31 protein-coding genes (1 of these 31 running past the window's edge) are annotated in these 57,671 nt (G+C 72.2%); 19 read left to right on the forward strand and 12 right to left on the reverse strand.

What is annotated here, in order from left to right:
- The coding region (locus tag D7W82_RS05140; protein WP_120617259.1) for a type I polyketide synthase at positions 1-3,291 on the forward strand (3,291 nt) is incomplete at its 5' end.
- A 9-nt stretch (positions 3,292-3,300) separates the two neighbouring features.
- Here D7W82_RS05140 and D7W82_RS05145 read toward each other — a convergent pair.
- Genes D7W82_RS05145 through D7W82_RS05155 form a run of 3 tightly spaced genes read right to left on the reverse strand, consistent with a single transcriptional unit; the run spans position 3,301 to position 18,048 of the window.
- Entirely contained in the window at positions 3,301-16,125 is a 12,825-nt protein-coding gene (locus D7W82_RS05145; protein ID WP_120617260.1) for a non-ribosomal peptide synthase/polyketide synthase, read from the reverse strand.
- Positions 16,126-16,178: 53 nt separating this feature from the next.
- Positions 16,179-16,442 carry a phosphopantetheine-binding protein gene (locus D7W82_RS05150; protein ID WP_120617261.1) on the reverse strand — a complete coding sequence of 88 codons (264 nt, stop codon included), beginning with the start codon at positions 16,440-16,442 and terminating at the stop codon, positions 16,179-16,181.
- Positions 16,443-16,461: 19 nt separating this feature from the next.
- Positions 16,462-18,048 carry an AMP-binding protein gene (locus D7W82_RS05155; protein ID WP_233587308.1) on the reverse strand — a complete coding sequence of 529 codons (1,587 nt, stop codon included), beginning with the start codon at positions 18,046-18,048 and terminating at the stop codon, positions 16,462-16,464.
- 279 nt (positions 18,049-18,327) lie between these two features.
- Here D7W82_RS05155 and D7W82_RS05160 point away from each other — a divergent pair, with 279 nt between their 5' ends.
- The 10 genes from D7W82_RS05160 to D7W82_RS05205 all read left to right on the forward strand — a co-directional run bounded on the left by D7W82_RS05160 (position 18,328) and on the right by D7W82_RS05205 (position 28,490).
- Positions 18,328-19,275, forward strand: a complete 948-nt coding sequence (locus tag D7W82_RS05160) for a 1-deoxy-D-xylulose-5-phosphate synthase N-terminal domain-containing protein (protein WP_120617263.1) — start codon at positions 18,328-18,330, stop codon at positions 19,273-19,275.
- On the forward strand, positions 19,272-20,309 hold the full coding sequence (locus D7W82_RS05165; RefSeq protein ID WP_120617264.1) for a transketolase family protein: 1,038 nt from the start codon (positions 19,272-19,274) through the stop codon (positions 20,307-20,309). The genes D7W82_RS05160 and D7W82_RS05165 overlap by 4 nt, the downstream gene beginning before the upstream one ends.
- A gap of 1 nt (position 20,310) precedes the next feature.
- Positions 20,311-20,514, forward strand: a complete 204-nt coding sequence (gene lysW / locus D7W82_RS05170) for a lysine biosynthesis protein LysW (protein WP_120591198.1) — start codon at positions 20,311-20,313, stop codon at positions 20,512-20,514.
- Between the two features lie 9 nt (positions 20,515-20,523).
- The gene (locus D7W82_RS05175) at positions 20,524-21,378 is read left to right on the forward strand and encodes a RimK family alpha-L-glutamate ligase (protein WP_120617265.1); all 855 of its coding nucleotides are present in this window, start codon (positions 20,524-20,526) and stop codon (positions 21,376-21,378) included.
- Positions 21,375-22,418: an N-acetyl-gamma-glutamyl-phosphate reductase gene (gene argC, locus D7W82_RS05180; protein WP_120617266.1), complete on the forward strand. Its 1,044-nt coding sequence runs from the start codon at positions 21,375-21,377 to the stop codon at positions 22,416-22,418. Before D7W82_RS05175 ends, argC begins: the two co-directional genes overlap by 4 nt.
- Before the next feature lie 29 nt (positions 22,419-22,447).
- On the forward strand, positions 22,448-23,293 hold the full coding sequence (locus D7W82_RS05185) for a family 3 encapsulin nanocompartment shell protein (protein ID WP_120617267.1): 846 nt from the start codon (positions 22,448-22,450) through the stop codon (positions 23,291-23,293).
- On the forward strand, positions 23,293-24,288 hold the full coding sequence (locus D7W82_RS05190) for a sulfotransferase (RefSeq protein WP_120617268.1): 996 nt from the start codon (positions 23,293-23,295) through the stop codon (positions 24,286-24,288). Before D7W82_RS05185 ends, D7W82_RS05190 begins: the two co-directional genes overlap by 1 nt.
- A gap of 1,496 nt (positions 24,289-25,784) precedes the next feature.
- Positions 25,785-26,561 carry an SDR family NAD(P)-dependent oxidoreductase gene (locus tag D7W82_RS05195; protein WP_120617269.1) on the forward strand — a complete coding sequence of 259 codons (777 nt, stop codon included), beginning with the start codon at positions 25,785-25,787 and terminating at the stop codon, positions 26,559-26,561.
- Complete coding sequence (locus tag D7W82_RS05200; protein WP_120617270.1) at positions 26,558-27,427, forward strand: [LysW]-aminoadipate kinase; 870 nt, start codon at positions 26,558-26,560, stop codon at positions 27,425-27,427. Before D7W82_RS05195 ends, D7W82_RS05200 begins: the two co-directional genes overlap by 4 nt.
- Complete coding sequence (locus D7W82_RS05205; RefSeq protein WP_120617271.1) at positions 27,414-28,490, forward strand: M20/M25/M40 family metallo-hydrolase; 1,077 nt, start codon at positions 27,414-27,416, stop codon at positions 28,488-28,490. The genes D7W82_RS05200 and D7W82_RS05205 overlap by 14 nt, the downstream gene beginning before the upstream one ends.
- Before the next feature lie 4 nt (positions 28,491-28,494).
- Here the strand turns inward: D7W82_RS05205 and D7W82_RS05210 are convergent, their stop codons facing one another.
- Positions 28,495-29,730, reverse strand: a complete 1,236-nt coding sequence (locus D7W82_RS05210; RefSeq protein ID WP_120617272.1) for an MFS transporter — start codon at positions 29,728-29,730, stop codon at positions 28,495-28,497.
- 99 nt (positions 29,731-29,829) lie between these two features.
- Here D7W82_RS05210 and D7W82_RS05215 point away from each other — a divergent pair, with 99 nt between their 5' ends.
- Complete coding sequence (locus tag D7W82_RS05215; RefSeq protein ID WP_120617273.1) at positions 29,830-30,756, forward strand: RluA family pseudouridine synthase; 927 nt, start codon at positions 29,830-29,832, stop codon at positions 30,754-30,756.
- A gap of 186 nt (positions 30,757-30,942) precedes the next feature.
- Here D7W82_RS05215 and D7W82_RS05220 read toward each other — a convergent pair whose 3' ends face one another.
- A complete protein-coding gene (locus D7W82_RS05220; RefSeq protein WP_120617274.1) occupies positions 30,943-31,224 on the reverse strand; it encodes a hypothetical protein in 282 nt (93 codons plus the stop codon).
- Between the two features lie 130 nt (positions 31,225-31,354).
- Between D7W82_RS05220 and D7W82_RS05225 the strand changes: the two genes are divergently transcribed.
- Both D7W82_RS05225 and D7W82_RS05230 read left to right on the forward strand, forming a co-directional pair.
- A complete protein-coding gene (locus D7W82_RS05225) occupies positions 31,355-32,395 on the forward strand; it encodes a hypothetical protein (RefSeq protein WP_120617275.1) in 1,041 nt (346 codons plus the stop codon).
- Between the two features lie 10 nt (positions 32,396-32,405).
- Positions 32,406-32,927: a GNAT family N-acetyltransferase gene (locus tag D7W82_RS05230; RefSeq protein ID WP_120617276.1), complete on the forward strand. Its 522-nt coding sequence runs from the start codon at positions 32,406-32,408 to the stop codon at positions 32,925-32,927.
- An 8-nt stretch (positions 32,928-32,935) separates the two neighbouring features.
- On the opposite strand, the gene D7W82_RS05235 is transcribed toward D7W82_RS05230, so the two are convergent.
- Complete coding sequence (locus D7W82_RS05235) at positions 32,936-36,865, reverse strand: bifunctional serine/threonine-protein kinase/formylglycine-generating enzyme family protein (protein WP_120617277.1); 3,930 nt, start codon at positions 36,863-36,865, stop codon at positions 32,936-32,938.
- Between the two features lie 128 nt (positions 36,866-36,993).
- Between D7W82_RS05235 and D7W82_RS05240 the strand changes: the two genes are divergently transcribed.
- Positions 36,994-37,926: a sigma-70 family RNA polymerase sigma factor gene (locus tag D7W82_RS05240; RefSeq protein ID WP_120617278.1), complete on the forward strand. Its 933-nt coding sequence runs from the start codon at positions 36,994-36,996 to the stop codon at positions 37,924-37,926.
- Position 37,927: 1 nt separating this feature from the next.
- Here D7W82_RS05240 and D7W82_RS05245 read toward each other — a convergent pair whose 3' ends face one another.
- The 3 genes from D7W82_RS05245 to D7W82_RS05255 all read right to left on the reverse strand — a co-directional run bounded on the left by D7W82_RS05245 (position 37,928) and on the right by D7W82_RS05255 (position 45,260).
- Positions 37,928-39,025, reverse strand: a complete 1,098-nt coding sequence (locus D7W82_RS05245) for an ADYC domain-containing protein (RefSeq protein WP_120617279.1) — start codon at positions 39,023-39,025, stop codon at positions 37,928-37,930.
- Between the two features lie 66 nt (positions 39,026-39,091).
- On the reverse strand, positions 39,092-44,068 hold the full coding sequence (locus D7W82_RS05250; protein WP_233587309.1) for a hypothetical protein: 4,977 nt from the start codon (positions 44,066-44,068) through the stop codon (positions 39,092-39,094).
- A gap of 211 nt (positions 44,069-44,279) precedes the next feature.
- Positions 44,280-45,260 (reverse strand): ChaN family lipoprotein, encoded by a 981-nt coding sequence (locus tag D7W82_RS05255; protein ID WP_120617281.1) that lies wholly within the window; start codon positions 45,258-45,260, stop codon positions 44,280-44,282.
- Positions 45,261-45,575: 315 nt separating this feature from the next.
- Between D7W82_RS05255 and D7W82_RS42300 the strand changes: the two genes are divergently transcribed.
- On the forward strand, positions 45,576-48,590 hold the full coding sequence (locus D7W82_RS42300) for an ATP-binding protein (protein WP_304988718.1): 3,015 nt from the start codon (positions 45,576-45,578) through the stop codon (positions 48,588-48,590).
- Between the two features lie 78 nt (positions 48,591-48,668).
- Here the strand turns inward: D7W82_RS42300 and D7W82_RS05265 are convergent, their stop codons facing one another.
- Complete coding sequence (locus tag D7W82_RS05265; RefSeq protein WP_120617283.1) at positions 48,669-49,169, reverse strand: hypothetical protein; 501 nt, start codon at positions 49,167-49,169, stop codon at positions 48,669-48,671.
- Positions 49,170-49,256: 87 nt separating this feature from the next.
- On the reverse strand, positions 49,257-51,284 hold the full coding sequence (locus D7W82_RS05270) for a YgiQ family radical SAM protein (RefSeq protein WP_120617284.1): 2,028 nt from the start codon (positions 51,282-51,284) through the stop codon (positions 49,257-49,259).
- A gap of 349 nt (positions 51,285-51,633) precedes the next feature.
- Here D7W82_RS05270 and D7W82_RS05275 point away from each other — a divergent pair, with 349 nt between their 5' ends.
- Positions 51,634-52,782, forward strand: a complete 1,149-nt coding sequence (locus D7W82_RS05275) for a hypothetical protein (protein ID WP_120617285.1) — start codon at positions 51,634-51,636, stop codon at positions 52,780-52,782.
- A gap of 478 nt (positions 52,783-53,260) precedes the next feature.
- Positions 53,261-56,698, forward strand: coding sequence for an AAA family ATPase (locus D7W82_RS05280; protein ID WP_120617306.1), 3,438 nt, complete (start codon positions 53,261-53,263; stop codon positions 56,696-56,698).
- A 20-nt stretch (positions 56,699-56,718) separates the two neighbouring features.
- Here D7W82_RS05280 and D7W82_RS05285 read toward each other — a convergent pair whose 3' ends face one another.
- Positions 56,719-57,078 carry a hypothetical protein gene (locus D7W82_RS05285; protein ID WP_128795707.1) on the reverse strand — a complete coding sequence of 120 codons (360 nt, stop codon included), beginning with the start codon at positions 57,076-57,078 and terminating at the stop codon, positions 56,719-56,721.
- A 251-nt stretch (positions 57,079-57,329) separates the two neighbouring features.
- Here D7W82_RS05285 and D7W82_RS05290 point away from each other — a divergent pair, with 251 nt between their 5' ends.
- Positions 57,330-57,671 carry the beginning of an alpha/beta fold hydrolase gene (locus D7W82_RS05290; protein ID WP_120617287.1) on the forward strand. The gene runs 453 nt beyond the window's last position, so the window shows 342 of its 795 coding nt (coding positions 1-342); it begins with the start codon at positions 57,330-57,332; its stop codon lies beyond the right edge, outside the window.

Genomic DNA, 57,671 nt, shown 5'->3' on the forward strand with positions numbered 1-57,671 from the left:
GTGTACGCGGGGGCGGGCTTCACGACGTACGGAGGGCGGGACGTGGCCGCGGGGCTGGCGGGGGCGCTGGGGCTCTCCGGGGACTTCCTCGCCACGCGGGTGTCGTACGAGCTGGACCTGACGGGCCCGGCGATGACGGTGCAGACGGCGTGCTCCACGTCGTTGGTGGCGTTGCACCTGGCCTGTCAGTCGCTGCTCGCGGGCGAGTGCGACCTGGCGCTCGCGGGGGGCGTGTCCATCCGCACGCCGCAGCTGGGGGCGCACCGCAACCAGGAGGGCGGCATCCTGGCGCCGGATGGGCGCTGCCGGCCGTTCGACGTGAACGCGGCGGGCACGGCGGTGGGCAATGGCGTGGGGGTGCTGGTGCTCAAGCGGCTGGCGGACGCGGTGGCGGACCGGGACACGATCCGCGCCATCGTGTTGGGCACGGCGCTGAACAACGACGGGGGCGCGAAGACGGGGTTCGCGGCGCCTTCGGTGCAGGGGCAGACGGCGGTCATCCGCGAGGCGCTGTCGGTGGCGGGCGTGGCGCCGTCGGACGTGTCCTATGTGGAGGCGCACGGGACGGCGACGGCGTTGGGGGACCCGATCGAGGTCGCGGCGCTCAAGCAGGTGTTCCAGGGCGTGTCGCCGGGCGCATGTGGCCTGGGCGGGGTGAAGAGCAACTTCGGGCACCTGGACGCGGCGGCGGGCGTGGCGGGGGTCATCAAGACGGTGCTGTCGATGGAGCACCGCACGCTGCCGCCGACGCTGAACTTCACGAAGCCGCACCCGATGCTGGAGCTGGAGGGCAGCCCCTTCCAGGTGGTGGGGAGCGCGCGTGCGTGGGACGGCCCGCTGCCGCTGCGCGCGGGGGTGACGGCGCTGGGGATTGGCGGCACGAACGCGCACGTGGTGTTGCAGGAGGCGCCGGCTCTTCCGGAGACGGACGCGCCCCGGCGCGGGGAAGAGGTGCTGCTGTTGTCCGCGAAGACGGAGGGGGCGCTGGAGCGGATGACCTCGGCGCTCTCGGAGCGCGTGCAGGGGGCTTCTGGAGCCTGGCTCGCGGATGTCGCGCATACGTTGCAGGTGGGGCGTGCTCGCTTCCCGTGGCGCCGCTTCGTCGTGGTCCGCCAGGGCGAGGACGCGGCGGCGCTGCTGGAGGGACGGTCCTCCGCCGGTGAGGATGCGACTCCTCGGATCCGCACGGTGTTCGACGAGGGCGAGTCTCGCGGCGTGGCCTTCCTGTTCCCGGGCGGCGGTGCGCAGCGGGTGAACATGGGCGAGGCGTTCCTTCGCGAGCCCGCGTTCCGCGCGACCGTGGATGGGTGCTCGGAGTGGCTTCGCGGTCCCATGGGCGCGGACCTCCGCGACATCCTCTTCGCCGGGCCTGAGCGCTTCGACGCGGCGGCCCGCGAGTTGGACCGGCCGCTGTGGTCCCAGCCCGCGCTGTTCGTCTGCGACTGGGCGCTCGCGCAGCTGTGGCTGTCGTGGGGCGTGAAGCCGGAAGCGCTGCTGGGGCACTCGCTCGGCGAATACGTGGCCGCGTGCCTCGCGGGGGTTTTCACGCTGGAGGAGGCGCTGGGGCTCGTCGTCGCTCGCGGACGCTTGATGGAGGCGATGCCCCCGGGCGGGATGGTGTCCGTGCTCGCGCCCGTGGAGCAGATCCCGGAGCTCATGGGGCCGGCCGTGTCGGTGGCGGCCATAAATGGCCCGGAGACCTGTGTCCTCTCTGGCCCGTTGCCGGAGCTGGAGGCCGCGGAGCAGGCGCTGACGGCGCGGGGCATCGAGCACAAGCGGGTGCGCTACGCGCGCGCCGCGCACTCCTCCATGATGGAGCCGTACCTGGAAGGCTTCGCGCGGGAGGTGGCCCGCGTGAAGCTCCGCGCGCCCTCGCTGCCCGTCGTGTCCAGCCTCACCGGCCGGTGGCTCCAGGAGCGCGAGGCGACGTCTCCCGACTATTGGGTCCGGCACCTGCGGCACACGGTGCGCTTCTCCGAGGCGCTGGGCTGCCTGCTGGAGTCCGGCGACCGTGCGCTGATTGAAGTGGGCCCGGGCACGACGCTCACCGCGCTCGCGCGGCAGCACCCGGCGCGCAAGACGCAGCCCGTGATGGCCACCCTGCCAACGAAGGGCGATGCGCCCGGGAGCGCCCTGGCGGCCCTGGGCGAAGCATGGGCCGCGGGCGTGGACGTGGACTGGGAACACCTCCGGGACGGCGAGCGGCGCCGGCGAGTGGACCTGCCGACCTACAGCTTCGACCGCGAGCACTACAGCCTGGATGACGCCGCGCCGAGCCCCGTCACACGCGACGCCATGGCGGCCAAGGCGAAGGCGACCGGATCCTCGAAGCCGAAGGAGCGGGCTCGCCGCCGCGGTGAGCGCGTGGCACCCCGTGACGCCACGGAGCAGTCCCTGGTCGAGTGCTTCCAGACGCTGTTCCGCCTGGACGACGTGGGCATCCACGACGACTTCTTCGCGTTGGGCGGAGACTCGCTGGTCGCGCTCAGGCTGCTCGCGATGATCTCCGAGCGCTTCGGCAAGCGGCTCGCGCTGAAGGAGATGCTGACCGCGCCCACGGTGGAGCTGTTGGCGCGGAAGCTGGGAGGCCAGGAGGAGGGCCGGTCCCTGCCGCCCGGGGTCGCGCTGCTCCAGCAGGGCACTCGTGGTCCACCGCTCTTCTTCGTGCACGCGGCGGGAGGCCAGGCGGTGTTCTACCGCGACCTGGCGCGCGCCATCGACGCGGGCCGGACCGCCTACGCCTTCGAGTCCCGGGGCCTGGAGCCGGACGGGCCGCTGCACACGTCCGTCGACGAGATGGCGACGGCCTACCTGGAAGGCCTGCGCGCGTTGCAGCCCGCGGGGCCATACCTGCTGGTGGGCGCGTCGTTCGGCGGCGCGGTGGTCTACGAGATGGCCCGCCGGCTGACGGCGGAAGGCCACGCGGTGCCGCTGTGCGCGATGCTCGACACGCCGGGCCCCGGGGACATCGCTCGGGCGCGGGCGGGCGAAGTGGGCTTCGCGCAGGAGCAGGTCCTCGCGGATCCAGAGCAGCAGCGGCGCTACGTGCGCGTCTGGGAGGCGAACATGACGGCCCTGCGCGACTACTCCATGCCCCGCTTCGAGGGCGGCACCCTCCAGTTCTTCCGCGCGGCGACAGTCATCGAGTACATGCCGAAACACGTGGAACTCGAATGGCTGGACTCGGGCGCGGTGCTCCGGGTGGAGACCGTGCCCGGCGACCACCAGTCGATGCTCACGGGCGGGAACGCCGAAGGGCTGGGCGCGAAGCTCGCGGCGTTCCTTCCGTGAACGAGGCGCTCAGCTGGAGCCCGGACGGCCGCGCCGCTGGGCCATGCGCCGCAGGTTGTCCCGCCGTTGCGCTCCCGGGTCCTGCGCGGGCGCGGGCGCCGCTGTCGGTGGAATGTCCTTCGGCGGCGACAGGTGCCCGGCGAGCGCGCGCACCGTGGGGTACTGGAAGAGTGTGATCAGCGGGACCTTGCGGCCCACCCGCGCCTCCAGCTTCGCGTGCACGGACTGGAGCAGCAGCGAGTTGCCGCCCAGGTCGAAGAAGTTGTCGCTCGCGCCCACGCGCTCCAGTCCCAGCACTTCGGCCCAGAGCGCGGCCAGCGTCTGCTCCAGGCCTGCCTCGGGGACGCGGTAGTCCTCGCTCAGCTCGGGCCGGTGCACGTCCGGCGCGGGCAGGGCCTTGCGGTCCAGCTTGCCGTTCGCGGTGAGGGGCAGCCGCTCCAGCACCACGAACGCCGACGGCACCGCGTGCTCCGCGAGCGACCGCCGCAGCGAGGCCCGCAGCGCGTCCACCGCGAACGTGGCCCCTTCGCGAAGCACCAGGTACGCGACCAGCCGGCGTTGTCCCGGCACGTCCTCGCGCACCTGCGCCACCGCTTCCTTCACCGTGGGCTGCGAGAGCAGCGCGGCCTCCACCTCGCCCAGTTCGATGCGGAAGCCCCGCAGCTTCACCTGCGAGTCCGCGCGGCCCCGGAACTCCAGCGCGCCGTCCGCGAGCCACCGCACCACGTCGCCCGTGCGGTACAGGCGCGCGCCGGGCTCGCGGGAGAAAGGATCCGGTCCGAAGCGCTCCGCCGTGAGCGCGGGCTGGCCCAGGTAGCCGCGCGCCACCTGGGCGCCACCGAGGAACAGCTCGCCCCACAGGCCCACCGGCACGGGCTGTCCCGCGCGGTCCAGCACGTAGACGCGCACGTTGGGCTCCGGGCTTCCGATGGGGGGCAGCAGTCCTTCAGGTGCTTCGGGCTTCACGACGCCGGAGGTCGCGATGACGGTGTTCTCCGTGGGGCCGTAGCAGTTGAGCCACTGGCCCGGAACGGAGGGCCCCGGACGGCGGTGCAGCACGTCCCCGGCCACGTGCACCCGGCGCAGCGGCATGCCGGATGGCCAGGGCTGCTCCAGCGCGGCCTCCGCCATGGGCGTGGGCAGCGTGGTGAGCGTGACTCCCTCCGTTGCGAGCCACCGCACCAGCCGGGCGGGCTCCGCGCGCACCTCGTCCGTGGGCAGGTGGAGGCTGGCGCCATGTGTGAGCGACGGCCAGGTCTCGAAGACGGTCGCGTCGAACGCGAGCCCCGTCAGCAGCGTGGCCCGGTCTCCCGGAACAATGCTCGCCGCCGTGCCGAGCCCCGCGACGAGGTTCGCCAGCGTCCCGTGCGTCACCGCGACGCCCTTGGGTTTGCCGGTGCTGCCCGACGTGTAGATGACGTAGGCCATCGCCTCCGCGTGCAGCGTCACGCCGGGCGCGGTGACCGCCTGCGTCTCTAGCGCGGGCTCCGAATCCAGGCAGAGCACGCGCACGCCGCATCCCTCGAAGCGGGAGGCGAAGGCCTGGCGCGTGACGACGATGCGCGCGCCACTGTCCGTGAGCACGTGCCGCCACCAGGCCTCCGGCCACGTCAGGTCCATGGGCAGATAGGCCCCTCCCGACTTGAGGATGCCCAGCGCGCCCCACACGTAGCCGGGCGTGCGGTCCACGCACAGGGCGACCACGGTCTCCGGCTGCACACCCTGCTCGCACAACAGGTTCGCCAGCTGGTTCGACCGGGCCTCCAGCTCCCCGAACGTCAGCTGTTGTCCATCGCCCGCGAGCGCGAGCGCCTCCGGCCTCCGCCGCGCCTGCTCCGCGATGCGCGAGGGCACGCGCAGGTCCGCGGGAACATCCAGCGCGGTGTCGTTCCACTCCACGAGGAACTGCTGGCGCTCCGCCTCTGTCAGCAGCGACAGCGACGCGAGCGGGCGCTCCGGGTTTCGCGTCACCTGCTCCAGCAGGCGCAGGTAGTGCCCGGCCATGCGCTCCACCGTCGCCGCGTCGAAGAGCGCGGTGTTGTATTCCCAGTGCGTCAGCAACCCGGTGGCGGATTCGCGCATGAACAGGGTGAGGTCGTGCTTCGCGAGCCCTGGATCAAAGGGCACCGGCGCCGTCTCCAGTCCACGCAGGGGGAAGCCGGGGAAGTCCTTGAAGAGGGCGAACACGGCCTGGAACACGGGCGTGCGGCTCAGGTCTCGCGGCGTCTGGAGCGCGTCCACCAGTTGTTCGAAGGGCACCTCCTGGTGCGCGTACGCGCCCAGGCACGTCTCACGAACCCGGGCGAGCAGGACCTGGAAGGACTCGGCGCCGGAGACCTTCACTCGCAGGGGCAGGGCGTTGACGAAGAAGCCGATGAGCCCCTCTACCTCGCGGTGATTGCGGCCGGAGATGGGCGAGCCGACCACCACGTCGTCCTGGCCGCTGTAGCGCGACAGCAGGGCGTGGAAGCCCGCGAGCAGCGCCATGAAGGACGTGACGCCTTGCTGGTGACACAGCTCTCGCACGGCGGCGTCCACCGCGGCGGGGATCCGCACCATGTGGGCCGCGCCCGCCTGGGCCTGCACGGGCGGACGCGGCCGGTCGGTGGGCAGCTCCAGCGCGTGGGGTGCCCCGTCCAGCTGCCGCTTCCACCACGCGAGCTGCGCGTCGAGCCCTTCGCCCTGCAACGTCGCGCGCTGCCAGCGGGCGTAGTCCGTGTACCGGATGGGCAGCGGCGGCAGGCGCGGCGTCTGGTTCCGGGTGAAGGCGTCATAGAGGATGCCCAGCTCGCGCCCCATCACGTCCGTGGACCAGCCGTCCGTGATGATGTGATGCATGAGCAGGAAGAGCGCGTGGTCCTCCGCGTCCAGCCGCAGCAGCGTCGCCGTCAGCAGTGGACCCGAGCGCAGGTCGAAGACGTGGCGCATCCGCTCCTCGGCCCGCTGGCGCAGGACGGTGTCGCGCTGCGGGGGCGGCACGTCCTCCAGCCGCTCGAAGGCGAGCGCGAAGGGGACCGAGGGCAGGACGCGCTGGACGGGCTGGCCATTCTCCTCCGCGAACACCGTGCGCAGGGACTCGTGACGGTCGATGAGCGCCGCGAGCGACCGCTCCAGCGCGCCCACGTCGAGCGGTCCCTTGCACCGGATGAACAGCGGGACGTTGAAGGCGAACCCGCCCGGTGCGAGCGCGTCGATGAACCACAGCCGCTGCTGCGGGAAGGACTGGGGCGCGGAGTCCCCGGCCTCCGTGCGCACCAGGGACGGTGCCTGGACGGGATGGGCTTCCTGACGCAGGGCTTCGATTCGCGCGGCCAATTCCGCGAGCGTCGGGGCCTCGAAGAGCATGCGCACGGGCAGCTCCATCTGAAGCGACTCACGCAGGCGCGAGGCCACCTGGGTCGCGAGCAGCGAGTGGCCGCCCAGCTCGAAGAAGTGGTCCTGGGTGCCCACGCGCGGCACGCCCAGCAGCGGTGCCCAGATGTCCGCGATGAGCTTCTCCACCGCGGAGACCGGGGCCACGTAGACCGTGCCGGGGATGGCCTCCTCCGTCGGAACGGGCAGGCCGTTGCGGTTCACCTTGCCGCTGGGCGTCAGGGGCAGCGCGTCCATGCGCACCAGGGCGGAAGGCACCATGTACTCCGGCAGCCGTCGTGCCAGTGCCTGCCTCAGCGACTCGGCGGAGAAGGCCGTCTCCGGTTGCACCACGTAGGCCACCAGCCGCTTGAAGCCCGGGGTGTCCTCGCGCAGCACGACGACCACATCGCGCACGTCGGGCAGGACGCGCAGGGCGGACTCCACTTCGCCCAGCTCGACGCGGAAGCCGCGCAGCTTCACCTGACCGTCCAGGCGGCCGAGGAACTCCAACTGCCCGTCCGAGAGCCAGCGGGCCTTGTCACCCGTGCGGTAGAGGCGAGCGCCCGGCGTGGAGCTGAAGGGGGAGGGCACGAAGCGCTCCGCGGTGAGGTCTGGCCGGTTGTGGTAGCCGTGCGCGAGCCCTTCGCCTCCGATGAACACCTCTCCCGGGACGCCGACGGGGCTCGGGTTCCCGCGTGCATCCAGGACGTAGGTCTGGACGTTGGTCAGCGGTGTACCCACCGAAGGAAGCGCGGGCCAGGTACTCGGAGGTCCTGAAGCCCGCCAGGCGCTGGCGGCGTGTGTCTCCGAAGGGCCGTACTGGTTTTCGAGGATGCACCCGGGCAGCCGTTCGAAGAGGGAGACGAGCGCCGGGGTCACCTGGAGTTGTTCGCCCGCGGTGATGACCTCGTTGAGCGGGGGGAGCTCCGTCGCGGTGCGCGCTGCTTCGCTCAGCGATTGGAGCGCGACGAAGGGGAGGAAGAGTCGCTCCACTCGGTGCTGGGTGAGGTAGCGCAGCAGCGCCGGTGGATCGCGGCGCAGCTCCGCCGAGCTGAGCAGCAGGCGGCCACCGATGCACCAGGTTCCGAAGATCTCCTGGAAGGAGACATCGAAGTTGAGCGAGGCGAACTGGAGCGTGGTGGCCTCCGCGCGGACTGCGCGACGGGTCTGCCACGCGAGCATGTTGCCAATGCCCCGGTGGGACATGGCGATGCCCTTGGGCCGGCCGGTGCTGCCCGAGGTGAAGACGACGTAGCAGACCGCTTCGGGCGACAGCCTCACGTTCGGAGACGTGGTGGGGCGCGACGCCAGCGAGACGGTCTCCATCGTCACGATGCGCGCGGAGGTGTCTGGTGGCAGTGCACGCACGAAGCCCTCATGCGCGAGGACGACTGGCGCTCGCGTGTCCTCCACCATCAGGGCCAGTCGCTCGGCCGGATAGTTCGGATCCAGCGGGACGTAGGCGGCGCCGGCCTTGAGGGTGGCGAGGACGGCGACGGGCATGTCCAGGTGGGAGCGCTCCAGGCACAGCCCGACGGAGCTTCCCGGCGTGACGCCCAGGGCGATGAGGTGGTGCGCGAGCTGGTTGGCGCGTGCATCCAGTTGCGCGTAGGTCAGCGACTCCGCGCCGTTCGTCACCGCGATTGATTCCGGTGTCCGTGCGACCTGTGCCTCCACCCAGCGGTGCATGAGCCCGGGCTCGAATGAGACATCCTTCGCGGCGTTCCACGTCACGACGACTTGTTGCCGCTCCTCCTCGGAGAGGAGTGGCAGGGCCGACAGGGGCTGCTCGGGATGGCGGACCGCTCCTTGGAGCAGCCGCACGTAGTGCCCTGCCATCCGGGTGAGGGTCGCTTCCTCGAAGAGGGCGGTGTTGTATTCCCAGAAGGCCGTCAGCCCCTGCTCCGACTCGCGCACGAAGAGCATGAGGTCGAAGCGGGAGACGCCCGTCTGGAACGGGACGTCCTGCGCTTGGAGCCCGGGCAACGAGAACGGAACGGCCGCCTGTTGCAAGACGAAGAGGGCCTGGACCAGCGGCGCGCGGCTCAGGTCGCGTGGCGGCTTGAGTGTCTCCACGAGTTGTTCGAACGGCAGGTCCTGATGCGCGAAGGCGCCCAGGCAGCTCTCGCGCACGCCGCGCAACAGGTGGCGGAAGGAGCGCGAGCCGGTGACATCCGCGCGCAGGGCGAGCGTGTTGACGAAGAGGCCAAGCAGTCCTTCCACCTCACGGCGGTTGCGGCCGGAGATGGGCGAGCCGACCACCACGTCGTCCTGGCCGCTGTAGCGCGCGAGCAGGGCCTGGAAGCCCGCCAGCAGGGTCATGAACAGCGTGGTGCCCTCGCGCTGGCCCAGGGAGACGAGGGCGCTGGTCAGCGCGGGTGGCAAGGGGACTTCGATGTACGCGCCCCGGAAGGTCTGCACGGGCGGACGCGGCTTGTCGGTGGGCAGGTCCAGCACGGGCGGTGCCCCCGCCATCTGCTCGCGCCACCACGCCACCTGTTCTTCCAGCACGTCGCCCTGCAACCACGCGCGCTGCCACAGCGCATAATCCGAGTACTGGATGGAGATGGGCGGGAGCTCGGCCTCCGTGCCCTGGCGCCGGGCGAGGTAGATCGCATCCAGTTCCCGCTGGAGCAGGGCGATGGACCACCCGTCGAAGACGCTGTGATGGAAGTTGAGGATGAGGACCTGATCCTCGTCCGCGATCCGGAGCAGTGTGGCCCGGAGCAGGGGGCCTCGCCGCAGGTCGAAGGGCACGTGCGCTTCGGCCTCCACCTGGCGCTGGAGCGGAACGCGCGGATCCGCATCCACCTGCTTCAGGGTGAGCTTCCACGCGGGCCCGATGCGTTGCACCGGCTGGCCGTCCACTTCGTCGAACGTGGTGCGCAGGACCTCGTGACGCCGGATGAGGGCGTTGAGCGCGTCTTCCAGCGCGTGCGTGTCCAGCCGTCCCCGCAGCCGGGTGACCAGGGGCAGGTTGTAGGCGTGCGCGCTGGTGTCCAGCTGCGAGACGAACCACAGCCGCTGCTGGGAGAACGACTGCGGAACGAGCTCGCCGCGAAGCTGGGGTACCAGCGGCGGGACGGCCCTCCGGTTCGCTCCGTGCAGCTGCTCCTCCAACCGCGCGGCGAGCTGCGCGACGGTGGGCGCCTCGAAGAGGACGCGCAGGGACAGGTCCACCTGGAAGGCCTCTCGCAGCCGGGAGACCACCTGCGTGGCGAGCAGCGAGTGCCCACCCAGCTCGAAGAAGTGGTCCTCCAGGCCCACGCGCGGCACCACGAGCAGGGCCGCCCAGATGTCGGCGATCACCTTCTCCACCGCCGTCATCGGGGCCAGGAAGCCGGTGTCGTCCGCGGCCTCCTCCTTGGGGGCGGGCAGACCGTTGCGGTTCACCTTGCCGCTCGGGCCCAGCGGTAGCGCGTCCATGCGCACCAGGGCGGAGGGCACCATGTGCTCCGGCAGCCGTCGCGCCAGTGCCTGCCTCAGCGCCTCCGGTGAGAAGGACGCTTCCGGCTGGACCACGTAGGCCACCAGCTGCTTGTGGCCCGGCGTGTCCTCGCGCACCACGACGACCACATCGCGCACGTCGGGCAGGACGCGCAGGGCCGCCTCCACTTCGCCTGGCTCGACGCGGAAGCCGCGCAGCTTCACCTGACCGTCCAGGCGGCCGAGGAACTCCAGCTGTCCGTCCGCGAGCCAGCGGGCCTTGTCGCCCGTGCGGTAGAGGCGGGCACCCGGCGTGGAGCTGAACGGTGAGGGGACGAAGCGCTCCGCGGTGAGGTCTGGCCGGCCGTGGTAGCCGTGCGCGAGCCCTTCACCGCCCACGTACAGCTCGCCAGGAACGCCGACAGGGCAGGGCTCGCGGCGCGGATCCAACACGTAGGCCTGGACCGAAGGCAGCGGCGTGCCCACCGGAGGCAGGGCGGGCCAGGTGCTCGGGGCACCCGAGGCACGCCACGCGGAGACCGCATGGGTCTCCGAGGGACCGTACTGGTTTTCGAGGACGCAGCCGCGCAGCCGTTCGAAGAAGGCGACGATGGCCGGGGTGACCTGGAGTTGCTCGCCCGCGGTGATGACCTCGTTGAGCGGGGGAAGCTCCGTCGCGGTGCGCGCTGCTTCGCTCAGCGACTGGAGCGCGACGAAGGGGAGGAAGAGGCGCTCCACGCGGTGCTGGGTGAGGTAGCGCAGCAGCGCCGGTGGGTCGCGGCGCAGCTCCGCCGAGCTGAGCAGCAGCCGTCCACCGATGCACCAGGTGCCGAAGAGTTCCTGGAAGGAGACGTCGAAGTTGAGCGAAGCGAACTGGAGCGTGGTGGCCTCCACGCGCACCGCGCGACGGGTCTGCCACGCGAGCATGTTGCCGATGCCCCGGTGGGACATGGCGATGCCCTTGGGCCGGCCGGTGCTGCCCGAGGTGAAGACGACGTAGCAGACCGCTTCGGGCGACAGCTTCACGTTCGGAGACGTGGTGGGGCGAGACGCCAGCGAGACGGTCTCCATCGTCACGATGCGCGCGGAGGTATCCGGCGGCAGTGCACGCACGAAGCCCTCATGCGCGAGGACGACTGGCGCTCGCGTGTCCTCCACCATCAGGGCCAGTCGCTCGGCCGGATAGTTCGGGTCCAGCGGGACGTAGGCGGCGCCGGCCTTGAGGGTGGCGAGGACGGCGACGGGCATGTCCAGGTGGGAGCGCTCCAGGCACAGCCCGACGGAGCTTCCCGGCGTGACGCCCAGGGCGATGAGGTGGTGCGCGAACTGGTTGGCGCGTGCATCCAGTTGCGCGTAGGTCAGCGACTCCGCGCCGTTCGACACCGCGACCGCTACCGGTGTCCGAGCGACCTGCGCCTCCACCCAGACGTGGATCAGCCCAGGAGCGGGGAGCCGTTCCTCACGGCTGTTCCACGCGACCAGGAGTTGCTCGCGTTCCTCCCGCGACAGGAGCGACAGGTCCGACAGGGACTGCTCAGGGTTCGCGGTGACGTCTTCGAGCAGCCGCACGTAGTGCCCGGCCATCCGGGCGACGGTCGCCTCCTCGAAGAGGGCGGTGTTGTACTCCCAGTAGGCGACGAGCCCCTGTGGTGTCTGCCGCATGAACAGCATGAGGTCGAAGCGGGAGACGCCCGACTGGAACGGGAGGTCCTCCACCGCGAGGCCGGGCAGGGACAGCGGCGTCGCGGCCCGCTGCAGGACGAACATCGTCTGCACCAGGGGCGTCCGGCTCAGGTCTCGCGGCGGCTTGAGCGCGTCCACGAGCTGTTCGAACGGCAGGTCCTGGTGCGCGAACGCACCCAGGCAGCTCTCGCGCACCCCGCGCAGCAGCTGCCGGAAGGACCGCGAGCCAGAGACCTCCGCGCGCAGGGCGAGCGTGTTGACGAAGAAGCCGATGAGTCCTTCCACCTCGCGGCGGTTGCGGCCGGAGATGGGCGAACCGACGACGACGTCCTCCTGGCCGCTGTAGCGCGCGAGCAGGGCCTGGAACCCCGCCAGCAAGGTCATGAACAGCGTGGCGCCTTCGCGCTGTCCCAGCAGTTGGAGCGAGCCATGGAGGGACTGGGGCAGCAGCACCTCGAAGTTCGCGCCCTGGAAGGTCTGCACGGGCGGACGCGGCTTGTCGGTGGGCAGGTCCAGCACGGGCGGTGCTCCCGCCAGTGCCTCCCGCCACCAGGCGAGCTGGTCCTCCAGCTCCTCCCCCTGGAATGACTCACGCTGCCACCGCGCGTAGTCCACGTATTGGAGGGACAGGGGCGGCAAGGTGCCCTGGCCGCGCGCGGGATAGAGCGCGTTCAGCTCGCGCTGGAGCACGTCGATGGACCACCCGTCGAAGACGATGTGGTGGATGACGAGCATCAACACGTGGTCGTCGTCCGCGACGCGCAGGAGCAGCCCCCGCATCAGCGGACCGCGCCGCAGGTCGAACGCTCGCCGGGCCTCCGTGGCCAGCTGCGCCGGGAGCTTCGCGGCCTCCACGTCCGTCCTCGCCAGCGTGAAGTCCCAGGCCGGTCCGATGCGCTGCACCGGCTGGCCGTCCACCTCGTCGAACGTGGTGCGCAGGACCGCGTGCCGCCGGATGATCTCCGCGAGGCTCCGCTCCAGCGCGTCCGCGTCCAGCGCGCCCCGCAGCCGGGTGACCATGGGCACGTTGTAGGAGTACCCCAGCGTGTCGAGCTGCGAGATGAACCACAGCCGCTGCTGCGCGAACGACTGCGGCAACCAGCCGTCCCGGGGACCGGGAACCAGCGGGAGGGACTGGATCCGGCTGCTCTCCCTCCGCAGCGCATCGATGCGCGCCGCGAGGCTGGTGACCGTGGGCGCCTCGAACAGCACCCGCACGGACAGGTCCACCTGGAACGTCTCCCTCAGCCGGGAGGTCACCTGGGTCGCGAGCAGCGAGTGTCCACCCAGCTCGAAGAAGGAGTCCTGCGTGCCCACGCGCGTGCGGCCCAGGAGCGCGGCCCAGACCTCGGCCACTGCTGTCTCCGTCGGGGTGACGGGCGCCACGTAGGCGTCCTCCGCGAGCGCGTCGCCCACGGGCGTGGCGAGCGCCCTTCGGTCCACCTTGCCCACGGGCGTCAGCGGCAGCCGGTCCAGCTTCACGAAGGCGGCCGGGACCAGCGGCGCCGGCAGCTGTGCGGACAGGCGCGAGCGCAGCATGTTCACGTCCACGTCCGCGCCGGTCACATAGGCCACCAGCCGCTTGTCGCCGGGGGCGTACTCGCGCACCTCCGCCACGGCGTCCTCCACGCCGGGGAGGTGGCGCAGGGCGGTTTCAATCTCTCCCAGCTCGATGCGGAAGCCGCGCAGCTTCACCTGCGTGTCCGCGCGCCCCATGAACGCCAGCTCGCCGGACGGCAGCCACCGCGCGCGGTCGCCCGTGCGGTACAGCCGGGCACCGGGGACGCCGCTGAAGGGATGGGGCACGAAGCGGTCCGCGGTGAGCTCCGGCCGGCCCAGGTAGCCCCACGCGAGGCCGTCGCCTCCGACGTACAGGTCGCCCACGACGCCGGGCGGCACCGGCTCCAGGCGCGCGTCCAGCACCAGCGCCTGCGAGTTCTCCAACGGCCGGCCAATGGGCACGGGCATCCGCGCATCCAGGTCCCGCTTCACCTGATACGTGGCGGAGAACGTGGTGTTCTCCGTGGGGCCGTAGCCGTTGGTGACCGCTCGGCCCGCGTCCAGCAGCTTGCGCGCGGCCAGCGGGGACAGCACGTCGCCGCCCGTGAGGACCTGCCCCACGCGAGCGAGCGCCGCGGGCCGGTTCAGCGCCATCTGCTCGAAGAACGCCGTGGTGAGGAACATCACGCTGATGCGTTCGCGCTCCAGCGTCGCCTCCAGCTCCTCCAGCGACGGCGTCACCGGCGGATAGAGGAACAGCTTCGCGCCGCTGAGCAGCGCGCCCCACAGCTCCAGCGTCGCGGCGTCGAACGACGTGGTGGCCAGCTGGAGGACGACGTCTTCGGCGCCGAACCGGACGTAGGACACGCCCTTCACCAGCCGCGTCACGGCCCGGTGGGGGACGCCCACGCCCTTGGGCCGCCCGGTGCTGCCGGACGTGTACATGACATATGCGAGCGCTTCGGCGGGGACCTGCACGTCGGGCGCGGCCCGCGGTTGATCCTCGAAGGCCCGCCAGGACGGGTCGAGCACCACGACCCGTGAGGCCAACTCCTTCAGCGAGGACTCGCGCCCCTGCTCCAGCAGGAGCACGGTGATGCGGGCGTCGCGCGCCATGAGCTCCAGGCGCTCGGGGGGATAGCCCGGATCCAGCGGCACGTACGCGCCCCCTGCCTTGAGGATGGCGAGCGTCGCCACGACCATCTCCAGCGACCGGCCCGCGCACAGACCCACCGGCGCTCCCAGCCGCACGCCCAGCCCACGCAGGTGGTGCGCGAGCTGGTGGGCCCGTGTCTCCAGCTCCGCGTATGTGAGCCGCTGGCCTCCCGCTTCCACGGCCACGGCGCCGGGCGTCCGCGCGGCCTGCTCCGCGAAGAGCGCGGGCAGGGACGCATCACGAGGGTAGGGGACGGCCGCTCCCGTCCCCTGGTCGAGCAGCCGCTGCCGGTCCGTCGCGGTGAGCAGCGGGAGCGTGGCCACGGGGCGCTCCGGCTCCGCGACCGCGGCCTCCAGCAGGCGCGTGTAGTGCTCCGCGAAGCGCGCCACCGTCGCGGCGTCGAAGAGGTCGGTGCTGTACTCCCAGAGCCCCACGAGCCCCTCCGGCGTCTCGCGCAGGAAGACGGTGAGGTCCATGCGCGACACGCCCGGCTCGAAGTCCAGCTCGGACGTGCGCAGCCCCGCCAGCTCCAGCGCGGGCACGGCCGAGTGCTGGAGCGTGAAGAACACCTGGAACAGCGGTGGGCGGCTCAGGTCGCGCTCGGGCTGGAGCGCGTCCACCAGCTGCTCGAAGGGCACTTCCTGATGCGCGTACGCGTCCAGGCACGTCTTGCGTACGCGGCGCAGCAGCTCCCCGAAGCCGAGCGAGCCTTCACCCCGCACGCGCAGGGGCAACGTGTTGATGAAGAAGCCGATGAGCGGCTCCACCTCCTGACGCGTGCGCCCGGAGATGGGCGACCCGATGACGAGGTCGTCCTGGCCGCTCAGCCGCGAGAGCAGCAGGTGCATCCCACCCAGGAGCGCCATGAACAACGTCACGCCCTGCTTGCGGCACAGCGCTTCCAGCGCCTTCCCCATCCCTGGAGGCAGCGCGTGGCGGTACACCGCGCCCCGCGTGGACTGCGCCGCGGGACGGGGACGGTCCGTGGGCAGCTCCAACTCGGCGGGCGCCCCAGAGAGCTCTCCGCGCCACCACTCCAGCTGCTGCTGGAGGTGCTCGCCCTGGAGCCACCGCCGCTGCCACACCGCATGGTCCGCGTACTGCACTGGCAGCGGGGGCAGCGCGGGCGTCGTGCCTGCTCGAAAGGCCGCGTAGAGCGCCTGAAGCTCCCGCTCCATCACCGTGAGCGACCAGCCGTCGCAGCAGATGTGATGCAGCATCAGGAGCAGCACGTGCTCCGCTTCCCCCAGCCGCAAGAGCCGCACGCGCACCAGCGGTCCCGCGCCCAGGTCGAAGGGCACGCGCGCCTCCGCCTCCGCGGCCTGTCGCAGGGCCTGCTCCCGCTCGGAGGCGGGGAACGCCTCCAGCGACTCCACTCGCAGCGGCAGGGACAGCGACGGCGCGATGCGCTGCACCGGCTGCCCTTCCACGACGGCGAAGGTGGTGCGCAGCGCTTCGTGCCGCTCCACCAGCACGGCCAGCGCCCGCTCCAGCGCGGGGACGTCCAGCGCGCCGGTGAGCCGCGCGAAGTACGGGACGTTGTAGGAGATGCCCCCGGGCGTGAGCTGCTCGATGAACCACATCCGCTGCTGCCCGAAGGAGAGCGGCGGCAACGCGTCACGGGGGACGGGCACCACGGGCGGTGCTCGACGACGGGGCCTCGCCTGGGACTTCGGCGCGGAGGCGGAAGGGGAGCCGGGCTGCTCGGTCGTCATGTCTCGCTCGGGGGAAAGCGGGGAAGGGGGCCACCCTCAGGGGGTGGCCCAGCTCAAGCGGTCTGCTCCTGGCGCAGCTCGTCGCACAGCGCGGCCACGGCCCGGAGCGTGTTGAACAGCTCCACCATGGACACCTCCACGCCCAGCTCGCTCTCGATGCGATTGGACAGGACCGTGGCCATCAGGGAGTTGCCGCCAATCTCCAGGAAGTGGTCCTCCGGGCGCACGACCTCCACGCCCAGCAGGTCCTTCCACCACGCCGCGAGCTTCGCTTCCGTGTCCGTGAGGCTGGCGGCTTCTTCGGGGCTCGGGTTCAAGGCCGTTCCTTCCGCCCGCTCACGTGGGCTTCAGCCGCTCGCGCAGCAGGTACTTGCGCACCTTGCCGGTGGCCGTCTTGGGCATCTCGTCGATGAGATCCAGGCGGTCCGGCCAGTACTGGTTGGACATGCCCTGCTGCTTGAGGTGGTCGCGCAGCTCGTTGAGCGTGGGCGGGGCCTCTCCCTCGCGGACCACCACCACGGCGCACACCCGCTCGCCGCCAATCTTGTCGTCCGAGTGCGCGACGACCGCGACCTCCTTCACCTTCGGGTGCGAGTACAGCGCGGACTCCACTTCCACCACGGGGATCTTGTACCCGTACCGGAAGATGACGTCCTTCAGCCGCCCCACGATGCGGATGCCGCCCCGCCCGTCGTCGCGCGCCAGGTCGCCCGTGTCGAACCAGCCCTCCGCGTCCACCGCCGCGGCGTACACGTCGTCGCGCTTGAAGTAGGTGAGGCACTGGCTGGCGCCTCGCACCAACAGCCGCCCCGTCCCGTCCGGATACGGCGTGCCGTCCTCCGCGAGCGCGGGGACGATCTTCGTCTCCATCCACGCCACCGCGCGCCCGTCGCTCTGGCTGGGCCAGTCCGGCGCATCTTCATGCCGGGTGAGGGTGACCGCGCCGTTCTCCGTCATGCCCCACAGCGTGTGCAGCCGCACGCCGAACACCTCGCGCACCGCCGCGATGAGGTGCGGCGGCACCGGGATGGAGCCCGTGGCCAGCTGCCGGAGCGAGGACGTGTTCCGCTGGCGCTTTCGCTGCAACGCGATGAGGTTCATCAGGTAGGTGGGAATGCCGTACGTGAACGTGACGCCGTGCTCCTCGAAGAGCTTGAGCGTCAGCTCCGGGTCGCCCACGTCCATGTAGATGGCCGTGGCTCCCAGCAGGATGGGCATCAGGTACGAGTACGTGAACCCCGTGGACGCCGTCAGCAGCGACGGCAGCGCCACCACGTCCGTCGCGTCGATGCCCAGCGTGTCGCACAGCGCGCGCGTGATGCCGTAGTTCGTGTTGTGCGAATGCACCACGCCCTTCGGCTCACCCGTGGTGCCGGACGTGTAGAGGATGTTGCACACGTCGTCCGCGGACGCCGGGGCCACCCCCTCCAGCGACGCTTCCTTCTCCCATTCGCGCTCGATGAAGTGGCGCTCGAAGTCCCGCTCGCCCGCCTGGAGGCCGGTGTTGCTGCCCAGCAGCACCCGGTGGCGCAGGGACGGCAGCACCGCCGCGATGTCGCGCGCCATGTCCCGGTGTGAATGCCCCGTCCACGACGTGGGCCCCACGTACACGGAGGCCTCCGTGCGCCCCAGGATGAACTCCACCTCGCGCCGCCGGTAGTCCGGCGGGATGGGCGCGATGACCGCCCCCAACCGCGCGCACGCCAGCGCCAGCGCCGTGAAGTGCCACCCGTTGGGCAGCTGCACCGCGACGATGTCCTCGCGCCCCACGCCCAGCTCGCGCAGGCCCAGCGCGAACCGGTCCATGTATCGCGCCAGCTCCGCGTACGTCAGCCGCGTGATGTCCTTGGAAAAGTACCGTGCGGCGATGATCGCGGTCTTCTCCGGGTGCGCCTGGACGCAGCGACGCAGATCGTCAACCACCGTGGTGTCACGCCACCAACCCTTCCGGCGGTACTCCGCACCCTTCTCCAATGCCGCTGCGTTATGGAAACGCTGCCCCATCTGAAGGTCTCCTCCGAGTGACGCGAAACCGGGAATGCCGGACCTTCCGTGCGTGTAACACCGCGAGATTCCCGGGTGAGACGATTTTTTCTCGTGCGTCTATAACTTGAGAAAATCCGCGTTGACGGCGCATGATGCGATTTCCTAGGGTGTCTCACAACAGCCGGATTCCTGGGCTGTGACAGCGACGCTACGGGCATGACTTTCTCGGCGAATCCAACGACCCCCGGGCTGTCGCGCGACGCGCGGACGCCAGAAGAACCCACGGCCTCCGGCGGCCCGGTGGCGCCTGCCCGCACCGGGGACGGGGCTGCGGGCGCCGCGTCGGATGCGGGCCTGGCGCTGCTGCCACGCCGGGCGAAGCGCATTCGTCGGACCATCGTGCGGCTGGCGGCGACGCCGTCGGGCTGTCACCTGGGCGGCTCGCTGTCGATGGTGGAGATATTGGTGGCGCTGCTGGGCCGGGTGATGCGCGTGGATCCGCGCGCGCCGAAGGCACCGGAGCGCGACCACCTCATCCTGTCCAAGGGGCACGCGGCGGCGGGGCTCTACGCGGCGCTGGCGGAGTTCGGCTTCGTGGACGTGGACACGCTGGTGCGCGAGTACAACGCGGACGGCAGCATCTTCACCGGCCACGTGAACGCCGCGGTGCCGGGTGTGGAGTTCGCCACCGGCAGCCTGGGGCACGGGCTGGGGCTGGGCGTGGGGCTGACGCTCGCGCATGTGCTGCGCGGGGAGCCCAACCGCACCTTCGTCGTCTGCGGCGACGGAGAGATGGGCGAGGGCTCCAACTGGGAAGCGCTCCAGGTGGCGTCGCACCGCAAGCTCACCGCCCTGACGCTGATCATCGACCGCAACGGCGGACAGAACGACGGCCCCACCGAGTCCATCCTGTCGCAGGAGGCGCTGGTGCAGCGGCTGGACGCGTTCGGCTTCCAGGCGCTGGAGGTGGACGGGCACGACCTGCCCGCGCTGGTGGCCGCGCTGGAGGCGCCCGTCATGGGCGACCGTCCGCGCGCCCTCGTCGCCCGGACGCAGAAGGGCGCGGGCGTGCCGATGCTCAAGGGCAAGGGGCCGCACTACGCGGTGTTCTCGCCGGAGCACCTGCGCCGGGCGCTCGCGTCGCTGGGGGAGGACGGACAGTGAGCGCGTCGCTTGCCCCCGCGGTGGACCTGGCCCATTCGCCGGAGGCGTGGCTCGCCGCGCACCCGGAGCTGTCCAGCCGGCTGGTGTTCCGGCACGCGGCGGCGCGCTTCGCCCAGGAGGACGCGCGCGTCGTCTTCCTGGAGGCGGACCTGGGCGGCGGAGGAGACCCCTTCGAGAAGCGCCACCCCCAGCGCTACTTCAACCTGGGCATCTGCGAGGCCACCATGCTGGACATGGCGTGTGGCCTGGCGCACGGCGGGCACACCGTCATCGCGCACAGCTTCGCGGCGTTCGGCGTGATGCGCGCGTGCGAGCAGGTGCGGCTGAACCTGGCCTATGCGCGCGCCAACGTGAAGCTGGTGTGCGACTACGGCGGCGTGGCGGGCGCCTTCTTCGGCCCCACGCACCACGCGATTGAAGACCTGGCCGTGCTTCGCGCGATGCCCAACCTCACGGTGGTGTCGCCCGCGGACGGCCTGGAGACGGTGCAGGCCACGCGCGCGATGCTCCAGCACGACGGGCCGGTGTACCTGCGGCTGGGCCGCAACCGCGTCACCCGGTTGGACATCCCGCGCCCGCCCTTCGAGCTGGGCCGCGCCGCGCTCCTTCGCGAGGGCGACGACGTGGGGCTGCTCGCGCACGGCGAGGTGGGCGTGTCCGTGGCGCTGGACGCCGCGAAGCTCCTGGAGGCGCAGGGGGTCTCCGCGCGCGTGCTCAACGTGCACACGTTGAAGCCGCTGGACGAGGAGGCGGTGCGCGAGACGGCGGCGCGCACGCGGCTCCTGGTGACGGTGGAGGAGCACAACGTGCTGGGCGGGCTGGGCAGCGCGGTGTGCGAAACGGTGTGCTCGCTGGACCTGCAACGGCGCGTGCTGCGCGTGGGCTTGCAGGACCGGTACGACTCGCGCGCCGGTTCGCACGAGGCGCTGCTCCAGGGCCATGGGCTGGAGGGCGGGCAGGTGGCCGAGCGCATCCTGGGAGTGCTCCCAAGAACCCCGGTGTTTGCCGTGGAATCCGCAACGAGGAGGGACTGACATGCAGGTCCAGAATCCGAACCCGATGACGCAGTCCGTGCCCCCCGAGCAGTGCCCGCTGTGCGCGCAGCCGGTGCCTGGCGGCAACCGGATCGTGGGCGAAGTGCTCTCCTGTGACGGCTGTTCCGCCGAGCTGGAGGTGGTGGGCATCAACCCGCTGCGGCTCGAGGAAGCCCCCGAGGTCGAGGAAGACTGGGGGGAGTAGCCCCGCGCCATGCGCAAGGTCGACCTCGTCTATACGCGCGTGCGCACCGAGGAGAAGCTCCTCCTCGAGGCGCTGCGCAGGCGCGACTGCGCCGTCAACCTGGTGCAGGACTCCGGGATGGTGCTGTCCATGGACCGGCAGCGCATCACCGAGGCCGACACCGTGTTGATGCGCAGCATGTCCTTCACGCGTGCGCGCTACCTGGCCACGTTCCTGGAGATGAAGGGGCTGCGCGTGCTCAACAGCGCGAGGACCATCTCCCTGTGCGGGGACAAGGCGCTCACCAGCGCCGCGCTGGCCGCGAAGGGCGTGCCCATGCCGTGGTCGTTCGTGGCCTTCGACGAGGACGCGTGCCTGGAGGCGATTGAGCAGAAGGGCTACCCGGTGGTGACCAAGCCCGTGCTGGGCAGCTGGGGCCGGATGGTGGCCCGGCTGGATTCGCGCACCGCGGCGGAGGGCGTGCTGTCCACGCGCTTCGGCACCGGCGGCGCGCAGGACCACGTGGCGATGGTGCAGCAGTACGTGGACAAGCCGGGCTACGACCTGCGCGTCTACGTCATCGGCCGGGCGGTGGGCGGCCTGCGGCGGCGCTCCGAGCACTGGATCACCAACACCGCGCGCGGCGCCGTTCCGGAGCGCTACGAGGTTCCGGTGGTGCACGCGAAGCTGGCGGAGGCCGCGGCGGAGGCGGTGGGCGGGGACATGGTGGCGGTGGACCTCTTGGAGACGCGCGGCGGCGACATCTACGTCAACGAAATCAACCACTGCGTGGAGTTCGCGCGCAGCATCGACGAGACGGGCGTCCCGCTGCCGGACCTCATCGCGGAGTACGTCGCGTCCGGAGCCGGAGGAGCCCGGCGATGAGCGTGCGCGTGGCGGTGCTGGGAGCCGCGGGCTACACCGGCGGCGAGGTGCTGCGCCTGTTGCTCGCGCACCCGGCCGTGGAGGTGGTGCAGGCCACCTCCGGCCAGTTCGCCGGCAAGCGCCTGGACTTCCCGCATCCGCACCTGCGCGGGGTGGGGACGCTGCGCTACACGCCGCACGACGCGCTGGAGCCCTGCGACGTGCTGGTGAGCTGCATGCCTCAAGGCGAGCTGCTCCAGCGCTGGGCGAGGGTGTCCCGGCTGGCGGAGCGGGTCGTGGACCTGAGCGCGGACTTCCGCCTGGACGCCGTGGGGCACGCGCGCTGGTACGGCAAGCACCCGCGCCCGGACGACGTGCCCGCGTTCGTCTACGGCCTGCCGGAGTGGATGGGCGACGCGCTGACGAACGCGCGCCACGTCGCGGTACCCGGCTGCATGGCGCACGCGGGACTGCTGGCGCTCTTGCCGCTCCTGCACGCGGGGCTCGCGCGTCCGGAGGTCCTGGTGGTGGACGCGAAGACGGGCTCGTCCGGAGGCGGCTCGACGCCGGACCGCTCCTCGCATCATCCGGAGCGCGCGAACGCGCTGCGCTGCTACAAGCCGGTGGGCCACCGGCACACGGGAGAGCTGGAGGGTGTGGTGGCGCGAGTCACCGGCCAACAGCCCACCATCCACTTCAGCGCCACGGCGGTGCCGGGCGTGCGCGGCATCCTCGCGACGGTGCACGCCTTCGCGGCGCGGCCGGTGGAGGAGGCGGAGGTGGTGCGCGCCATCGCCACGCGCTACCGCGAGAAGCCCTTCGTGCGGCTGCTGCGGCCCAGCGCGTCCCTGTCGCCGTTCCCGGAGCCCGGGCCGCTGCTGGGCACGAACCACTGTGACTTGTCGGTGGACGTGGACGCGGAGCGGGGCCGCATCGTGGTGAACGCCGCCATCGACAACCTGGTGAAGGGCGCCGCCGGCACGGCGGTGCATGCGCTGAACCTGATGCTGGGCCGCCCGGAGACAGAAGGGCTGGGCTTCCGGGGCCTGCATCCGCTCTAGACCGCTTTTCACTCCGAGGAGCCGCACCCATGAGCTTGAGCACGAAATCCCCTGGCGAGGTGTTCGCGGCCGCGGTCCAGAAGCACGGCGCGAAGGCGCACGTGGACTACGACACGTCCATCGTGGACGCGTTCCCCGGCTTCAAGCGCCGTCCGCGCATCGCGGTGCGCGGCATGTTCAAGACGGCCAAGGCGGAGCGCGACCCGGTCCCCTTCTGGTACGAGACGCACCCCCAGACGAAGCCCACCGGACCGGTGCAGGACGTGGAGCTGCGCCCGGAAGCCGGCTTCGAGTTCCACCAGGACACGCAGGCGCTCAAGCCCACGCGCGCGTGGATTCAAGTGCCGCGCAACCTGCTGGAGGACTCGCAGTCGCTGGCGCAGTTCATCGACTTCCGGCTGCTGGTGCGGCTGAACACGGCGGAGAACCAGGCCCTGTGCATCGGCAAGGGGGGGGACGGCGTGCGGGGCCTGCTGCACACGCCGGGCATCGTGCGGCTGCCGGCGAAGAAGAACGCGGTGGCCTCGCTGCTCAACGCCTGCGCGCAGGTGGAGCAGATGGGCGGTTCGGCGGACGGCATCGTCATCAACTCGTTGGACTTCTACGAGCACCTGGTGGGCCAGCAGTCGCTCCTGTCGGACCTGGCGGCCATGGGCATCCGCCTGTGCCGCACGCGCATGGTGAACCCAGGCACCCTCATCGTGGGGGACTTCACCGCCGCGGCGACGCTGTACGACAGCCAGCGCTCGGTCATCCGGTTCGCGGAGCCGCCGCCGGGAATCTTTCCGCGTGAGGGACTGGCCGCCTACGGCGAGGTCTACACGACGCTCGCGGTGCACCTGCCCACCCACTTCTTCGTGGCGTCGCTGACCTGATGGCCACCGCGAGCGCGAAGGGCGAGGGCGCGCGGCTCACGGTCCTCTACATCACCGGCTGGTGCCGCAGCGGCAGCACCATCCTGGGCAACGTCCTCAACGAGGTGCCGGGCTTCTTCCACGTGGGGGAGCTGAGCTTCCTCTGGAAGAACGCGTACGGGAACGGCTCCAACACGCTGTGCGGCTGCGGCCAGCAGCTGGTGGAGTGCGGCATCTGGGACACGGTGCTGACCTCCGACGTGCCGGCGGGCCTGACGCCGCGCGCGCACGCGGAAGAGGTGGTGCGCAGGCAGCAGGCCGCCGTGCGCACGCGGCACACGCTGCGGGTGCTGGACGAGGCAGGGGATTCGCAGGCGCTCCATGCGCACGCGGACTTCCTCGCGCGGACGTACCGGACCATCGCGAGGGCGACGGGGAGCACGGTGCTGGTGGACAGCGGGAAGTTCCCGTCCGAGGCGGCGCTGTTGCCGCGCGTGGAGGGCATCCGGCCGCTGTATCTGCACCTGGTGCGCGACCCGCGTGCGGTGACGCACTCGTGGACGAAGACGAAGCAGTACGTCGTCCCCATGTCCGCCGCGCGCAGCACGGCGTACTGGCTGGGCTTCAACGCCGCGTCGGAGGAGGTGACGCGGAGGTTCCCCGCCCAGTCGCTCTTCCTGCGCTACGAGGACTTCATCGCCGCGCCGGACCGCGCCGTGGACACGGTGTTGGAACTGGTGGGCGTGCCGCGCGCGCAGAACCCGGTGAAGGGGCGCACGGTGGTGCTGGGGAAGAACCACACCGTCACCGGCAACCCGGACCGCTTCCGCAGCGGCCCCACGCTCCTGCGCGGCGAGGACGACGCATGGAAGGGGGAGCTTGCCTCCGGAGCGAAGGCGCTCACCGTGGCGCTCGCGTGGCCGCTGATGGCGAAGTACGGGTACTTCAGCGGAGCCCGTCGCGCTCCCATCGGAGGCTCCGCGCCGGATGCGGCGGGCGTGGAAACCCGGCCCTGAGCCTTCGGCCATGAGCTCTGTCCTCACGGATGAGAAGGCGAGAACCCGGCTGAGCCCCCGTCGGCGGCGGAACGAAAAAACCTGTCCAACAGTCGGACAGGTTCGGATGACCGCGGCGGGGGGCCCCTGGGCCAGCCAGGCACCGGAAACCTGTCGGACAGTCGGACAGGTTCCGGAGCACCGGGGCCCGGGACCGCGTCCCGCCCAAGCTGGGGAAACCTGTCGGACAGTCGGACAGGTTCTGGAGCACCGGGGCCCGGGACCGCGTCCCGCCCAAGCTGAGGAAACCTGTCGGACAGTCGGACAGGTTTGGGAGCACCGGGGCCCGGGACCGCGTCCCGCCCAAGCCGAGGAAACCTGTCGGACAGTCGGACAGGTTCTGGAGCACCGGGGCCCGGGGCCGCGTCCCGCCCAAGCCGAGGAAACCTGTCGGACAATCGGACAGGTTCCGGAGAACCGGGGCTGGGGGCCTCGCTCCGCTCGCCCCGCGGAGGCCTGTCGGACAGTCGGACAGGTTCCGGAGAACCGGGGCTGGAGGCCTCGCTCCGCTCGCCCCGCGGAAGCCTGTCGGACAGTCGGACAGGTTCCGGAGAACCGGGGCTGGGGACCTCGCTCCGCCCAAGGTGAAGAAACCTGTCGGACCGGCCGACGGATTTGGAGAACCGGAGTTGAGGGCTTCGCTCCGCCCGAGCCGCAGGAAGCTGTCGGACCGTCGAGCGGATTTGGAGAACCGGGGCTGGGGACTTCGCTCCGCCTGAGCCGCGGGCTCCTGTCCGACTGTCGGACAGGATTGGTGGACCGTATCTGGGGGCGCCGGGCCAGCAGACGCCGGAAACCTGTCGGACAGTCGGACCGGTTTTGGAGAACCGCAGCAGGGGCCTGCCGCTCAATGCGGGCTGCGGAAGCCTGTCGGACAGGTTCTGGGGAACCGAGGCCCGGGACCTCGTCCTGCCTGAGCCGCAAAACCTGTCGGACAGTCGGACCGGTTTGGGCGCCCTGCGGCTGGCGGCTGCCGGTTCATCCTGGCCGCCGGAAACCTGTCGGACAGTCGGACCGGTTCTGGAACGTCGTCGCCGGGGGCTGCCCGTTCCCGTCGGGCAGGGGAACCTGTCGGACAGTCGGACAGGTTTTGGTCTTTGCCGGGCGGGAGGTGCGCAGGATGTCCGGGCTGGCGGGCCGTACACCGGTGCGGTCGGGATTACGAGGGACGACCGGGGACCGCTGGGCTGGGTTGGGGAGGGGGCTCCGTCAACGCGGCTCTGGCCGGCTCGAAGTGGTCGGGGATGGCGTCTGGGACTTGTCGCGACGGGGCAATCGTCGGTGCTGGGCCTGGCCGGAGAGGACTTGCGCCGGGCGCGCTTGTTCGGACGGGGGCGGTTGGCGGAGCGGATGTTGTGCGGGCCGGCTGGAATGCCGCGACCTGGGAATGCGTGGTTCGGTGATGTGCGGTGCGCTCGCTGGAGAGCCGCCGTGCTCCAACTTCTGGAGGGACGCGGATGGAACTGGGACTCGCCAACAAGGTCGCGCTCGTCGCTGGTGGCTCCAGCGGGCTGGGGCTCGCCGTCGCGGAGGAACTGGCGAAGGAGGGCGCGCATGTCGCCATCGGCGCTCGGGACACGGACCGGCTGGCCCACGCGGAGGCTCGGCTCAAGTCCGTGGCCCGGGGCGGCCGGGTGCTGGCGACTCGCGTGGACGTGAAGGACGACGCGGACGTGCGCCGCTGGGTGGATGACGTGGTGGCGAAGCTGGGCGCGCTGCACGTCGTCGTCACCAACAGCGGCGGTCCTCCTCCGGGCCCGGCCTCCACCTTCGGCGTGGACTCATACCGGAGCGCGGCGGACGCGGTGCTGCTGCCTCCCATCTCCCTGTCGCTCGCGGCGCTGCCTCATCTGAAGAAGGCCGGGTGGGGGCGCCTGCTGTTCATCACCTCCGAGACGGTGCACCGGCCGGTGGCCCGCTTCGCGCTGTCTGGCTTCGCTCGCATGGGCATCGTCGGCTTCTCCGCCGCGCTGGTGCAGGAGCTGGGCGACGCCGGCATCACCGTCAACGTGCTGGCTCCAGGCTACATGCGCACGCCTCCGGTGGAGCGCACCGCTGGCAACGCGGGGGACGTGGAGGCGGGCCTTCGCGCCATGGGCGCGCACATCCCGCTCAAGCGCGTGGGCCTCCCGGAGGAGTTCGCCGCCGCGGCGGTGTTCCTCGCCAGCGAGCGCGCTTCCTTCATCACCGGCACCGTGCAGCTCGTGGACGGTGGTGCGAGCGTCATCGGATGAGCGCCACCCCCAACGCCTCGTCCCGCCGTCCCGTCGTCGTGAAGATTGGCGGCGCGGCGGGCGTGGACCTGGAGAACGTCTGCTCGGACGTCGTGGAGCTCGTCCGCCAGGGCGAGCGCGTCGTCGTCGTCAATGGCGGGTCGGAGGCCGGTGAGCGGCTCCTGGGCTCGCTGGGCCTGGCACGCCCGGAGGCCACCACCGCGAACGGCAACGTCGTGCGCCTCACCTATGCGCCCACGCTGCGCGCGCTCACCATGGCGTGGGTGGGCGAGGTCAACAAGGCCGTGGTGCTGGCACTGCTCGCGAAGGGCGTCACCGCGCTGGGCCTGTGCGGCGCGGACGGCCGCGTGCTCACCGCGCGCCGCAGGCCGCCGCTCAAGTTGCAGGACTCCGGCGGACGGATGCGCATCGACCGCGAGCATCTGGCCGGAGAGGTTTCCTCGGTGAACTCGGCGCTCCTGGGCACGCTGCTGGACGGCGGCTACGTGCCCGTCGTGTGTCCTCCCGCGGTGACGGAGGACGGCGTGCTCGTGAACGTGGACGCGGACCACGTGGCGTCTTCCATCGCGGCGGCGCTGGGCGCGAAGGCCCTGATCATCCTCTCCAACGTGCCGGGGCTGCTCGCGGATCCGAAGGACCCCTCTTCACTGGTGCGCTCCAGCGACGACGTGGAGGGCTGCATGCCGCTGGCGGGCGGACGCATGCGCTACAAGCTGGAGGCCGTGCGCCGGGCGCTGCAGGGCGGCGTCCCGACCGCGTACGTGAGCGCGTCGCGCGTGGCCCGGCCGGTGTTCCGCGCGCTGGAGGAGGCGGGCGGTACGAAGTTCACCCTTCGCGATGGAGGCACGGCGGATGCGGGCGCGTGAGCCGGGCGTCGACTTGTTGCGGTGGATGGTGGAGCAGTACAGCCCCAGCCACCAGGAAGCCTCCTTCGCCGGAGCGCTGGTGGAGCGGCTGGGCGCTCGCGGCTGGCGGGCCCACACCGACGCCGTGGGCAACGCCGTCGCCCGCTATGGTGACGGGGACACCGTCATCGCGTTCCTGGGCCACATCGACACCGTGCCCGGAGAAGTGCCCGTGCGGCTGGAGGGACAGAAGCTCTACGGCCGGGGCGCGGTGGACGCCAAGGGCCCGCTGTGCGCGTTCATTGAAGCCGTGGAGCTGCTGGACGACGCGGAGCGCGCCGGCAAGCAGTTCCTGCTCCTGGGCTGCGTGGAGGAGGAGGTCGCCATCACTCGCGGCGCCCTGCACGTGCGCGACCAGTACGCCCCGGACTTCGTCATCAACGGCGAGCCCAGCGGCGCGCACGCGGTGACCCTTGGCTACAAGGGGCTGCTGCGCCTGGACCTGGAGCACCGCGCCAGCCGCCGCCACACCGCGAGCCGCGACTACCGCGCCGCCGCGGAACACGTCATCGACGCGTGGAACGCGCTCAAGCGCCTGTGTGACGACTGGAACCGCGAGCGCTCGTCCCTCTTCGAGCAGAACCTGCCCTCCCTCAACGCCTTCCACACCGGCGCCACGGAGACGGAGGAGTGGGCCACGGCCGCGGTGAGCATCCGCACCGGCCCGTCCACGGACACCGACGCGCTGCTCGCGGCGCTGGCCACCGTGCCCACCGTCACGGTGCGCACCGTGGCTCGGAAGAACGCCGTGTCCACCCACGGCAACGACGCGCTCTGCCGCGTCTTCAAGCAGGCCATCCGCGAGCGCGGCGTGAAGCCCACGCTGCGCCTGAAGACCGGCACGTCCGACTGGAACACCGTGGCCTCCGCGTGGGCCGTACCCACCGTGGCGTACGGCCCCGGCGACGCCGCGCTGGACCACACGCCCCACGAGCACATCGACCTGCCGGAGTACGAAGAGGGCGTCGCGGTGCTCGCGCGCGTGCTGGCGCTGCTGCCCGTGAAGGGGACCGCGGGAGGCTGAACGCTCAGGTGCCCAGCGCGGCCAGGCCTCGCGCGCGCAGGGTCCGCATCCCCACCACGATGCCGAAGAAGAGCAGGGCACAGCCCGCGGTGATGGGCCGCACCCCCACGCGGTCCGACAGCGCGCCCTGTCCCCAGACGCCCAGGATGTAGCCCGCGTTCACCAGCAGCAGGAACAGGCTGCTCACGCGCGCCTGCAGCTCCGGCGGCGTGCGCGCCTGGCACACCGTCTTCAGGCCCGTGAAGGCGACCAGGTACACGGCGCCCAGGATGAACAGCGTCACCAGGGCCACCGGCAGCGAAGGGGACAGCCAGTACGCGGCGGAGCACAGCCCCACGAGCAGCAGCGCCGCCTCCAGGAAGGCCTGCCGCCCCATCCGCGCGACGAGGGCGCCGGAGCCGAACGCCGCGATGACCGCGCCCGTCCCCTGCGCCGTGAGCAGCATGGACGTGGTGGTCGCGTCCCCGCCCAGCACCTTCAGCGCGAACACCGGCACCAGCCCCACGAAGGGAGAGATGAGCAGGCCCACCAGCGCCCCGGAGCCCAGCGCGAGCGCGATGCCTGGATCCGTCCACGCCAGGCGCACGCCCCTCATGATGCCGGCCCACAGCGCCTCCACCTTGGGAGGCAGGGTGCTCGCCGTGCCGCGCATCCCCGCGAGCGCCAGCAGCACGGCGAGGAAGGACAGCGTGTTGACGAACAGCGCCCCCGCGATGCCCACCTGCGTCAGCACGAGCGCGGCCAGCACGGGACCGATGATGCGGCCCAGGTTGAACTGCGCCGAGTCCAGGCTGAGCGCGTTGTGCAGGTCCTCCGGAGGCACCACGGCCACGGTGAGCGCCGTGGCGCAGGGGATGACCAGCGTGCTGAACGCGCCGTTGAGCAGCGAGAGTCCCGCCACCCACGGCACCGTCAGGTTGCCCGTCGCGGCCAGCACGGTCAGCAACGCGGCCAGCAGCGCCTGCACGCAGATGCACACGGCCATGAAGGTGCGCCGGTCGAAGCGGTCCGCGAGCGCGCCGCCCAGGGGCGCGAGCACCAGCGAAGGCAGGTGCGTCAGCGCGGCGACCCCGCCCGTCCAGGCGGCCTGGCCCGTCACCTGCGTGACGTAGACCCCCAGGGCCACGGACTCCATCCACGTGCCGATGTTCGACACGAGCGTGCCCAGCCAGAGAAGGGTGAAGTCGCGATGGGTCAGGGCCCGGGCGGAGCCCGAACGGGAGAACAGGGAGGTGGCCACGGAGACACGCTTTCTACAGCGCGCCCCTGACGCGTGCTCGGTAAGCGCACGCCTACACGGTGGTTGACTCCCTGCCTGCCTTGGGAGACGGGGAAAGCCATGACGCGGCACAAGGTTCTCGTGGTTCCCCGGGAGGTTGCCGGCGAGCGGCTCGACCGGTTCCTGACGAAGCACGTCCCGGGCCTCACGCCGGAGCGGGCCCGGGCGCTGCTGGACGCAGGGCGCGTGCGCATCCGGGGCAAGAAGGCGCAGGCCACGCGCAAGCTGTGGGGCGGCGAGGAGCTCACCCTGGAGACGCCGGAGCCCCGGCTGTCTCCGCATGCCTCACGGGAGGGCCCGGAGCTGCCGGTGCTGTACGACGACGCGGCGCTGGTCATCGTGGCGAAGCCGCCAGGGCTGGTGGTGGAGCCGGAGGGGCGGGCGGCGTCGGTGGTGGGGCTGCTCGCGGCGCGGTGCCCGCCGTTCGACGTGGAGGGCGTGGCCCAGCCGGGCGTGGTGCACCGGCTGGACCGGGAGACGAGCGGATGTCTGGCATTGGCCCGGACGGATGACGCGGTGGCGGCGCTCCTGAAGGCGTTCCAGGAGAAGCGCGTGGACAAGCGCTACCAGACGCTGGTGCTGGGCCGTCCGCCGGACACGGGGCACCTGGAGGGACCGTACGCGAGGGACCCGAAGGATCCGCGCCGCTTCACGACCCGCGTGCCCTCCGCGCGGCGGGCGGCGCTGACGTTCACGGTGCGCGAGCGGTTCCGGGAGGGCGCGCTCCTGGACATCGACCTGGACACGGGGCGCACGCATCAGATCCGCGTGCAGCTGTCGGAGGCCGGCTTCCCGGTGCTGGGGGATTCGCTCTACGGCACGGAGGAGGCGCGCAGGCACCCGGCGGCGCTCGCGGTGGGGCGCCAGGCCCTGCACGCGTGGCGGCTGGAGGTGCCGTCCTCCGCCACGGGCCAGGTCGTCCAGGTGGAGTCGCCGCTGCCGGAGGACTTCCTGCGGGGGCTCACGGTGCTCCGCGGAGGCGCGTGATACGGCTTTGGCGCTGGGGACCTGGCGGATCAGGGCAGCACGAAGAGGGGACCATGCAATCGCGGATGAAGTCGTGGGGAAGCCTGTCATGAGAGATGGGCGGAGAGCCTGACCGCCACGGACACTCCCCGGTACACCCTGCGTTCGCCGCGCTACCGCGCGCCCTGAGCCCGGAGCCGAGGACGGCTACCGGCCGGTGTCGTCCTCGGCGTCGGGCTCGGGCGGCTCCAGACGGGCCTGCCGCTCACTGGCCTCCCAGGAGGCCTCGGCGTCACCGGCGTGCACGCGGGCGGCGGCATCGTCGTCCTGGTCGCCGGTCCACGTGGTGTGGCCTCCCGCGAAACCCTCCAGGGGGCGAGCGCCGCGATGCGACTCCACCTCCAGGTCCTTCTGCTCCTGCTCGCGCAGCCGCTCGCGCTCCTGCTCCCGCTCGTGCTCGTGCTGCTGTTCCAGAATCCTGTCCGCCATCTCGCATCACCTCCTGCCCCAAGGTGGGGTGCGGCCGCGCGGGACGGCAGGGGGAGGCGGGCGTTCGTGCACGGCCGCATGCCTGGCGTGCGGTCGGCTACGCTCCCGGGCATCAGGAGGAGCACGGCGGATGAACGCGGGAGTCTCCATCGTCGCTGATGACACGCGGAGCTGGGGACTGGAGACCCCTGGTCCCGGCCTGCTGCTGCACGTCCCCGCCGTGGGACGCTGGGCGCGGCGGCCCTCCGTGCACCTGGAGGCGGCTCCCGGCTACCGCATCCGGTTGCGTGGCGCGGGACAGACGCTGCTCTGGGCCCGCATCGACTCCTATTGGGACCGCGCGGTCCTCCTCCGGGGAACGGCCCCCGCTCCCCAGGTCCTGCCGTCCCTGTCCGCGCCCGAGGTCCGGGCCGTGGAGGCCGCGCCAGGCACCGAGGCCTGGTGGGAGGCCTGGGACTGGCGGGTGGCGCGTGCGCTCGTGGAGGCCCCACTGCCGGTGCTCCACGCCGGGTCCTGGTGCCTGCGCCCCGTGCGCGCCATCGCCGCGGAGAAGGCGGAGCGCCATCCCGTCTCCCCCATGGAATGGGGCTTCGGCCAGCCGCCCATGCCGCCGCACTCGCTGTCCTCCGTGACGCGGTTCCTCTTCGCCTGGGAGGAGGACTGGTGGGACGCGCGGACCGGACACACGCCGGGGGTGGTGCTCGGACTGCGTGCGCTCTCTTCGCCGGAGGATGGACGCGTGAAGAGCTGGCGCAAGCGCGCGAGGGACGGGACGTTGCCGCCCGTGCTGCTGCTCTACGTGGACATCCTGGCGAAGTGGCTGGTGCTGGATGGCCATGACCGGCTGCACGCGGCGCTGCTCGAAGGCGTGGAGCCTCCGCTCTTGGGCTTGTGGCCCTTCGTCACCCCGCCGCGCCCCGCGAGCGCCGTCCGCGAGGAGGGCGCCCTGTTCAGCGCGGAGTTCCAGCTGCGCGCCGGCGCGACGCCGGAGACCGTCGACCGCGTCAACCGCATGCTGCTGCTCGACTTCACTCCCAATCCCAGGGGAACCGTCTCGCGCGCCTGGCCGCTCCCGGGCGGGCGGGCCTCCTGGCGCGAGGAGGTCTCCGTCCGGCGCCGCGGTGCACTGGCCCCGCTTCCGGGCGGCATCGACTGGGATGGGTTCACGTAGACTGCCCGGCATGCTTCGTCAGCACTTCGAACGCCAGACCACCGGCAGGCTGCTGCTCCGCGCTGTTCGCGAAGGCGACCTGGACGCCGTCTTCGCCCTCCACTCGGATCCGACCACGAACCAGTTCAGCCGCCGTGGCTACATGCGGACGCTGGACGACGCGCGGAGGATCATGGGCCTCTGGCTGGAGGACTGGGCGCGCGAAGGCGTGGGGTACTGGCTGGTGGAGCGGCTGGACGCGCCCGGCGTCGTCGTGGGCCTGGGCGGCCTGCGCCACAAGGAGCTGGAGGGCCAGCGCGTGCTCAACCTCGCCTACCGCTTCACGCCCGAGACCTGGGGCTCCGGGTACGCCACGGAGGTGTCCCGCGTCGCGCTGGCGCTGGCGGCGCGGCACCTGCCGCGGGTCCCCCTGGTGGCCATCATCCACCCGGAGAACGCCGCGTCCCTCCGCGTGGCGGAGCGGCTGGGGATGCGCCTGGACCGGCACATCACCGAGGACGGCATCCAGAACCGCGTGTATGTGATGGGCTGAAGCCGGCGTCAGCGCGGGTCGAACGAAGCACAGACGCGCACGCCGATGCGCACGTCCCGCGCGGTCGCGTCACCGGGGGACAGGTCGGCGCTCGCCGCGACGAACGAGTCGTAATACCAGGAGCCTCCCCGGAGCACGACGCTGCCGAACTCCGGCGTCACGGAGCGCGTGAGCTCGTAGGCGTTGCCCGCCATGTCCCGCAGGCCGAACGGGCTCACCGACGCGGGATGCGTCCCCACCGCGTCTGGCCCGAAGGCCAACGGCCGCCGGTCATACGTCGCGTCGATGTTGGCGTCGTCGGGCTGGAGCTGGTCGCCGTGGGGATAGCGGCGGCCGTCCGCGCCCCGGGCCGCGTACTCCCATTCGTGCTGGCCGCACAGGCGCGCTCCCGGCAGCCGCTTCGTCCGGTGGAGCCAGTAGAAGTAGCCCTCCAGGTCCTGCGCGGAGACGCCGGACAAAGGCAGCCGCTTCCAGTCCACGCTCGCGTGCCGCGTGCGCTCCGCGTAGAGCAGGGGCTCGCCCTCCTTCGCGGTGCGGAACTCCTCGCGGGTGCGGTGGAAGGTGAAGACCCAGCCCGTGCCCTGCCGCCACCGCAGCGTGATGGTGCCCCCGTCGCCGAAGTGCGGCTGTTCGAGGATCCGCCTCGCGGGCGCGTCCGGTGGCAGGTCCTCCAGGTAGGCCAGCCAGTCGCCGAACGTCACCTCGTCGCGGCCCACCAGATAGCCGCCGGTGAGGCAGTAGCGATGCATGGGCGGGCTGAAGGTGAAGCGGCGCACCACCTCGGGTTCCGCGCTGCCCAGGAGGAAGCAGCCCGGCGGGATGTAGACGTAGCCCTCGGGCACCTGGGTGGGGAGCGTGAGGCGCAACGCTTCACGGGCGCCGTGCGTGAGGAACACCGGGACGTCCAGGGGCACCCGCCCCGGCTGCGTGACGTGGAGCAGGTAGGAGCCTTCCGGGAGGACGAAGCGCGAGCCTCCGGTGGCCGGCACGGCTTCGCGGCGGAACGGCCCGTCGCTCCGCAGGACGCGCGTGATGGACACGCGGGCCCCGGGCGGCGTGCTCTCGAACACCAGCTCCGCGGGCTCGTGGAACCGCCGCAGGGAGGCCCCGCCCTCCTTCGCTGCGTCCACCTCCTGCTCCAGGCGCTGGAGCCAGGCGTCGCGCTCGTGGCGCTGGTGGAACGCTTCCGCGAGGAGGACGCGCTCGGACAGGACCTCCGCGATGAGCCGGCGCGTGTCGGGGTGGTGGCGGTCGCGGTCCAGGCCGCGCTCCAGGCTCCGGCTGGCGCGGGTGAAGGCCGCTTCCGCATGGTCACGCAGGGCGAGCGTCTCCGTCCAGCGCTTCTCCGCGGCGCTGCGCAGCCCCGTGGCGTCCGTCGCGGTCTCCGGGCCCAGCGAGGAGGGGGGCCGGCCATCGAACATGGCCAGCGACTCCTCGCGGCTCGCGAGCACCCTCGCGGCGAGGGTGCGCCCCGAGGCCAGCGCCTCCTTCGCGGTGCCCAGCTCCGCGGCGATGAAGCGCGAGTCCTCCAGGTACGCCTGGAGCCGGAGGCCGCCATACGACGCGAGGACGGCGAGCGCGAGCACGAGCACGGTGAGGCCCCGTCCCCAACGCGCGCGGCGCACGGCCCGGTGGGATGCCCGGAGGAAGGCCTGCTCGCGGGTGCCCAGGGTGGTGGGCTCCAGCACCCGCACTTCATCCAACTGGCGCTGACCCCAGAGCGCCTCGCTGGCGCGGCGCAGGCGGTCCCACTCCACGCTGGCCGCCTCCACGCGCTTGCGCAGCACGCGGTGTCCGATGTCGTCGTCCAGCCAGTCGCGCAGCGTGCCCCAGCTCGCGATGAGCGACTCGTGGGCAATCTCCCAGCGCGGCAGGCCGCTCACCGTGCGCGTGTGCAACAGCCGGCCTTCGACGAGCACCCGCAGCGCTGTCCGGGAGACGTCATCCGAGGCGTCCGCGAGGTCCTCCGCGCCACGCTCGATGCGCGTGCCCTCCGCCGTCACCAGCTGAAGCAACAGCCGCCGCGCCGCCGCATGCTCCGCGGGGCTCATGCGCGCGAGCACGCCGTCCGCATGCCGGGACAGCGCTCCGGCCACGCCGCCCATCGCCTCCAGCGCCGAGCGCGTGATGCGGCCCCGGGCGGCGTCGCGGCGCTCCCATAGTTCGGCGAGCGCGAACTGGAGCAGCGGGAGGCTGCCCACGCCATGCGCCGTGGAGTCGACGAGCGTCCGCACCAGCTCCGGCGACTCGAAGGCCACGCCCCGCGCACGGGCCGGACCGATGATGGCCTCGCGCACGCCCTCGGGCGACAGGGGCCGGAGGATGTAGAGCGCCCGCTCCGCCTCTTCCCCCAGGCCCGGGAGCGCGCACAGGCGCGTGAGGAAGTCGCCGCGCACCGCCAGCAGCACGTGCACGCCCGGTGACGGCAGGGCCAGCTCCCCCAGGAGGCGGGCGAAGTGCGCGGCCTGTCCGGGGTCGGAGAGGGTGAGCAGCTCCTCCAACTGGTCGACGAAGAGCAGCAGCCCCCGCCCGCGTCCATGCGTCTCGCGCAGCGCCTGTCCCAGCCAGGCCGGCGTGTCCGTGAGGGCGGTGACGAGCTCCGCCTCCCTGCGCCCCAGCACCGGCGCGAGCGCCGCCGCCAACGCTTCGAGCGGGCGATGGCCGGGCCACAGCGTGACGACCTGCGGCTCGCGTCCGTCGCCCAGGTCTCCGGCCGCCGCCCGGGGCAGCACGCCCGCGCGGCACAGCGAGGACTTGCCCGTCCCAGAATCGCCAGCGACGAGCACCAGTGGCCGCGTGCGCAGGCGCTCCAGCACGGCGCGGATGTCGCCCTCGCGTCCGAAGAAGAGCGCCCGGTGCTCGGCGGCGAACGGCGCGAGCCCTCGGTAGGGATTGCCGGCCGCCAGCGGCGCGGGCGCGATGGAGCGCTCCAGCTGCTCCAGTGATTCGCTCAGCGCCTCCGCGGAACCCACGCGCTCCAGCGGATCCACCGCGAGACAGCGCTGGATGAGGGCGGCGAAGTCAGGGTCCACCTCCGGACCCAGCGCGGCGCGGGGTGTGGCGTCCTCGGGCCTTCGCGAGGCGCGGCGGGGCACCTGACCCGTGCACAGCTCATGGAGGATGAGGCCCAGCGCGTACAGGTCGCTGCGAGCGGAGGCCGGGCCTCCGGTGAGCACCTCCGGCGCCAGGTAGGGCAGGGTGCCCACGAGCAGCGGCGAGCCGGACGCCAGCTCCGAGCCCACGTCGAAGCGCTCGGCGAGGCCGAAGTCGAGCAGCTTCACCTCGCCCTCGCGCGTGACGAGCGCGTTGGAGGGCTTGAGGTCGCGGTGCAGGACGCCCTGGCGGTGCGCCGCCGCGAGCCCCCTCGCCAGTCCCACGCCCAGGGACAGCACCCGGCGCCACGGCACCGGCAGGGGCAGCTCCGCGAGCGTCTCGCCGACGACGTACTCGGACACGATGTACGGGTGCCCGTCCACCGCGCCCACGCTGAACACGCTGACGATGTTCGCGTGCTGCAGCCGCGCGAGCGCCCGGGCCTCCGTGGTGAACAGGTCGCGGAAGCGCTCATCCGGCTGGGTCGCCGCCATGAACTTCACCGCCACGCGCCGGTCCAGCGACGTGTCGTGCGCCAGGTAGACGATGCCCATGCCGCCCCGGCCCAGCGGGCGCTCCAGGCGGAACGCATCGAACGACGGCGGCGGCGTCCAGGGCTCCGGCTCCGGCGGTGGCAGCCGGTCCGTCTCCCTCGCGTCGGGGGGCTCCGGGTCCTCCACGGACGAGCGCTGGATGCCGGGCGTGAGCGTGGCCAGCATGCCCCGGCACTCGTTGCAGCCCGCGGCGTGGCGGTGCACCTGCGCCAGCGCCTCGTCCGTCAGCTGGTCCTCGAGGAGCTGGACCAGGACGTCGTCGGTCAGGCAGCTGGAAGGGGGCGCGCTCACGGAGTGGGGACCTTCACGCTAGCCACGCGGCGCGCGGCGTTCAATGACACACGCGGACACGGCGTCTCGCGCCGTGCGCGAGACGCGCGTGGGGGGCGGGGCGGGGCGGGGCATGGTATGGCGTTGCCATGTCCCAGGTGTCCGCACTGGCCGCGACCTTCCTCTCGCACACGAAGACGCGCTTCGTGGCCCCCTCGCCGGAAGCGCTCGCGGAACTCGACGCCCTGCTGTCGCGCGCCTGGGAGGACGCGCAGGCCCGCTGGCCGGGCATCCCGCTGCCCGCCGAGCGCTTCGTCACCCATGTCGCGGAGCGGCTCCCCCCGGCGAGCCCCACCGCGCCCATCGCGCCGCTCGTCTCCGCCCTGTCCCTGCCGGAGCTGTACCTGGCGTGCGCGTGCCTCCAGGGCCACTCCGTCGCGCTGGAGGCCTTCGAGCGCCACTACCTGGCCCGGCTGCCGGAGCGGCTGCGGAGCCTGCGCCAGCCCGACTCGATGATCGACGAGGTCCGCCAGCGCGTGGGCGTGAAGCTCCTGGTGGCCAACGCGGGCCACGCGCCCGCCATCGCGGACTACACGGGGCGTGGGGGCCTCTTGAGCTGGGTGGTCGTCATCGCCAGCCGCATCACCAACAAGCTGCGGGGTCAGGAGAAGCCCTCCACGGAGGACGACGCGGAGGAGCTGTTCAAGGCGCTGCCCGCGCAGGGGCTGGATCCGGAGCTGGACGTGATGAAGCGCCGCCACCACGCGGCCTTCCGTCAGGCCGTGAGGGAAGCCGCCGCCACGCTGTCGGCCGAGGACCGCCATCTGCTCCGCCTCCACTTCGCCGACCGGCTCTCCACGTATGAGATGGCGCCGCTCTTCCGCGTCAACCAGTCCACCATCTCCCGCTGGCTGAAGCGGGTGCAGCAGCAGGTCTACACGGAGACCCGGCGCCGCCTGCAGGAGCAGCTGGGCCTCTCCACGGAGGACTTCCAGAGCTTCATCGCCTTCGTGGACAGCCAGCTGGACCTGACCTTGAGCCAGCTCCTCGACGAGAAGCGCGAGCCTCCGGCCGAAGGCTGAGCTACTGCACGCGCGCGGGCCCCGCCTTCGGGGGGCCATAGGAGCGGTTGCGCAGCAGCGCGGCCCCGGGCTTCACGTCGCCGCGGCGCACCGTGCACACCTCTCCCTCTCCGAGTGCGTCGCCCGTGTCCGCCTGGAAGCGGCCAGGGCACTCCTGGAGGATGATGTCCAGCGCGCGGCCGTCGCGGGTGCGGGAGAGGCAGGTGGCGCCGTCGGGTGCCCAGGCCGCCTCGAAGGACCCCTTCGCCGGGTCCCACTCGCGGGTCGCCTCCGTCGCGCGCTCCAGCACGCCCAGCCCGTCATAGATGTCGATGGTGGTGTCCTGGCGCGTGTGGCTCCGGCCATTGCCGCAGTAGTCCGCGCGGGCCAGCCGGGTGCACGCCTGGTGGAGGCCCGCCAGCGACTTCCCGTCCCGGGAGGCCCAGGGCGCGTAGCCCCAGAGGATGCACTTGGAGATGGCGCCGTTCTCACACGCGAAGGTGACCCGGTCCGCCGCGTCGGCGTGGGCGCCGCTCGCGTCCCACACGCCGCCCACCGCCAGGGCCCGGGGCGCGGGCGAGCGGTCCAGCGCGACGCAGGGGTTCTCCCACTCGCGCGCCACGGGGTTCCAGGCCTCGATGCGGTAGAAGACGCGGGTGGGGTCATCCGCCGCGGGCTCCGCGCCGCAGATGGCCACCTCCACGGGCTTGCCGTCGCTCGCGGTGCCCTGGAGCACGGTGCCCACCACGTCGCTGGCCGTCGCACCGGTCTCCGGCGCGGGGACCGGCCACAGCCGGCCATGGTCGAAGCGCAGCGCCTTCACCCCGTCCTCCGCCTGCTTGGGCGCGTCCAGCGCCACGGAGACGAGCACGCTGGTGCGCTCGTCCGCCGGCTTCTCATCCCAGCCGCGCTTGGTGCCCCACAGCATCGTCCCCTGGGGCCGGGCGATGCGCTGGGCCGTCTGGGATTGGCACCGGCGCGCGTAGCGCTCGGCGTCGGTCGGGCCGCTCACGGACCGGGTAGGAGCGGGCTTCGGGGCGGCGGCCGGCGGCGCGGCCTGTCCTTGCGAGGACAGGAGCAGGAACAGGCACACCGGCAGGGTTCGGAAGGGCGCGTTCATCGCTTCCGATGAGCCCCCGGGCCCGAAATCGATGCAAGGAATCCGTCCGCCCCCTGCACGGAGCCGTCAGTCCCAGCCGCGCAATTGGACGCGCACCCGGCGCAGCAGCAGGTCCCACTCCTGGCGCTTGAGCGTCGCCATCACGCGTCCGGTGACGATGGTGAGGCCCGTGAGGGTCATCACCAGGAAGCCGACGCGGTGGTCCCGCAGGCCCGCGTCGAGCAGGTTGGCCACCACGTCCAGGAGCAGGAACAGCGTCCCCAGCGCGAGGTAGGCGCGGATGCGCAGGGCCATGCCCACCGCCACCCCCAGAAGACACACCGCGCCGAAGACAATCGCATACGTGCCATCCTCGGACTCGCCCAGGCTGGCCGTCAGCTTCGCCGCCGCGGGCACATACAGCAGCAGTCCGCCCAGGATGCGCACCGCGTTGCGCGCCGCGTGCGGGAGGCTGGACGTGAAGAGCTGTCCCATCATCAGGAGCAGCAGCCCGAGCGGCGCCAGGTACACCTCCAGCCCCTCCAGGCCGAGGGCGAGCGCGGCGATGAGCAGCGCCAGGTTGCAGGCCGCCGCGGCGAACGCGCCGAACATCCGGCTGCGCTCCACCGCGCCCAGCGCCGCGTACAGCAGGCCGGAGCCTCCCGCGAACAGGGCGGCGTCGCCCGTCGCGTCGCTGGGGAGGATGAGCGCCACCGCGATGGGCAGGAGCGCCGCGAACCGCCGCGTCGCCTGCTCCACGGGACGCACCCCCGCCCTGCGCGCCAGCACCGTCACGCCCACGAGGACGAAGCCCAGCGACAGCGCGAAGAGGGCGTCATGCTCGGGGCGGAGGCCCTGCGCGGACAGCCCGCGCACCAGCGCATAGACGCCCACCACCGCGAGTTGCACGAAGTAGACATGGCGGCCCGTGTGCTCGCGCCACGCGGCGTGCAGGGACACGCCCACGGCCAGCCCGATGGCCGCCAGCGCCACGGGCAGCACGTCCTCGGAGGCCTGTCCTCCCACGGCGACGGCCGCCAGCAGCGCCGCGCTCGCGACCAGCCACAGGTCGCGGCCCCAGCCCATGCCCCCCGCGACGTCGCTCCGGTGGCGGGACGTCACGCGGCGTGCGGCGTGGAGGGCCAGCGCGCTCCCCGCGGCGGCCAGCGCCAGCTCCGCGCCGGACCGGGTGAAGAGGGGCAGGTACATGGGGTCCCAGGGGGCCCTGGCCTGCGCGAGGAACGCCAGCCCCGTGGCCACGACCGCGCCTCCGGCGACCATCGTCCCGAGCCCCGCGATGAGCCCCGCGAGCGCCCCGCGCCACTGGAAGGCCGCCACGAGCAGCGCCGCCGAGAGGAGCCCCAGCGTCAGGGAGAAGGCGAAGGACCTCATCCAGCCGCCCGTCAGCCCCGAGAGCATCTCCAACACGAGGAGGGGAACCGCCAGCGTCGATGACGTGTGCCCTTCGACGGCCAGCGCATACACCGCCGCCGCGATGAAGTAGGGCAGCACGGACAGGTGGGCACGCAGCCGCGTCCGGCCCTCGTCGTGGCCCCGCCGCTTCGCGAGCCACGGCGCGACGACCACCACCCCGAGCCCCAGCAGCGCCAGCGTGGGCCCCGGCCACGGCTCGAGGTGCGGCATCAGGTGGGCCAGGGCATGGACGAGCAGCAGGAGCCCCAGGCCCACCACGCCGCGCCCACGTGCTCGCGCGCCCCCCACGAACAGCACGGCGCCGGTGGCGAGGACGAGGTCCGCCGCGAGCACGCCGGGCTGGAAGAAGGCCGCCGCCGCCACGAGCACCACGGCCGTGAGCGTTTCCCGGCTCAGGGCTTCCAGGAAGGGGCCCGAGGTGTCATCGGTGCGCAGGGACAGCAGCCGCCGGAAGAACGCACGGGCCGCGTCCATCCGGGCCACCGCGACCGCGAACACCGCGTAGACGAGCCCGGCTGCGGCGATGCCGGCGAACGCCTGCTGCCACAGAAGGAACTCGCTGCAGCCCGGAGGCATCCAGGCCGCCGGGTTCAGCCAGCTCAGTGACGGGCTGATGAGGTGCTCCGCCGAGGCGCGGATCCACTGCCCGTCGGGAGGCAGCAGGGCCACCAGCGGACTCCCGAGCAGCGACTGCTGCGCGGCCCAGAGCGCGGCGCCAGGAAGCCCCAGCAGCAGCCCCCAATGCGCCAGGACCCGCGAGCGGAACGAGGCCGCGAGCAGGACCGTCAACAGCGCCGGCCCCAGCACCAGGAGCGGCGGCACCAGGCCCAGCGCGCGTGACGGATCCGGCAGGCCCACGACGACGGCCGAGCGCAGGAGCAGCACGGCCAGCGCCGCCACGCCCAGGTGCGGCACCAGGTGATACAGCGCCCCGTGCTTGGGGCGCTCCAGACGCTGGGCCACCCACGGCCCCACGCGCCGCAGTCCCAGCGCCAGGAACCACAGCGCGATGCCGATGAGCGGCACGCGCCAGGCGGACACGTCGGGAGGAAGCGGCCGGCCCGCGCGGTTGACGGCCCCGGTGAGCGCGATGAACCCGCCGCACAGGGCGAGCGTCACCACCGAACCCCGCATCTGGAACGCCACGAAGCCACGCGACACGAACGCCAGCAGCGCGCCCGCCGAGAGCAACACGCCCGCGAGCAGGGCCACCGGACGCTCGGCGCTGTCAGGCAGGGCGACCCAGTTGATGAGCGTGATGACCGCGAGCACCGCCTGCACGAGCGCCGCGCCCGCGAAGCCGTCCGTGAACAGCGGCCGTCCCCGAGCGCCGAACGGCAGGGGGAAGACGTCCAGCAACCGCCGGCCCTTCACCGTGTCGAGCCCCGGGCCGCGAAGCATCGCGAACAGCGCGAAGCCGAAGCCCAGGCCCGCAGCCACGAGCGCGGCCCGCGCCGAGGCGAAGTCGGACACCGTGCCCAGACCCTGAGACACCGTGAGCGAGAGCCCCATGGCCGCCAGGAAGCCGACGAGCCGGCTGCCATCGCGCCGGACGCGGAGCAGCAGCACCGCCGTGGCCACCGCCGTGGGCACGCAGGCGAGCACCGTCGAGAAGGGCTCCGCGACCCCCGCGAGCACGTCCGGCAAGACGGGCGCGACCCCCAGCGCCCGGGCCACCCCGAGCGCGGCGATGGCCAGCGACAGGTCCTCCAGGGGGCGGAACGCGTCCCGCCGACCCTGGCGCTCCATCCACGCCGACTGCGCGAGCCCGCCCAGGCCATAGAGCACCGCCGCGAGCGCGAAGACGCCCAGGCCCGCTGCGCTGGACGCGAGCCACGGAGTTCCATCCACGGCCGAGAGCGCCCCGAAGAGCAGCGCGACACCGCCCAGATAATGAAGGCCCCGCCACCTCCACCGCCCCGCGGAGTGGGCCGCGAACGCGATGACCGCACCCGTGTACGCCTGGGGCCAGGGCGCGTTCGTCCCCTGCGTCCACGCCAGCACGGAGAACGCGGGCATCGTCGCCAGCGAGACGACGACACCCCACGCGAGCATCCGGTTGCGCAGGACGGCGGAGAGCGTCACGCGCGCCAGGAGCATCAGCCCGGACGCCACCGCCGCGACGCCGAAGCACCACCACGCCGGAGCGTCCGGTGCCTGCACGCGCGCGACCAACGCCCCCGCGAGCAGCGCCGCCATGACGGCCGGATGCACCAGGGCCCGGCGGCGGAACTCCAGCAGGAAGAAGACGAGCGCGGCCAGCACGGGCGCGCAGACGGATGCCGTATCCACCCAGGTGTCCTCACCCGGGAAGACCGAGAAGGCGCCGAGCGCCCCCGCGAGCGCGCCGCTGGCCACCACCGCGTGCGCCAGCGTCTCGAACACCGGGGCCGCGCGGGGATGCACCGCCCGGACGGCGTCCGTGGATGCGCCTGCCGCCACCACCGCGCCCAGCGCCACCGCCCACAGCACGAGCCCCGCGAACAGGGGCGCCCCTGGCTCCAGCGCATCGAACCCGGAGGGGGCGCTCGCCACGCAGAAGACCGCCAGCCAGAGCGCGCCGTAGAGCGCGGCGCCCACCCCGGCGAACGAAGCCGTGCCAGCCCGCGCCCGCCACAAGGACGCGCCGAGCGCCACCACGCCCGCGAACGCGCACAGCGCACGCAGCCACGGCGCGTCGTCCCACCCCATCAGCGGCAGCCCCGCCAAAAGCGACGGGAACAGCGCCACCGCGAAGGCCGTGGCGGAAGCCCCGGGCCACAGCCGTCCCGCGGCCCGCAGCGGAAGGAGCGTGACGGCGGCGACGCCCAGCGCGGCGGGAACACCGACCTCGGGCGTCAGCGCCACCAGGGCCGACAACGCGATGAACACCACCGGCAGCAGGGCGAGCCCGATGCCCGCGAGCACGCGCCCCACGGACCGCGAGCGCCGCGCCAGGAACGTACCCAGTCCGATGAAGGCCGCGTGGTAGCCCAGCAGCGCGCCCGTGACGATGAGCTGCCGGGGCACGCCACCCAGCGCCTGCCACGCCTCGCGGACGCCCATGAGCGAGCCGCCCAGCACGAGCACCGCGCCGAGGAACCACCAGATGTACTCATTGAAGCGGGGAGGGTTGTCGCCCTCGTCCAGCGCGATGACCGCCTCCAGGCCGCTGCCTCCCAGCGAGTCCAGGTGCCCCCGGCCGAACAACGCCTGCCCCGACCCCAGCGCCGAGCCCAGGCCCTCCTCACTGGAGGACTCGCCGTCATCCGGCGCCACCACCACCCGCCGCCGCGCCACCTGTTGTTCCCGCTCCGCCCGCGCCGTCTCATCCAGCGAGTTCGCGAGCGAGGCCAACCACCCCGGACGCCACCCGCCCGCGCGCCGCAGCGAAACGGCCACGTCATCCGCCCAGGCCTCCACGCGCGCCGCGGAGTCGAGCGCCGGCTCCACCGGAACCGGGACCACCACCACGGCCTCGGGCGCGGGCACCTCCAGAACGCTTACGACCGTCCCAGCAGGCGCCGCGAGCGAGGCCTCCAGCCGCTCCGCCGTGTCCGCATCCAGCAGTCCATCGAAGCGCCAGTGCTCGATGCGCCGCCGCATCCGCGCCAGCACGAAGTCATCCAGGTGCCGCCCGGCGGCGGGCACGAGGGCGGCACCACACTCCGGGCACAGGGGCCCGGAGTCCGGCGCACGCGGTTCCGTACAGGCAGGACAGAGCATGTGCGTCAGCATACCGGGTCGCCCGCACCTGGAGTGCCGTCCCTGGAGACACTGTCACTTCAGGGAGCCCGGCCATGGACCTCGTGCCAGACGGTGCCGTCATTTCACGTGCCATCGGGGCCCGGCACTCGCGGTGCTAGGGCTTCTGGTTGCGCTCCCGCAGCGCCTTGCACGGGTCGTCCTCCGGCATGGCCGGCGTGAACCACACGTAGTCATAGGGCAGGGGGGTGTCGCCAACGACAGCCGCGTAATCCTGGGGACTCAGCGCCTCCGGTGACACCTCCAGCAATGCCACGCTCAACACGGTGACGTCCTTCACGCGGCGCTCCAGGTGCGCGGGGACGCCCCGGTCCTTGCGGACGTGTCCGTTGCCGGTGATGAGGACCGCGCCGTCCGCGGGCACGGTCTCCAGCAGCCGGTCCGCCATCATCGCGTCGCGCGCCCGCTGTGCCAGCGCCATGGGCTCCAGCATCTGTTGGGGAAGCTGTCCGCAGTGCGAGCGGTCCAACTCCTCACGGACCGCCTGCGCCTCCGCTTCGGGCACGGGCGCCTCCAATCCCAGGCGCGAGCGCAGGTCGGAAGGCAGCGCCTCCGGTCCCTTCATCACCAGCTCCCGCACCTGCGCTCGGGGCAGGTTGGCGGCGACGATGGGCAGGCGCGCCTGGAGGCCCGCGGCGAACACGGGCGCGTAGACGCTGAAGGCAGGCCAGCCGCTGTGGGCCCAGTCCACCGCCTTCGCCAGTCCCTCCACGTCCTCCGGATGGGCCTTCAGCGCCGCGTCCACGGCGGGCTGCTGCGTGACGTCCAGCATCTCGAAGGCGAGCGCGGGCCGCTGACCGGAGGCCGTCCTCGCGCGCACCAGCTCCGCCTGGAGCCGGTGGTGATCCGGGTGGTCGTGCCGTTCACCCAGGAGCACGAAGCGCGCGGGCACCACGGCCGCGCGCAGGGCGCTCTCGTCCACGAAGCGGCCTCCCTGCACGTCCCAGATGCGCCCCACCAGCGGGTGGTCCCGGTGCAGCGTCGTGGCCCACTCCCGCGCGGGAGGATGGGAGGGCTGCTGCTTGCTGGCGCAGCCGAGGGACAGCGCGAGGACGAGGGCGGTGGAGGTTCGCGTCATCCCGTCATCTCACCCAGACCGTGCGGGGATTGCCTGCCTGAAAGCTGCGGGGCCCGTGCTCCTGGACACTGCGTCCGGGGAGACCTCCAGTGGCGGCCCGCTTGCCCTCATGGGGAAGCAGTGGGCAGGTTCACGGCTCCCCCGGTGAGAAGCCCTGCTCGGTAGGCGACGGAAGGGGCCGTGCTGACGGAATCCGGCGTTGAAGTGGGGAGAGCCGCTGGCTACGTCCACACCAGGTCACCTCGTCCACGCGTCCCGCACCCCTCGAGTCTCCTCCTGAGCCGTCCGCCCCACGAACAGAACGCGCCGCAGCCGGTGGAAGCCGCGGGGGCCTCGCCGCGTCCGGAGGGATGGCTGGGGACGTTGCGCGGCGGCAGCGTGATGGGGCGGCTCATCCTGGAGCGGGACTGGTCCGGGACGCCGCTGGGGCCCATCGCGTCATGGCCTTCGACGCTGCGCACCCTGGTGAGCATGTGTCTGACGACGCGCTTCCCCATGTTCATCTACTGGGGACCGGAGCGCGTGCAGCTCTACAACGACGCGGGCATCCCCATCATGGGCGCCAAGCACCCGGACCATGCCCTGGGGCCGCTGCGCGACGTCTTCCCGGAGCTGTGGCCCCAGCTGGGGAGCATGTTCGACGCGCTGGAGCGCACGAAGCAGGCGAACTGGGCGGAGAGCCAGTCGCTGCCCATCCAGCGGGGGGGCTTCGCCGAGGAGGCCTACTTCACCTGGTCCTACACCCCGGTGCTGGATGACGACGGCTCGGTGGTGGGCTTCTACACGCCGGCCCTGGAGACGACGGGTCAGGTGCTGGGGCAGCGGCGCCTGCGCACGCTGCACCTCCTCACCCAGCGCGCGGGCGGCGCGGGCTCCGTGGACGAGGCGTGCCGGGCCGGCCTGGAGGCCCTGGCGGAGAACCCCGCCGACCTGCCCTTCACGTGGCTCTACGTCACGGACGCGGGGGGGACGCGGGCCTCGCTCGTGGGCTCCACCGGCATGGGCACCCGGAGCGCGGCGGTGCCCGCGCACGTCGACCTGCGCACGGCGGAGGAGGGCGGGCTCCTGTCTCCAGTGGCGAGCACGCGCCAGGCCCGGCGGGTGGAGGACGTGAACGGGTGGCTCGGAGCACCGCTTCCGCCGGAGGCCGCGGAGCCGCCCCGGCCCGCCCTGGTGCTGCCGCTGCCGCACGCGGAAGGGGACCGCGACCTGGGCTTCCTGGTCGTGGGCCTGAGTCCGTTCCTGAATCCCGAGGGCGAGTACCGGGGCTTCCTGGAGCTGGTCGCGGGGGCCCTGGCCACGGCCGCCTCCAGTGCTCGCGCGCGGCAGGAGGCCGTGGAGCGGATGGAGCAGCTCGCGGCGCTGGACCGGGCCAAGACGGCCTTCTTCAGCAACGTGAGCCACGAGTTCCGCACGCCCCTGACGCTGATGCTCGGGCCCGTGGAGGACGCGCTGTCTGACCCGGCGGAGCCGCTGGCGCCGCGTCTGGCGGAGCGGCTGTCCCTGGTCCAGCGCAACGCCACCCGGCTGCTCAAGCTGGTCAACACGCTGCTCGACTTCACCCGGGCGGAGGCCGGACGCGTGCGCGCGGCCTTCCAGCCCACGGACCTGTCCGCCTTCACCGCGGAGCTGGTGAGCCAGTTCGAGTCCATCGCGAAGCGCGCGCAGCTCACCCTCACGCTCGACCTGCCGCCCCTGGCGGAGCCCGTCTGGGTGGACCGCGAGATGTGGGAGAAGGTTGTCTTCAACCTGCTCTCCAACGCGATGAAGTTCACCTTCGAGGGAGGCGTCCACGTCCGGCTGCGCGCGGAGGAGGGCATGGCGCGGCTGACGGTCTGGGACACCGGCAGCGGCATCCCGGAGGCGGAGCTGCCGCACATCTTCGAGCGCTTCCACCGCGTGGAGAACGCCCGCTCGCGCAGCCACGAGGGCAGCGGCATTGGCCTGAGCCTGGTGCAGGAGCTGACGAAGCTGCACGGCGGCACCGTGGACGTGACGAGCACGCTGGGGCAGGGCACGGCCTTCTGCGTCGCGGTGTCCCTGGGCACTGGCCACCTGCCGCGCGAGCAGCTCGTCCCCGAGGGAGGAATTCCCACGCACTCCGTCGCGCGGAGCGCGTCCGCCTACGTCGAGGAGATCCGCGGATGGCTGGCGCCGACGGGCCAGGAGGATGGGGCGCGAGCGCTGGAAGGAGTGAGGGCCACCCCGCTGCTGCCACCCATGTCCGCCAGGGTGCTGGTGGTGGACGACAACGCGGACCTGCGCACGTACATCACGGGGCTGCTGGACGCGTCGGTGACGGTGGAGACGGCGGAGGACGGCTATTCCGCGCTCCAGGCCATCCGCGCGCGCCCGCCCGACCTGGTGTTGAGCGACGTGATGATGCCGCGCCTGGGCGGCTTCGGCCTGCTGCGCGAGCTGCGCGCGGACCCCCGGCTGCGGGCCATCCCGTTCGTCCTCTTGTCGGCGCGCGCGGGCGAGGAGGCCTCGGTGGAGGGTTTGGAGGCGGGCGCGGATGACTACCTGGTGAAGCCCTTCTCCGCGCGCGAGCTGGCGGCGCGGGTGCGCACCCAGCTGGAGATGGCGCGGGTGCGCCGGGAGGTGGCGGAGCTGTCGGCGCGCGAGGCGGTGTTGCAGGAGGCGGTCCGCGCGCGGGACGAATTCCTGTCGGTGGTGAGCCACGAGTTGAAGACGCCGCTGGCGGGCTTCCGCCTCCAGTTGGATCTCATCGAGCGGGGGCTGGGGCCGGACGCGCACGCCCGGTTGGGCGAGCGGCTCCTGTTCACGCGGCGGCAGGTGCACCGTCTGGCCACGGTGGTGGAGACGCTGCTCGACATGTCCCAGCTGTCCTCGGGGCCGGTGCAGCTGAGCGTGGAGGACGTGGACCTCGCCGCGCTGGTGACGGAGGAGGTGGCCCAGGCGCGAGAGGAGTTGTGCCGGGAGGGCTGCGAGGTGGCCGTGCGCGTCTCGGGGCCGGTGCGGGGCCGGTTCGACAAGGCGCGCCTGGAGCAGGTGGTGCAGGGCTTGCTGTCCAATGCGTTGAAGTACGGACCGGGCAAGCCGGTGGAGGTGCACGTGGAGCAGGTGGGCCCGTCCGCGCGCCTGACGGTGGTGGACCACGGCATGGGCGTGCGCATCGAGGACCGCGAGCGCATCTGGCAGCGCTTCGAGCGCGCGGTGTCCGTGCGCAACTTCGGAGGCCTGGGCCTGGGCTTGTGGATCGCCCGTCAGGTGGTGGAGGCCCACGGCGGCAGCGTGGGCGTGGCGGAGACGCCAGGGGGCGGCGCCACCTTCACGGTGTCACTGCCCCTGGACGGCCCACGGCCCTGAAGCAGCAAGGCCCGCGCTCTCCGTGGGGGAGAGGCGGGCCCTGTGTCTGGCTTTGGCTGTCTGACTCCGGGCAACCTGCTACTTGGAATCCACCACCAGCACCATCCACCGGTCGGTGGCGTGGTCGATGCGCAGGTTCGCGGCGCCGGCCTCCTGGAGCTGCTGCACCACGCGCTCCAGGAACTGGAGCTGCTCCGCGGACGCGTCCACGAACACGTTGCGCGCGCCCGGGCCCTTCGCCTTCGGCTTCTTCGCCGGCGCCGCACCCGCGTGCAGCTCCGGCGCCGCCGCGGCCTTCAGCAGCGTCCCCGCGTCCTCCGCCGTCACTTCCGCGCGCTCGTCCTGCACGTCCACGTCCTGCTCCTCCTTGGGGGCGGCGACCGGAGCGGCGGGCTGCGAGGCCAGCTCCTTCTTCGCCTGTTCGCGCAGCTCGTTGAACGTGCGCAGGTTGATGGTGGCGCCGAAGCGGTCCTTGAAGCTCTCCAGGGCGTCCTGGCGGCTCAGGTCGGGCTGGTTGCGGAAGAGGTCGAGCAGGAACGCGTGGCGCTCCTGCGACTGCTCCTGGGAAGTCCTGGGCATGGTGTCGGGCTCCGGCGGTGTGGCCGCTCGTAAAAGGCGGCGCACCCTATACCCGAGCCTCCCCCCGGAACGAAAGCCGGGGGCCCGCTACCGCCCGCGAGGCCCCGGACGCGGCGTGCGGCCCCCACCCCGAGGCCCGGACGGACGCGGCTGCGCCGGACGGGGCCACGCGTTCGTCGCCAGGCCCTCCTCCGCGTTCGAGCCCTCCGAGGAACGGCGCAGGCGCGCGGCCTCCGCGGCGGACTCCGGCGGCACCAGCGCCTTGGGGCCCCGGCCAATGAGGTCCTCGCGCCCGGCCAGCTTCAGCGCCTCGCGCGCCAGCGGCCAGTGCTCCGGGTTCCAGTAGAGCAAGAGCGCCTTCTGCAGCCGCTTCTCGCGCAGGCCCTTCGCCGTGTACACGGGCTCCATCTTCAGCGGATCCAGCCCCGTGTAATACATGGCCGTGGCCACCGACATGGGCGTGGGGATGAAGTCCTGCACCTGCCGGGGCCGCTTGCCCTTCTCCTTCAGCCACTGCGCCAGCATCACCATGTCCTCCAGCGTGGAGCCGGGGTGGCCGCTGATGAAGTAGGCGATGTCGTACTGCTCCTTGCCCGCGTCCTCGCTGGCGCACGCGAACATGTGCTGGAAGCGCTCGAAGCTCTCGATGCCGGGCTTCTTCATCTTCTCCAGCACGCGCGGCGACACGTGCTCCGGCGCCACGGACAGCTGGCCGCCCACGTGGTGCGCCGCCAGCTCCTTCACGTACTCCGGCGAGCGCTCCGCCAGGTCGTACCGCACGCCGCTCGCGATGAAGACGTGCTTGATGCCCGGCTCCTCGCGCACCTGCTTCATCAGCGAGATGAGCGGCCCGTGGTCCGTCTGGAGGTTCTCGCACACGCCCGGGTGCACGCAGGACAGCTTGCGGCAGCGGCTCTCGATGTCCTCGCTCTTGCACTTGAGCTTGTACATGTTCGCCGTGGGCCCACCCAGGTCGGTAATCGTCCCCCGGAAGTCCCCCATGCGCCGCAGCTCGCGCACTTCGCGCAGCACGCTCGCCGCGGAGCGGCTCTGGATGACGCGCCCCTCGTGCTCCGTGATGGAGCAGAAGGTGCAGCCGCCAAAGCACCCGCGCATCAGCACCACCGAGTGCTTCACCGTCTCGTAGGCGGGGATGGGCTCCTGGTACATGGGGTGCGGCACGCGGTTGAACTTCAGGTCATACAGCTCATCCATGGCCACCGTGGCCGTGTCCCCGGGCTTCTGTCCGGCGCCGTCCTCCAGCGGCCGGGCGGGCGGGTTCATGTAGATGGCCCGGTTGCCGTGGCGCTGCGCGATGGCGCGCGCGTTGCCGGGGTTGGTCTCCAGCTGGAAGTCCCGGCTCATCACCGCGAAGGCGCGCGTGTCCGCCACCACGTCCTCATAGGAGGGCAGCACCACCACCTTGCCGTGGTCCGCCGCGCGCTTCGCCGGGTCCGCCTCCAGGGCCTTCATCGCCACGTCGTTGATGAGGTGCGCGGTGCCCCGGATGTCCTTCAGGTCCTCGATGCGCTCGCCCCGGTGGAGCCGGTCGGCGATCTCCCAGATGGGGCGCTCGCCCATGCCGAACACCAGCAGGTCCGCCTTGGCGTCGAAGAGGATGGAGCGGCGCACCTTCTCGCTCCAGTAGTCGAAGTGCGCGATGCGCCGCAGGCTGGCCTCGATGCCGCCCAGCACGATGGGCACGTCCGGGAAGGCCTCGCGGCAGCGCTGCGCGTAGACGATGGAGGCCCGGTCCGGCCGGCAGTTGGTGCGTCCGCCCGGGCTGTACTGGTCCTCCGAGCGGTTCTTCTTCTGGGCCGTCAGCCGGTTGAGCATCGAGTCCAGGTTGCCCGCCGCCACCCCGAAGAAGAGCCGGGGCGCCCCCAACGCCTTGAAGGGCTCCGCCGAGTGCCAGTCAGGCTGGGGGATGAGCCCCACCTTGAAGCCCCGCCCCTCCAGGAAGCGCGCGATGAGCACCGGCCCGAAGGCCGGGTGGTCCACGTAGGCGTCGCCGCTCACGATGATGATGTCGCACTGCTCCCACCCCCGGGCCTGCATGTCGGCGCGGGTGACGGGTAGGAACGGGTGGGCGTAACGCGGGGAGATGGAGGCCATGGGCTTGAGTCCCCTCAACAGCGGGGGAGGGCCCAACCAACCCCATCAGGGCGGGCGCTGTCCACTGCGACGGCCGCCCGCCCTCCTGCACCCCGGGCGACCGGCAACCCGTCAGGTCGTCCAAACCCAGACACGGAGTGTGCCGTTTCTCGACTCCTTGCAAAGACAGACAACAGGGTCATTGGGGCGCCAACAGGGTGTCTATGTATACCTGGACCTGGGTACAGCTATGCCTGTATTGCTAGAAAAATCCGTTTGTGGCAGAGAATGGTACGCGGGCCTGACTGTCATTGTCTGGCGTCAGGCCGCTCCCCCCATCCCGGTCCCGCCCATCTCATTGGAGAGAGTCATGTCCCTGCGCCGTCCGTTGTCCCTGTTCGCTTCCCTGTTGATGCTGGGTGGCTGTGGTACCGAAACCCTGGAGGAGGGCGCGGCTCCAGGCCAGTCCAAGGCCGCGCTGCACACGGGCATCGACCTGGCGGTCAGCGGGTTGGGCGTGACGTGTGATGACGGGCAGGTGGCGACGGTGACGGGCACCATCGTCAACGAGGCGCCCACGGGCATCGACCCGTCGGTGGCGGGCATCTACGCGGGGGACCCGGCCGAGGGCGGCATGTTGCTGGCGACGGTGAACGTGCCCTGGCTGGTAGGCAAGGAGCGCTACGCGTTCGAGACGGCGGTGCAGGTGCCGGAGGGCACGCAGAAGCTGTTCGTGGTGGCGGACGCGTTCAACTTCTTCCCGGAGGACAGCGAGGAGAACAACACCGGCTCGGTGACGCTGGCTCCTGGCGGTGGCTGTCTGGTGAACCAGCCGCCGGTGGCGCTGTGCAAGAGCGTGACGGTGGCGGCGAGCGCGTCGTGCTCGGCGGCGGCGTCCATCGACGATGGCTCGTATGATCCGGATGGCTTCCCGCAGCCGCTGAGCATCTCGGCCAGCCCGGCGGGCCAGTACCCGGTGGGCACGACGCCGGTGACGCTCACGGTGTCGGACGGGATGGACTCGGCCACGTGCACCGCGACGGTGACGGTGGTGGACCAGACCGCGCCGGTGGCCGGGGCGAGCAAGAACCTGGTGCTGGCCCGCACCCTGGGCGCGGACTACAAGACGGTGACGCTGGCGGACTGCGCGCAGCCGGCGGTGGACACCTGCGGCGGGACGCTGGACCTGCAGCAGTCGGCCTCCATCATCCGCGTGGAGTCGGATGAGTCCGAGGACGCGCTGTTCAGCCTGGCCCTCTTCAAGTGCCAGGACATCAAGCTGAGCGCGGACCGCAAGTCCGCGCAGCTGCGCGCGGAGTCCAGCCTGCTGGGCAACGGCCGCGTCTACACGATGGTGTACTCGGTGGCGGACGCGTCCGGTAACGCGACCCTCGGCACCTGCAAGGTGAAGGTGCCCAGCCCCCTGGGCGTCCTCTCCGTGGGCCTGGGGCCCAACTACTGCCAGGGCGAGGGTTGCCCGGCGGGCACGGGCAACGGGCTGCTCTGCCCGCTGCTGTAGTCCCCGCGGAGGTCCAAGGCGGTGAATGACGGCCCGGGTCCGCGAGTGTGCGCGGCCCGGGCTGTGGGCCGGGGCTTCACCCCTGGTGCAGGCGTGCGAGGGGCCCCCGCGTGCGTTGACGCAGATCGCAGCCTCCCCTAGCTTGGCCGGCTCCCGGCACCGCCCCTTCCCGAGGTGAGGAAGGGCCGCGCCGCGAGCACCCCGTATGATGCGCAGGACGGACGAGGAGTCGGGTCAGGGGGAGGCGCCGCGGGACGAGCGTGCTCCAGATGACCTCATGCCCGTGCTCCGCGTGGAGTACGACACCGACGTCCAGGAGGGCCACGCCGCGCCCGTGCTCCGGGTCCGCTCGTCGTGGCCGCCGCAGGAGCCGGAGGACCCCGCGCCCGCGCCGAAGGTGACGGAGGTGAAGGGCAGGGCGTCCGCGAAGGCGAGGACGCTGACCTTCCGGGAGCTGGACTCCGCGGCGCTGGCCTCCATGCCAGCCTCCCACCGCGTGAACCGCGCGCTGCCCACGCGTCCCGCCGTGCAGGGTGACGCGGGCGCCGGCACGGCCGAGGCATCCACGTTGGACCTCCTTCGTGCGGACGAAGCGGCCGGCACGCGCCCTCCGGCGAAGGCCTCCGCACCGGACCTCCTTCGTGCGGACGAAGCGGCCGGCAAGCGCCCTCCGGCGGAGGCCTCCGCACCGGACCTCCTTCGTGCGGACGAAGCGGCCGGCACGCGCCCTCCGGCGAAGGCCTCCTCACCGGACCTCCTTCGTGCGGACGAAGCGGCCGGCAAGCGCCCTCCGGTGGAGGCTCCCGCGCTGGACCTCATCCGCGTGGACGACGCGGCCGACGCGCGTCCCCCGGAAGAGGCACCGGCCCGCGACGTGTCCGCCTCCGGCGACGTCACCCCCGCGGAGCGCGAGGCCATGCAGGCCGCCGTGTCCTCCGGGCGCCGCCGGGAGCAGTGGGTCGCCCCCACGTACCTTCCGGAGGACCTGCGCGACGCGCTGGTGGCCGAGCGCAGCCAGTACCGCGCGCAGCGGCTCCAGGAGGCCCGCGAGGTGGGCCTGGCCGGGCCGGGCGTGCTGGGCCTCGTGCCCGTCCCCGCCGCGGATCCGGACTGGTCCGGGGGCTCGCTGCTCGGCTTCCTGGGCGAGGAGCTCGTGTTCGCCGGCAACATCGTCCACCTGGACTTCGAGTCCGGCCGCGTCTTCGCCGCCTCCGACTCCGGCGAGGACCTGGACCGCCGCGTCCTCTCCTGCGAGCGCTGGTGCTACCGGCCCTACGACTTCGCGGAGGCCCTGTGCGCCGCCGCGGCCGCCTACGAGGACCGCGCCTCCGACCTCACCAACGCCCTGGCGCGCGCGAAGGGCGAGCTCCTCCCGTCCACGCCGGCCCCCCGCGACGCGGAGCTCATCCCCGTGGACCGGCTGTGGCGCCAGCCGTGGGGCAGCATCTGGGGCCCTCCCGGCACCGGCAAGACGACGGCCGTCGCGGACCTCATCGCCCGCGCCCTGCGCGCCTGGCCCAACGAGCGCATCCTCGCGGTGGCCCCCACCAACCGCGCCGCGGACGAGCTGGTGATGCGCGTCAGCGCCCTGCTGGAGCGCGACCCCATCCCCTTGCGTCCCCTGGCCCGCAGCATCTTCCGCGGCGGCACCGGCGCCAGCGAGTCCCTCCACAAGTTGCCCACCGTGGCGCTGGAGGAGAACAAGACGAGCAAGCTGCTCAACACCATCCAGCAGCGCGAGCGCGAGCTCACCCTGGAGCGCTCCCGGGGCGGCCCCGCGCCGGAGCTCGCCCGCATGCAGGCGGAGCTGCGCAGCCTGCGCGGCCGCGTGAAGGACCCCACGCTGAAGGAGGCGGAGAAGGGCGAAAGCCCCCTCATGGTCCTCACTGTGCACCGCGCCCTGCGGCTGGTGTCGGAGCTGGAAGGCGAGGAGACCTTCCAGCGGCTCGTGGTGGACGAGGCCGGCATGGTGACGCGCGCGGCGACGGCGCTGCTGGCCCCGCTGGCCCGGCAGGTGACGCTCGCGGGCGACCCCAAGCAGATCGGCCCCGTGAGCCGCGCGGCGGAAGGGGCGGGGAAGGGCACCCAGACGTGGCTGCGCGCCAGCGCCCTGTCCCACCTGGAGGACGCGGTGAAGGACGCGGAGCGCCCGGACGTGCTGCTGCTGCGCACCCAGCACCGCATGCACCCGGACATCGCGAAGGTGGTGAGCCACTTCTGCTACGGCGGCGCGCTGGAGGACGGCGACCTCGTGAAGGACCGGGCCCAGAAGCCCGCGCCCGTGCCCGCCTTCCCGTCCCGCGCGATGTGGCTGGTGCTGGATGGCCTGAGCCGCGACACCCGCCGCCTCACGCACGGCCGCGGCGAGACGGGCTCCGGCTACCAGCGCGAGCTGTCCGCGGAGCTCGCCGTGACGCTGGCCCTCCAGGCCGTGCGCCTGGGCCTCACGGTGCTGTGCGTGACGCCCTACCGCGCGCAGGCGGCGCTCCTGCGCAAGCTGGGCAACGCGGCGGGGCTGCGCCACGACATGTTCAGCGCCTCCACCATCCACCGCCAGCAGGGCACCCAGTACGACGTGGTGATGGTGGACACCGTGGCCGGCGGCCGGCCCTTCCCGTCGCACACGCTGGTGCCCGTGGGGCTGGGCGGTGAAATCGCGGGCGGCAAGGACACCGGGCCCCTCTTCACGCAGGAGCAGGTGTCCCTCTTCGAGCGCCGCTTCGACGACGGCCACCACCTGGTGCGCGGCGTGGCCGGCAGCGGCAAGACGTACGTGCTGGCGCACTGGGCCGCGCGCTACCTGCTGGAGAACCCGCGCGCCCGGGTGCTGGTGTCCTTCTACAACCGCTCGCTCGCGCCGCTCGTGGACAAGCTGCTCATGGAGGCGCTCACCGTGCGCGCGGGCCCGGAGCAGGTCCGGCCGCTCAGGGCCCAGGTGACGGTGAAGCACGTGGGCGCGCTCCGGCGCCTGGAGCCCCACGCCTTCGACGCCGTCTTCGTGGACGAGGCGCAGGACATGGACGCCAGGGGCCTGGCCACCCTGCACGCGCTGGTGCGCCCCATCACGGGCCAGGACGGCCGCGAGTCCCGCTGCTTCCAGCTGTTCATGGACGACTCGCAGAATGTCTATGGCCAGGTGCCCATCGACAGTTTGAAGGAGCAGCTCCCCGAAGGGCTGTCCTTCCGCGGCCGCACCCGCGTGCTCAAGGAGACCTTCCGCGCCACGCGCGACATCCTCGACGTGGCCTTCAACGTCGTGCTGGACCCGCTGCGCCAGCACCGCGTCACCGACCCCGGCATGCGCGAATACATGAAGGCCGGAGAGCTGGCCCGCGAGCGGCTCCTGTGGCTGCCGGAGGAGACGCTGGAGGGCCTCTACCGCGTGCAGTCCACCGAGCGCGGCGGTGTGCTGCCCCAGGCGAAGGACTTCGCCTCCAGCACCAGCGAGGCGCGCTGGGTGGCGAAGGAGATCGCCCGGCTGGTGCGCGAGGAGGGCGTCCACCCCGGTGACATCCTGGTGGTGGCGCCGGTGATGCCCGCGTCGTTCACGGACGCGCTGCGCAAGGCGGGCGTGCCCGCGGAGGCCTACGGCGGCAAGGGCGGCCGGGACGTGACGGACTTCCGGGTGAGCGGCGTGGACCACGTGCGCGCCACCACGGTGTTCTCCTGCAAGGGCCACGAGTGCCCTGTCGTCTTCTTCGCGGGACTGGAGGCCCTGGACTCCATCGAGGCGTGGATGGCGGGTGCGCGCCAGCGCAGCGAGCGCGAGAACGAACGCATCCGCCGCGCGATGTTCTACGTGGGGGCCACCCGCGCGATGAAGCGCCAGTACCTCACCGGCGTGCGTGGGGGCCGCTTCCTCCGGGTGGCCGCGTCCTACGTGGAGACGCTGTCCGGCCACCGCCCGGCGCCCTGAAACACAGGGCGCGGGACTTGTTACATCCGCCAGCCGCCGGGGACGCCCGCGCTCTTGCCGAACGCCGGCTGCGCGTACACCTCACGGAAGCGCGCGCGCAGCAGGTCGAACGTCTGCTGGAGATCCGGCGCCGCGGCGCGCGTGTCCGGCAGCTGTCCGCCCATCCGCGAGAAGCAGCGGCTCATGGCGCCATCCAGCCACTGCGCCACGGCGGCGGTGTCCTGGTCCTGAAGCCGCTCGAACACGGAGAGGGCGCGCTCCAGCGTCTCGCCCACCAGCTCCGTGGAGTCGACCGCACTCCCAGCGCAAAGCTTCGCGGCCCGAACCTCCAGGGCCGGACGATGCTTGCGAACAAACTCCCCGAAGGCATGCAGATTCACGGTGACCATTCTTAACCCTTCGCCCCCACGCTGTCAGAACGCCGGCCGCGGAAATCCTTGGCTTCCGGACACCGTGAATCGTGTCGGTGGAAAAGGGTGGTGGGATGAATCATGTATCACTCTCCGTCCTGGCAGGCGAGGGACCGGGGGCACTTCCCTCGGGTCGTGGGTCGTGCGGGCCACCCGGTGGGGGCGGGCAGACCCAGGGGGCCTGCGTTGTTCCTTGGCGCGTTTCAAGGAAAGCGAGAGACATGCGGCGCACGGTGGAGCTGACGGACATGGCAGGGAATGACGAGGGGCCTCGTGTCCTCTTGTTGCCCGGGCTGGGTGCGCGTGGATCAGGCTTTCGTGAGCTGGCCCTGCGGCTGACGGACGTGGCGCGTCCCGTCATGGTCGAGTACCCGGAAGGCGAGCATGCCGCGTGCGGCGCGAGGGCCCTGGCGGAGCAGGTGCTGCGCGTCACGGGGACGGTGGACGCGGTGGTGGCCAGCTCCTTTGGAGGCATGGTGGCGGCGCACCTGGCCGCGGGCGGCGCGACGCGCGGCGTGGCGTTTCTGGGGGCCTTCACCCGCACCGAGCACGTGGGGCCTCGC

This window comes from Corallococcus sp. CA049B (assembly GCF_003611685.1).
GTDB lineage: Bacteria > Myxococcota > Myxococcia > Myxococcales > Myxococcaceae > Corallococcus > Corallococcus coralloides.

What these genes read in the sequence shown, in the direction of transcription:
- D7W82_RS05190 (WP_120617268.1), top strand. Translation starts at nt 23,293, where the DNA reads ATGGCCACCGCGAGCGCGAAGGGCGAGGGCGCGCGGCTCACGGTCCTC.
- D7W82_RS05200 (WP_120617270.1), top strand. Translation starts at nt 26,558, where the DNA reads ATGAGCGCCACCCCCAACGCCTCGTCCCGCCGTCCCGTCGTCGTGAAG.
- argC (WP_120617266.1), top strand. Translation starts at nt 21,375, where the DNA reads ATGAGCGTGCGCGTGGCGGTGCTGGGAGCCGCGGGCTACACCGGCGGC.
- D7W82_RS05245 (WP_120617279.1), bottom strand. Translation starts at nt 39,025, where the DNA reads ATGAACGCGCCCTTCCGAACCCTGCCGGTGTGCCTGTTCCTGCTCCTG.
- D7W82_RS05265 (WP_120617283.1), bottom strand. Translation starts at nt 49,169, where the DNA reads ATGCCCAGGACTTCCCAGGAGCAGTCGCAGGAGCGCCACGCGTTCCTG.
- D7W82_RS05220 (WP_120617274.1), bottom strand. Translation starts at nt 31,224, where the DNA reads ATGGCGGACAGGATTCTGGAACAGCAGCACGAGCACGAGCGGGAGCAG.
- D7W82_RS05230 (WP_120617276.1), top strand. Translation starts at nt 32,406, where the DNA reads ATGCTTCGTCAGCACTTCGAACGCCAGACCACCGGCAGGCTGCTGCTC.
- D7W82_RS05160 (WP_120617263.1), top strand. Translation starts at nt 18,328, where the DNA reads ATGACTTTCTCGGCGAATCCAACGACCCCCGGGCTGTCGCGCGACGCG.
- D7W82_RS05185 (WP_120617267.1), top strand. Translation starts at nt 22,448, where the DNA reads ATGAGCTTGAGCACGAAATCCCCTGGCGAGGTGTTCGCGGCCGCGGTC.
- D7W82_RS05205 (WP_120617271.1), top strand. Translation starts at nt 27,414, where the DNA reads ATGCGGGCGCGTGAGCCGGGCGTCGACTTGTTGCGGTGGATGGTGGAG.
- D7W82_RS05225 (WP_120617275.1), top strand. Translation starts at nt 31,355, where the DNA reads ATGAACGCGGGAGTCTCCATCGTCGCTGATGACACGCGGAGCTGGGGA.
- lysW (WP_120591198.1), top strand. Translation starts at nt 20,311, where the DNA reads ATGCAGGTCCAGAATCCGAACCCGATGACGCAGTCCGTGCCCCCCGAG.
- D7W82_RS05280 (WP_120617306.1), top strand. Translation starts at nt 53,261, where the DNA reads ATGCCAGCCTCCCACCGCGTGAACCGCGCGCTGCCCACGCGTCCCGCC.
- D7W82_RS05175 (WP_120617265.1), top strand. Translation starts at nt 20,524, where the DNA reads ATGCGCAAGGTCGACCTCGTCTATACGCGCGTGCGCACCGAGGAGAAG.
- D7W82_RS05195 (WP_120617269.1), top strand. Translation starts at nt 25,785, where the DNA reads ATGGAACTGGGACTCGCCAACAAGGTCGCGCTCGTCGCTGGTGGCTCC.
- D7W82_RS05270 (WP_120617284.1), bottom strand. Translation starts at nt 51,284, where the DNA reads ATGGCCTCCATCTCCCCGCGTTACGCCCACCCGTTCCTACCCGTCACC.
- D7W82_RS05255 (WP_120617281.1), bottom strand. Translation starts at nt 45,260, where the DNA reads ATGACGCGAACCTCCACCGCCCTCGTCCTCGCGCTGTCCCTCGGCTGC.
- D7W82_RS05275 (WP_120617285.1), top strand. Translation starts at nt 51,634, where the DNA reads ATGTCCCTGCGCCGTCCGTTGTCCCTGTTCGCTTCCCTGTTGATGCTG.
- D7W82_RS05145 (WP_120617260.1), bottom strand. Translation starts at nt 16,125, where the DNA reads ATGACGACCGAGCAGCCCGGCTCCCCTTCCGCCTCCGCGCCGAAGTCC.
- D7W82_RS05240 (WP_120617278.1), top strand. Translation starts at nt 36,994, where the DNA reads ATGTCCCAGGTGTCCGCACTGGCCGCGACCTTCCTCTCGCACACGAAG.
- D7W82_RS05215 (WP_120617273.1), top strand. Translation starts at nt 29,830, where the DNA reads ATGACGCGGCACAAGGTTCTCGTGGTTCCCCGGGAGGTTGCCGGCGAG.